This is a genomic window from Pseudomonas pudica (assembly GCF_015680405.1).
Taxonomy (GTDB): domain Bacteria; phylum Pseudomonadota; class Gammaproteobacteria; order Pseudomonadales; family Pseudomonadaceae; genus Aquipseudomonas; species Aquipseudomonas pudica.
Window position 1 is genome coordinate 1 of the sequence record NZ_JADLJS010000012.1, and the last position, 57,671, is coordinate 57,671.

General features: G+C 62.8%; 50 protein-coding genes (1 of these 50 running past the window's edge). 27 read left to right on the plus strand and 23 right to left on the minus strand.

Annotated features, from left to right (window positions below):
- Positions 1–483: 483 nt before the first annotated feature.
- A complete protein-coding gene (gene tyrS / locus IRZ77_RS11220; RefSeq protein ID WP_025337483.1) occupies positions 484–1,683 on the minus strand; it encodes a tyrosine--tRNA ligase in 1,200 nt (399 codons plus the stop codon).
- Between the two features lie 213 nt (positions 1,684–1,896).
- Here tyrS and IRZ77_RS11225 point away from each other — a divergent pair, with 213 nt between their 5' ends.
- Together IRZ77_RS11225 and IRZ77_RS11230 are read left to right on the plus strand one after the other, a co-directional pair.
- Positions 1,897–3,318 carry a peptidoglycan DD-metalloendopeptidase family protein gene (locus IRZ77_RS11225; RefSeq protein WP_135001526.1) on the plus strand — a complete coding sequence of 474 codons (1,422 nt, stop codon included), beginning with the start codon at positions 1,897–1,899 and terminating at the stop codon, positions 3,316–3,318.
- Between the two features lie 4 nt (positions 3,319–3,322).
- On the plus strand, positions 3,323–4,414 hold the full coding sequence (locus IRZ77_RS11230; RefSeq protein ID WP_135001525.1) for an anhydro-N-acetylmuramic acid kinase: 1,092 nt from the start codon (positions 3,323–3,325) through the stop codon (positions 4,412–4,414).
- A gap of 59 nt (positions 4,415–4,473) precedes the next feature.
- Here the strand turns inward: IRZ77_RS11230 and erpA are convergent, their stop codons facing one another.
- Both erpA and argC read right to left on the minus strand, forming a co-directional pair.
- On the minus strand, positions 4,474–4,824 hold the full coding sequence (gene erpA, locus IRZ77_RS11235) for an iron-sulfur cluster insertion protein ErpA (protein WP_015268740.1): 351 nt from the start codon (positions 4,822–4,824) through the stop codon (positions 4,474–4,476).
- A gap of 146 nt (positions 4,825–4,970) precedes the next feature.
- The gene (gene argC / locus IRZ77_RS11240; RefSeq protein WP_046614397.1) at positions 4,971–6,005 is read right to left on the minus strand and encodes an N-acetyl-gamma-glutamyl-phosphate reductase; all 1,035 of its coding nucleotides are present in this window, start codon (positions 6,003–6,005) and stop codon (positions 4,971–4,973) included.
- 141 nt (positions 6,006–6,146) lie between these two features.
- Between argC and hemJ the strand changes: the two genes are divergently transcribed.
- From hemJ to IRZ77_RS11270, 6 genes are all read left to right on the plus strand, one after another.
- On the plus strand, positions 6,147–6,572 hold the full coding sequence (gene hemJ, locus IRZ77_RS11245; protein WP_046614398.1) for a protoporphyrinogen oxidase HemJ: 426 nt from the start codon (positions 6,147–6,149) through the stop codon (positions 6,570–6,572).
- A gap of 28 nt (positions 6,573–6,600) precedes the next feature.
- The gene (locus IRZ77_RS11250) at positions 6,601–7,557 is read left to right on the plus strand and encodes an NAD(P)H-dependent flavin oxidoreductase (RefSeq protein ID WP_046614399.1); all 957 of its coding nucleotides are present in this window, start codon (positions 6,601–6,603) and stop codon (positions 7,555–7,557) included.
- 67 nt (positions 7,558–7,624) lie between these two features.
- On the plus strand, positions 7,625–8,407 hold the full coding sequence (locus IRZ77_RS11255) for an SDR family NAD(P)-dependent oxidoreductase (RefSeq protein ID WP_046614400.1): 783 nt from the start codon (positions 7,625–7,627) through the stop codon (positions 8,405–8,407).
- A 63-nt stretch (positions 8,408–8,470) separates the two neighbouring features.
- A complete protein-coding gene (locus IRZ77_RS11260; protein ID WP_013970615.1) occupies positions 8,471–8,809 on the plus strand; it encodes a histidine triad nucleotide-binding protein in 339 nt (112 codons plus the stop codon).
- 65 nt (positions 8,810–8,874) lie between these two features.
- Positions 8,875–9,522 (plus strand): 2-polyprenyl-3-methyl-6-methoxy-1,4-benzoquinone monooxygenase, encoded by a 648-nt coding sequence (gene coq7, locus IRZ77_RS11265; RefSeq protein ID WP_025337477.1) that lies wholly within the window; start codon positions 8,875–8,877, stop codon positions 9,520–9,522.
- A 10-nt stretch (positions 9,523–9,532) separates the two neighbouring features.
- Positions 9,533–10,573, plus strand: coding sequence for a DUF2157 domain-containing protein (locus IRZ77_RS11270; RefSeq protein WP_085600132.1), 1,041 nt, complete (start codon positions 9,533–9,535; stop codon positions 10,571–10,573).
- A gap of 138 nt (positions 10,574–10,711) precedes the next feature.
- Here the strand turns inward: IRZ77_RS11270 and IRZ77_RS11275 are convergent, their stop codons facing one another.
- Positions 10,712–11,134, minus strand: coding sequence for an OsmC family protein (locus tag IRZ77_RS11275; RefSeq protein ID WP_004376171.1), 423 nt, complete (start codon positions 11,132–11,134; stop codon positions 10,712–10,714).
- A gap of 191 nt (positions 11,135–11,325) precedes the next feature.
- On the opposite strand from IRZ77_RS11275, the gene crp reads away from it, so the two are divergent.
- Positions 11,326–11,970: a cAMP-activated global transcriptional regulator CRP gene (crp, locus tag IRZ77_RS11280; protein ID WP_012270218.1), complete on the plus strand. Its 645-nt coding sequence runs from the start codon at positions 11,326–11,328 to the stop codon at positions 11,968–11,970.
- Here the strand turns inward: crp and IRZ77_RS11285 are convergent.
- From IRZ77_RS11285 to IRZ77_RS11300, 4 genes are all read right to left on the minus strand, one after another.
- Positions 11,967–12,671 carry a lipoate--protein ligase family protein gene (locus IRZ77_RS11285; protein WP_196173508.1) on the minus strand — a complete coding sequence of 235 codons (705 nt, stop codon included), beginning with the start codon at positions 12,669–12,671 and terminating at the stop codon, positions 11,967–11,969. The two genes, crp and IRZ77_RS11285, sit on opposite strands and share 4 nt — an antisense overlap.
- A 183-nt stretch (positions 12,672–12,854) precedes the next feature.
- Positions 12,855–13,688, minus strand: a complete 834-nt coding sequence (trpC, locus tag IRZ77_RS11290; protein WP_046614403.1) for an indole-3-glycerol phosphate synthase TrpC — start codon at positions 13,686–13,688, stop codon at positions 12,855–12,857.
- A complete protein-coding gene (gene trpD, locus IRZ77_RS11295; RefSeq protein WP_046614404.1) occupies positions 13,685–14,734 on the minus strand; it encodes an anthranilate phosphoribosyltransferase in 1,050 nt (349 codons plus the stop codon). The genes trpC and trpD overlap by 4 nt, the downstream gene beginning before the upstream one ends.
- Before the next feature lie 9 nt (positions 14,735–14,743).
- Positions 14,744–15,337, minus strand: coding sequence for an aminodeoxychorismate/anthranilate synthase component II (locus IRZ77_RS11300; protein ID WP_003259809.1), 594 nt, complete (start codon positions 15,335–15,337; stop codon positions 14,744–14,746).
- A 368-nt stretch (positions 15,338–15,705) separates the two neighbouring features.
- Here IRZ77_RS11300 and estP point away from each other — a divergent pair, with 368 nt between their 5' ends.
- Positions 15,706–17,586 (plus strand): esterase EstP, encoded by a 1,881-nt coding sequence (gene estP, locus IRZ77_RS11305; RefSeq protein WP_196173510.1) that lies wholly within the window; start codon positions 15,706–15,708, stop codon positions 17,584–17,586.
- Positions 17,587–17,717: 131 nt separating this feature from the next.
- Here estP and trpE read toward each other — a convergent pair whose 3' ends face one another.
- From trpE to IRZ77_RS11350, 9 genes are all read right to left on the minus strand, one after another.
- Positions 17,718–19,199, minus strand: a complete 1,482-nt coding sequence (gene trpE, locus IRZ77_RS11310; RefSeq protein ID WP_061550910.1) for an anthranilate synthase component I — start codon at positions 19,197–19,199, stop codon at positions 17,718–17,720.
- Between the two features lie 69 nt (positions 19,200–19,268).
- Complete coding sequence (locus IRZ77_RS11315) at positions 19,269–20,087, minus strand: phosphoglycolate phosphatase (RefSeq protein ID WP_046614407.1); 819 nt, start codon at positions 20,085–20,087, stop codon at positions 19,269–19,271.
- Positions 20,084–20,758, minus strand: a complete 675-nt coding sequence (gene rpe / locus IRZ77_RS11320) for a ribulose-phosphate 3-epimerase (RefSeq protein WP_046614408.1) — start codon at positions 20,756–20,758, stop codon at positions 20,084–20,086. The genes IRZ77_RS11315 and rpe overlap by 4 nt, the downstream gene beginning before the upstream one ends.
- A gap of 194 nt (positions 20,759–20,952) precedes the next feature.
- A complete protein-coding gene (locus tag IRZ77_RS11325; protein ID WP_013970603.1) occupies positions 20,953–21,780 on the minus strand; it encodes an ABC transporter permease in 828 nt (275 codons plus the stop codon).
- 11 nt (positions 21,781–21,791) lie between these two features.
- Positions 21,792–23,039, minus strand: a complete 1,248-nt coding sequence (locus IRZ77_RS11330) for an ABC transporter permease (protein WP_196173512.1) — start codon at positions 23,037–23,039, stop codon at positions 21,792–21,794.
- Positions 23,040–23,352: 313 nt separating this feature from the next.
- Positions 23,353–24,387, minus strand: a complete 1,035-nt coding sequence (locus IRZ77_RS11335; RefSeq protein WP_046614409.1) for an ABC transporter substrate-binding protein — start codon at positions 24,385–24,387, stop codon at positions 23,353–23,355.
- Positions 24,388–24,427: 40 nt separating this feature from the next.
- The gene (locus tag IRZ77_RS11340; RefSeq protein WP_196173514.1) at positions 24,428–25,552 is read right to left on the minus strand and encodes an ABC transporter ATP-binding protein; all 1,125 of its coding nucleotides are present in this window, start codon (positions 25,550–25,552) and stop codon (positions 24,428–24,430) included.
- 294 nt (positions 25,553–25,846) lie between these two features.
- A complete protein-coding gene (locus tag IRZ77_RS11345) occupies positions 25,847–26,479 on the minus strand; it encodes a response regulator (RefSeq protein ID WP_170929296.1) in 633 nt (210 codons plus the stop codon).
- Positions 26,480–26,486: 7 nt separating this feature from the next.
- Positions 26,487–28,874, minus strand: coding sequence for a PAS domain-containing sensor histidine kinase (locus tag IRZ77_RS11350; RefSeq protein ID WP_108481026.1), 2,388 nt, complete (start codon positions 28,872–28,874; stop codon positions 26,487–26,489).
- A gap of 94 nt (positions 28,875–28,968) precedes the next feature.
- Between IRZ77_RS11350 and IRZ77_RS11355 the strand changes: the two genes are divergently transcribed.
- On the plus strand, positions 28,969–29,964 hold the full coding sequence (locus IRZ77_RS11355) for an alpha/beta hydrolase family protein (protein ID WP_153671263.1): 996 nt from the start codon (positions 28,969–28,971) through the stop codon (positions 29,962–29,964).
- Positions 29,965–30,071: 107 nt separating this feature from the next.
- Here IRZ77_RS11355 and IRZ77_RS11360 read toward each other — a convergent pair whose 3' ends face one another.
- The 3 genes from IRZ77_RS11360 to IRZ77_RS11370 are packed head-to-tail and all read right to left on the minus strand — an operon-like array spanning position 30,072 to position 32,528.
- On the minus strand, positions 30,072–30,839 hold the full coding sequence (locus IRZ77_RS11360) for a TerB family tellurite resistance protein (RefSeq protein WP_153671264.1): 768 nt from the start codon (positions 30,837–30,839) through the stop codon (positions 30,072–30,074).
- A gap of 1 nt (position 30,840) precedes the next feature.
- A complete protein-coding gene (murU, locus tag IRZ77_RS11365; RefSeq protein ID WP_046614414.1) occupies positions 30,841–31,512 on the minus strand; it encodes an N-acetylmuramate alpha-1-phosphate uridylyltransferase MurU in 672 nt (223 codons plus the stop codon).
- The gene (locus tag IRZ77_RS11370) at positions 31,509–32,528 is read right to left on the minus strand and encodes an aminoglycoside phosphotransferase family protein (protein WP_085600118.1); all 1,020 of its coding nucleotides are present in this window, start codon (positions 32,526–32,528) and stop codon (positions 31,509–31,511) included. The genes murU and IRZ77_RS11370 overlap by 4 nt, the downstream gene beginning before the upstream one ends.
- 130 nt (positions 32,529–32,658) lie before the next feature.
- On the opposite strand from IRZ77_RS11370, the gene IRZ77_RS11375 reads away from it, so the two are divergent.
- The 11 genes from IRZ77_RS11375 (at position 32,659) to IRZ77_RS11425 (ending at position 46,681) form a co-directional block, all read left to right on the plus strand.
- Positions 32,659–35,460, plus strand: coding sequence for an LPS-assembly protein LptD (locus IRZ77_RS11375; RefSeq protein ID WP_108481025.1), 2,802 nt, complete (start codon positions 32,659–32,661; stop codon positions 35,458–35,460).
- A complete protein-coding gene (locus IRZ77_RS11380) occupies positions 35,441–36,760 on the plus strand; it encodes a peptidylprolyl isomerase (protein WP_015268722.1) in 1,320 nt (439 codons plus the stop codon). Before IRZ77_RS11375 ends, IRZ77_RS11380 begins: the two co-directional genes overlap by 20 nt.
- Positions 36,757–37,746: a 4-hydroxythreonine-4-phosphate dehydrogenase PdxA gene (gene pdxA / locus IRZ77_RS11385; protein ID WP_196173516.1), complete on the plus strand. Its 990-nt coding sequence runs from the start codon at positions 36,757–36,759 to the stop codon at positions 37,744–37,746. The genes IRZ77_RS11380 and pdxA overlap by 4 nt, the downstream gene beginning before the upstream one ends.
- Positions 37,743–38,546 (plus strand): 16S rRNA (adenine(1518)-N(6)/adenine(1519)-N(6))-dimethyltransferase RsmA, encoded by an 804-nt coding sequence (gene rsmA, locus IRZ77_RS11390; RefSeq protein WP_108481023.1) that lies wholly within the window; start codon positions 37,743–37,745, stop codon positions 38,544–38,546. The genes pdxA and rsmA overlap by 4 nt, the downstream gene beginning before the upstream one ends.
- 205 nt (positions 38,547–38,751) lie before the next feature.
- Entirely contained in the window at positions 38,752–39,132 is a 381-nt protein-coding gene (apaG, locus tag IRZ77_RS11395) for a Co2+/Mg2+ efflux protein ApaG (protein WP_012270198.1), read from the plus strand.
- The gene (locus IRZ77_RS11400) at positions 39,132–40,007 is read left to right on the plus strand and encodes a symmetrical bis(5'-nucleosyl)-tetraphosphatase (protein WP_153671265.1); all 876 of its coding nucleotides are present in this window, start codon (positions 39,132–39,134) and stop codon (positions 40,005–40,007) included. Before apaG ends, IRZ77_RS11400 begins: the two co-directional genes overlap by 1 nt.
- Positions 40,008–40,012: 5 nt before the next feature.
- Positions 40,013–40,345 carry a thiosulfate sulfurtransferase GlpE gene (glpE, locus tag IRZ77_RS11405; protein ID WP_046614420.1) on the plus strand — a complete coding sequence of 111 codons (333 nt, stop codon included), beginning with the start codon at positions 40,013–40,015 and terminating at the stop codon, positions 40,343–40,345.
- Positions 40,346–40,628: 283 nt separating this feature from the next.
- Positions 40,629–42,551 carry a PrkA family serine protein kinase gene (locus IRZ77_RS11410; protein WP_046614421.1) on the plus strand — a complete coding sequence of 641 codons (1,923 nt, stop codon included), beginning with the start codon at positions 40,629–40,631 and terminating at the stop codon, positions 42,549–42,551.
- 128 nt (positions 42,552–42,679) lie between these two features.
- Entirely contained in the window at positions 42,680–43,954 is a 1,275-nt protein-coding gene (locus IRZ77_RS11415) for a YeaH/YhbH family protein (RefSeq protein ID WP_046614422.1), read from the plus strand.
- Complete coding sequence (locus IRZ77_RS11420) at positions 43,951–45,519, plus strand: SpoVR family protein (protein ID WP_025337455.1); 1,569 nt, start codon at positions 43,951–43,953, stop codon at positions 45,517–45,519. The genes IRZ77_RS11415 and IRZ77_RS11420 overlap by 4 nt, the downstream gene beginning before the upstream one ends.
- 55 nt (positions 45,520–45,574) lie before the next feature.
- Positions 45,575–46,681, plus strand: coding sequence for a multifunctional CCA addition/repair protein (locus tag IRZ77_RS11425; RefSeq protein ID WP_108480292.1), 1,107 nt, complete (start codon positions 45,575–45,577; stop codon positions 46,679–46,681).
- 163 nt (positions 46,682–46,844) lie between these two features.
- Here IRZ77_RS11425 and folK read toward each other — a convergent pair whose 3' ends face one another.
- Together folK and folB are read right to left on the minus strand one after the other, a co-directional pair.
- Entirely contained in the window at positions 46,845–47,354 is a 510-nt protein-coding gene (gene folK, locus IRZ77_RS11430; protein ID WP_108480293.1) for a 2-amino-4-hydroxy-6-hydroxymethyldihydropteridine diphosphokinase, read from the minus strand.
- Complete coding sequence (gene folB, locus IRZ77_RS11435; protein ID WP_004375185.1) at positions 47,345–47,701, minus strand: dihydroneopterin aldolase; 357 nt, start codon at positions 47,699–47,701, stop codon at positions 47,345–47,347. Before folB ends, folK begins: the two co-directional genes overlap by 10 nt.
- A gap of 74 nt (positions 47,702–47,775) precedes the next feature.
- Between folB and plsY the strand changes: the two genes are divergently transcribed.
- Positions 47,776–48,345 (plus strand): glycerol-3-phosphate 1-O-acyltransferase PlsY, encoded by a 570-nt coding sequence (gene plsY, locus IRZ77_RS11440; protein WP_013970581.1) that lies wholly within the window; start codon positions 47,776–47,778, stop codon positions 48,343–48,345.
- A 3-nt stretch (positions 48,346–48,348) separates the two neighbouring features.
- Here the strand turns inward: plsY and tsaD are convergent, their stop codons facing one another.
- Entirely contained in the window at positions 48,349–49,374 is a 1,026-nt protein-coding gene (gene tsaD / locus IRZ77_RS11445; protein WP_025337452.1) for a tRNA (adenosine(37)-N6)-threonylcarbamoyltransferase complex transferase subunit TsaD, read from the minus strand.
- A gap of 204 nt (positions 49,375–49,578) precedes the next feature.
- Between tsaD and rpsU the strand changes: the two genes are divergently transcribed.
- The 4 genes from rpsU to IRZ77_RS11465 all read left to right on the plus strand — a co-directional run.
- A complete protein-coding gene (gene rpsU / locus IRZ77_RS11450) occupies positions 49,579–49,794 on the plus strand; it encodes a 30S ribosomal protein S21 (protein WP_003255575.1) in 216 nt (71 codons plus the stop codon).
- 302 nt (positions 49,795–50,096) lie between these two features.
- Entirely contained in the window at positions 50,097–52,079 is a 1,983-nt protein-coding gene (dnaG, locus tag IRZ77_RS11455; protein ID WP_046614425.1) for a DNA primase, read from the plus strand.
- A 67-nt stretch (positions 52,080–52,146) separates the two neighbouring features.
- Positions 52,147–53,997 (plus strand): RNA polymerase sigma factor RpoD, encoded by a 1,851-nt coding sequence (rpoD, locus tag IRZ77_RS11460; protein ID WP_046614426.1) that lies wholly within the window; start codon positions 52,147–52,149, stop codon positions 53,995–53,997.
- A 313-nt stretch (positions 53,998–54,310) separates the two neighbouring features.
- On the plus strand, positions 54,311–57,671 hold the 5' portion of the coding sequence (locus IRZ77_RS11465) for a bifunctional diguanylate cyclase/phosphodiesterase (RefSeq protein WP_196173518.1). The gene runs 383 nt beyond the window's last position; the window shows 3,361 of its 3,744 coding nt (coding positions 1–3,361); the start codon lies at positions 54,311–54,313; its stop codon lies beyond the right edge, outside the window.

The following is a 57,671-nucleotide window of genomic DNA, read 5'->3' on the forward strand; positions in this document are numbered from 1 at the left end:
CACTTGACTCGCTGCGATCTCTCGTAGCGGGAGGCGAATCATACAGCGTTTAGAAGCGCTGTCAACCATCATCTCAACCGCTGGCGATCATGCGATCGTAGCCCTTTCAGCTTTTCCGAACAACCTAACTTATTGAATTCCAAGAAGTTTGTCGTTCCGATGTCGCTGGAAGTGGGGCGCATTATAAGGGGATTCGAGAGGGCGTCAACCTTTAATTTCAAGAAATTGAAATGCAGGGAAAAGACCACATCAAGGCCACCAGATGTTCGCCATAACACCTTCTGTGACTATGAGATCGAGCGCCGCACGGGCGGCGCTCGATCGTGTAGGCGCCAGAAAACACAAGGCAGGCCCTCTCAAAGCCAATACCATCTCATAACAGGCCCATAGCAGCCCCCACAAAAAAAAAAACCCCACCCCAAAAAACCCGGGCGCGCCCCCCCCCCCCCCCCCCCGCTTCTATATAGCTACACCTACCGACTATCACTCAGCCTTGAGGGTAACCCGGGCAAACGACTTCTTGCCCGCCTGGCACACATGGGTAGCACCCAGCGCAAACATGAAGTCACGATCAACCACCGCACCATCAACCTTGACCGCACCACCACTCAACAAGTCCCGCGCCTGCGCCGAGTTCTTCACCAGGCCAGCCCGGTTCAGTACGGCAGCAATCGGCAGGCTTTCGCCCGCAGCCACTTCGATTTCCGGCAGATCTTCCGGCAGCTCGCCTTCCTTCATACGGTTACCCGCGGCACGGTGAGCATTGGCCGCAGCCTCCTCGCCATGGAAGCGCGCAACGATCTCTTCCGCCAGCTTGATCTTGATGTCGCGTGGGTTGGCACCATTGGCGACGTCGGCACGGAACTGCTCGATCTCTTCCATCGAACGGAAGCTCAGCAGTTCGAAGTAGCGCCACATCAGGGTATCCGGGATCGACACCAGCTTGCTGTACATCACCCCCGGCGCTTCCTGGATACCTACATAGTTACCCAGCGACTTGGACATCTTCTTCACGCCGTCGAGCCCTTCGAGCAGCGGCATGGTCACGATGTTCTGCGCTTCCTGGCCATAGGCGCGCTGCAGCTCACGCCCCATCAGCAGGTTGAACTTCTGGTCAGTACCACCCAGCTCGACATCCGCCTTCAGCGCCACCGAGTCATAACCCTGCACCAGCGGGTACAGGAACTCGTGGATGGCAATAGGCTGGTTGGTGGTGTAGCGCTTGTCGAAGTCATCACGCTCGAGCATGCGCGCCACGGTGTACTGCGACGCCAGACGAATGAAGTCGGCCGGGGTCAGCTTGTCCATCCAGGTGGAGTTGAACGCGACCTCGGTCTTGGCCGGGTCGAGGATCTTGAACACCTGCTGCTTGTAGGTCTCGGCGTTTTCCAGCACCTGCTCGCGGGTCAGTGGTGGGCGAGTGGCGCTCTTGCCGCTCGGATCGCCAATCATGCCGGTGAAATCACCGATCAGGAAGATGACCTGGTGCCCCAGGTCCTGGAACTGGCGCAGCTTGTTGATCAGCACCGTATGCCCAAGGTGCAGGTCAGGCGCGGTCGGGTCGAAGCCGGCCTTGATGCGCAGAGGCTGGCCGCGCTTGAGCTTCTCCACCAGTTCCGACTCGACCAGTACTTCTTCCGCACCGCGCTTGATAAGCGCCAGCTGCTCTTCAACCGACTTCATAGACAAACCCGCAAGGCTCAGATTCAGGGGGAGCCAACCATACAAGATCGGCCGTCAATTACAAGTTTCGCAAAGGAATGTGACCCGAGCACAGGCTTGCGGCGTCTACGCGCCCTTGCGTGAAAATGGATTTGGTTATATTTTATACAGTTATTTCATCTTCATCATGTCATTCATCTTTTCCATTTCACCTTATTCAAAGTCACCTTGCCCATGACCAACGAACCGCCTAAAGCGCCCCCGCTTTATCCGAAAAGCCATCTGTTGGCCGCCAGCGGCATCGCCGCCCTGCTCAGCCTGGCCCTGCTGGTGTTTCCTTCCAGCGAAGTGGAAGCCAAGAAAACCACCCTCAATCTCGAGCTGGAGAGCCCTGCCGAGCAGTTGAAGGACGAATCCCGCGCTGCGCCTCTGGTGCAGGCAGACGGTGAGCAAGGCTCGCCATTCGCCCAAATCGAAGAGGCCACCCCCGAGACCCAGAAGGCCGAGCAGGAAGCCCCTGCCGCCGAACCGGTCGTCGAAACCGCCAAGCAACCCAGCCACCGCGAAGTCACCGTGGCTCGGGGCGATACCCTGTCCACCCTGTTCGCCAAGGTCGGCCTGCCGAGCAACGCAGTGCACGACCTGCTGGCCAGCAACAAGCAGGCCAAGCAGTTCAGCCAGCTCAAGCACGGCCAGGTCCTGCAGTTCGAGCTCGACAAGGACGGCCAGCTGGCCAGCCTGCACAGCAAGGTCAGCAACCTCGAAACCATTCGCCTGACCAAGACCGACAAGGGCTATACCTTCAACCGCGAAATCAGCAAACCGGTTGTACGTACCGCCTATGCCCACGGCGTTATCAAAAGCTCGCTTTCGGCCTCGGCCCAGCGCGCCGGCCTGTCCCACAGCATGACCATGGACATGGCGCGCGTGCTGGGATACGACATCGACTTTGCCCAGGACATTCGCCCAGGCGATGAATTCGACGTGGTCTACGAGCAGAAGGTAATGGACGGCAAGGTCGTCGGCACCGGCAACATCCTGTCTGCACGCTTCACCAACCGCGGCAAGACCTACACCGCCGTGCGCTATACCAACAAGCAGGGCAACACCAGCTACTACACCGCCGATGGCAACAGCCTGCGCAAGGCCTTCATCCGCACCCCGGTCGACTTCGCCCGCATCAGCTCGCGCTTCTCCGCCGGCCGCAAGCACCCGATCCTGAACAAGATCCGTGCTCACAAAGGCGTCGACTACGCCGCCCCACGTGGCACTCCGATCAAGGCAGCCGGTGATGGCCGCATCGAGCTGGCCGGGCGCCGCGGTGGTTACGGCAATACCGTGATCATCCAGCACGGCAACCGCTACAAGACGCTGTACGGCCACATGCAGGGCTTTGCCAAGGGCATCAAGACCGGCGGCTCGGTCAAGCAGGGCCAGATCATCGGCTATATCGGCACCACCGGCCTGTCCACCGGCCCGCACCTGCACTACGAGTTCCAGGTCAACGGTGTGCACGTCGACCCGCTGAGCCAGAAAGTGCCGATGGCCGACCCGATCGCCAGAAACGAGCGCCAGCGCTTCCTGCAGCAGAGCCAACCCCTGATCGCCCGCATGGATCAGGAAAAGGCCACCCTGCTCGCAGCGAACAAGCGCTAAGCCCATGGCGCTCTACCTGGGGGTAATGTCCGGCACCAGCCTCGATGGCCTGGACATTGCCTTGATCGAACAAGGCGAGCAGCTCGAACTGCTCGCCACCCACTACCTCCCCATGCCCGGCGACCTACGCCAGGAGTTGCTGAGCCTTTGCAGCAGCGGCCCTGACGAAATCGCCCGCGCTGCGCTGGCAGAAAACCGCTGGGCCAACCTGGCAGGTGAAGGCATCCGCCAACTGCTGGCCAGGCAGGGGCTGCAGGCCGGAGCCATCCGCGCCATCGGTAGCCACGGCCAGACCATCCGCCACGAACCTGCACGCGGCTTTACCGTGCAGATCGGCAACCCGGCGCTGCTGGCCGAGCTTACCGGTATCAGCGTGGTCGCCGACTTCCGCCGTCGCGATGTGGCGGCCGGTGGACAAGGAGCGCCACTGGTGCCTGCCTTCCATGAAACCCTGTTCAGCCACCTGGGCCAGCGCCTGGCCATTCTCAACGTGGGCGGTTTCAGCAACCTCAGCCTGATCGAATACGACAAGCCAGTCCACGGCTTCGACTGCGGCCCGGGCAACGTGCTGCTGGATGCCTGGATCGAGCGCAAGCGCGGCCAGGCCTACGATGCGGATGGGGCCTGGGCTGCCTCGGGCGTGGTGCAGGCCGACTTGCTCAGCGCACTGCTGGCCGACCCGTTCTTCGCGGGCAGCGGCCCGAAGAGCACCGGCCGCGAAGTATTCAACCTACCCTGGCTGGATGGTCACCTGGCCCGCCTACCCGCTTACCGCGACGAGGACGTACAGGCAACATTGCTGGAACTGACCGCACGCAGCATCATCGACTCGTTGCGCAACGCCCAGCAAGGCACCGAAACGCTGCTGGTCTGCGGTGGCGGTGCGCGCAACGGCGCCCTTATGACACGCCTCGGCCAGTTGCTCCCCGGCGCCCGTGTCGCCAGCACCGGCGCCCATGGCGTGGACCCGGACTGGGTCGAAGCCATGGCCTTCGCCTGGCTGGCCCACTGTTGCCTGGAAGGCATCGCTGCCAATCGTCCTAGCGTGACAGCAGCCAAAGGCCTGCGCGTACTCGGCGCAATATACCCGGCCTGAACGTTACGCCAGAAAGCAAAACGCCGCGCAATTGCGCGGCGTTTTCGTATGGCCAGGCCTCAGATCGAGAACGAGGAGCCGCAGCCACAGGTGGTAGCAGCGTTCGGGTTCTTGATCACGAAGCGCGAGCCTTCCAAGCCTTCCTGGTAATCCACTTCGGCGCCGGCCAAGTACTGGAAGCTCATCGGGTCGACCACAAGGGAAACACCTTCGCGCTCGACGATGGTGTCGTCTTCGGCCACGTCCTCATCGAAGGTGAAGCCATACTGGAAGCCCGAGCAGCCGCCACCGGTGACGAACACGCGCAGCTTCAGACGATCGTTGCCTTCCTCGGAAACCAGGTTCTTCACCTTTTGCGCAGCGCCGTGGGTGAATTCCAAAGCGGTGGGGGTGAAGGTTTCGACGCTCATGTTGATTCTCCCGGCGTGGTAGCCGCCATAAAACTCGATGACGCGCATTATCCGCTTTCCCGAGAAAATCGGTCAAGAATTGTGCGGCTTTAGTAGCGACCTACAAAAAGGCCCGCATGACGCGGGCCTTTTCGAACGCTGGCGGCTTACGGCAGCAGGCCCGCGTGGGACAAGCCCATGCGCTCGTCCAGGCCGAACAGGATGTTGAGGTTCTGCACCGCCTGACCGGACGCACCCTTGACCAGGTTGTCGATCACCGACAGCACCACCACCAGGTCACCACCTTGCGGGCGATGAACGGCGATGCGGCAGACGTTGGCGCCGCGCACACTGCGGGTTTCCGGGTGGCTGCCAGCCGGCATCACGTCGACGAACGGTTCATTGGCGTAACGCTTCTCGAACAGCGCCTGCAGGTCGACCGAGGTGTCGGCGACAGTAGCGTACAGGGTGGCGTGGATTCCACGGATCATTGGCGTCAGGTGCGGCACGAAAGTCAGGCCGATATCCTTGCCAGCGGCCTGGCGCAGGCCCTGGCTGATTTCTGGCAGGTGGCGATGCCCCTTCACTGCGTAGGCTTTCATGCTTTCACCGGCTTCGCAGAACAGCGAGCCCACCGCCGCACCACGGCCAGCGCCGCTGACACCCGACTTGCAGTCGGCGATCAGGCGAGACGGGTCGGCCAGGCCAGCTTCCAGCAGCGGCAGGAAGCCCAGCTGGGTGGCGGTCGGGTAGCAACCCGGCACAGCGATCAGGCGTGCCTGGCGAATCTTCTCGCGGTTGACTTCAGGCAGGCCGTATACCGCGTCCTTGAGCAGCTCTGGCGCACCGTGCGGCTGGCCGTACCACTTGCCCCACTCGGCGGCGTCCTGCAGGCGGAAGTCGGCGGACAGGTCGATCACCTTGGTACCTGCCGCCAGCAGTTCGCCAGCCAGGGCGTGGGCAACACCGTGCGGGGTGGCGAAGAACACCACATCGCAGGCGGCCAAGGTCTTGCTGTCCGGCACGCTGAATGCCAGTCCGTCATAGTGGCCGCGCAGGTTCGGGTACATGTCCGCCACTGCAACGCCCGCCTCGGAGCGCGAAGTGATGACCGCCACTTCGGCCTGTGGATGCTGTGCCAGCAGACGCAACAGTTCGACGCCGGTGTAACCCGTGCCGCCGACGATACCGACCTTGATCATAACGCTTGCCCCTTATCAACGAGCCGTCTGGAAAGCGCACGATAATAGGGGCGCAAGGCGCCTGTAACAACTCTTCGGGTGACCCTTCGGGCGCTTGACCACTACTATCTGACGACCGTGAATACCTGAAGGAACTCCCCCATGCTTTATCTATGGATCAAAGCGCTGCATATCGTCAGCGTAGTCTGCTGGTTCGCCGGCCTGTTCTACCTGCCGCGGCTGTTCGTCTACCACACCCAAAGCCAGGACAGCATCAGCCAGGAACGCTTCGTGACCATGGAGCGCAAGCTGTATCGCGGCATCATGAACCCGGCGATGATCGCAACCTACGTGTTCGGCGCATGGATGCTCTACCTCACCCCCGGCTGGCTCAGCCAGGGCTGGCTGCATGCCAAGCTGACCCTGGTCATCCTGCTGACCATCTACCATCACATGTGCGGCGCCCAGCGCAAGCGCTTCGCCAGCGGTAGCAACACCCGCAGCCACGTCTACTATCGCTGGTTCAACGAAGTACCCGTGCTGTTCCTGCTGGGTATCGTAATTCTGGTGGTGGTCAAACCGTTCTGACATAGCCACCCGCTCAAGGAGCCTTGCCATGTCGTTACCTGCCTCCCTCGAACAAAGCCTGCGCCTGCCCGTGGTTGCTGCACCGATGTTCCTGATCTCCAACCCCAGGCTGGTACTGGCCTGCTGCTCCAGCGGTGTGGTCGGTAGCTTCCCGGCCCTGAACCAGCGCGACAGCGCCGGCTTCAAGGCCTGGCTGGAGGAAATAGAGGCAGGCCTGGCACAGCTGCAGGCGCCAGCACCCTATGCCGTCAACCTGATCGTCCACCCGACCAACCCGCGCCTGCAGGCCGACCTGGCGTTGTGCGTGGAACACCGCGTACCGATCGTCATCACCAGCCTCGGCGCGGTGAAGGAAGTGGTCGATGCCGTGCATGGCTACGGCGGCCTGGTGTTCCACGACGTCACCACCCGCCGCCATGCCGAGAAAGCCGCCGAAGCCGGTGTCGATGGCCTGATCGCCGTTGCTGCTGGCGCAGGCGGCCATGCGGGCACCTGGAGCCCGTTCGCCCTGGCCGCGGAGATCCGCCAGTTCTTCGACAAGACCCTGCTGCTGGCAGGCTGCCTCAACCACGGCCACGAGATCCTCGCCGCGCAAATGCTGGGTGCGGACCTTGCGTACATGGGCACCCGCTTCATCGCCACCGCAGAAAGCCAGGCCCCGGGCGCCTACAAGCAGATGCTGCTCGATTCCCATGCCGCCGACATCATCCATACCCCGGCGGTGTCCGGCGTCCCTGCCAGCTTCCTGCGCCCAAGCCTGGAGCAGGCTGGCTATGACATGGAAGCCCTCAAGGGTGGCCACGAGCAAGGCAAGCTCAAGCCGATCGACGACGAGGCCAAGGCCTGGAAAAACGTGTGGTCGGCGGGCCAGGGGGTCGGCAGTATCGACGACCTGCCCAGCGCCAGCGCGCTGATCGAACGGCTGCATGACGAGTACCGGGACGCCCTGGAGCGCTGCCAGGCCCTGCGCGCCGGTAGCCACTAGCAAAAGGCAACACCTTGCCCGACCACGCTGTACACTAGGCGCCCTCTTCAGCCCCCAGGAGCCTAGCATGACCCGTTACGCCATGATCACTGGTGCTTCCAGCGGCTTGGGCCTGGCCCTGGCGGAAGCCCTGGCGCGGCGCGGGCGCAACCTGATCCTGGTGGCACGCCAGCGTGAAACGCTGGAGCCGGTGGCCATAGAACTGACCCAACGCTTCGGTGTCGAGGTGCTGTTCCGTGCCTGCGACCTCAGCCAGCCGTTACGCCTGTCGGGCTTCGTGCTGGAACTGGAGGAGGGCGAGCGACGCATCGACCTGTTGGTCAATTGTGCCGGCCTGCGCACCTACGGGCCATTCCTGGCCCATGAGTGGGCCGACGAGCAGGACCTTCTGGAAGTCAACGTGCTGGCCCTGAGCCGCCTGTGCCACGCCATCGGCAACTTGATGGCCGTACAGGGCGGCGGGCAAATCCTCAATGTCGCCGGCCTGGCCGGGGTGGCGCCAGGCCCGTGGATGGCCGCCTATGCCGCCAGCAAGGCCTATGTGCTGAGCTTCTCCCAAGCCTTGCGTGAAGAACTCAAGCGCACCGGCATCAAGGTTTCGGTACTGTGCCCCGGCCCGGTGCGCTCCTCGCGCCGGCGCATTCCGCGGCTGGATGGCAAGCCACGCTGCCTCAGCCCTGAGGAAGTGGCGCTGTACACCGTGCGCGCGCTGGACAAGAACCGCGCTCTGATCCTGCCCGGCCGGCGCAACCGCTGGCTGGCGTTCGCTCCGCGCCTGCTGCCGCGCTGGCTGGCGCGCAAGCTGGCCGGGGCCATCCACCGCCGTTATTGCCCGCTCGGCATGGAATAGCTACTGGGCGAGCGGCGCCTGGCTGAGTACACTCGGCCCGACCCTCACCATGGAGCAAGTGCTGTGGACGATTTATTCATCAAGATCATCAACCGGGAAATCCCGGCGAAGATCATCTACGAGGACGACCAGGTTCTGGCGTTCCACGATATAGCCCCCCAGGCGCCCGTGCATTTTCTGGTCATCCCGAAAAAGCACATCCGTACCCTCAATGACTTGACCGAAGAAGACAAAGGCCTGGCCGGTCACATCTTGTTCACCGCCCAGCGCCTGGCCAAGGAACTTGGCTGCGAGGAGGGTTTCCGCGTAGTGATGAACTGCAACGAGCAAGGCGGCCAGACCGTCTACCACATCCACATGCACGTGCTTGGCCAGCGCCAGATGCACTGGCCACCGGGCTGATCCACGGCAAGCGACCCTGCCACTATTGCGGTAAACTGTCGGGCACATTCTTGCGGAGGTGCCCGATGGCTACCGAACGTCACTACTCGCCGCTCGACCGCTTGTTGCTGCAGGCCGATACCGCCATGCGCACCTTGCTGCCCTTCAGCGGCCAACCCGCCCGTCCATCGCCGGCCATCGTCCAGCCGGACGTCGACCTGGACGAACAGCAGGCCCGCCATGTTGCCGGGCTGATGCGTATCAACCACACCGGCGAAGTCTGCGCCCAGGCGCTGTACCAGGGCCAGGCCCTGACCGCCAAGCTGCCCGAAGTGCGCAAGGCCATGGAACACGCCGCGGAGGAAGAAGTGGACCACCTGGCCTGGTGCGAACAGCGCATTCGCCAGCTGAACAGCCACCCCAGCGTGCTCAACCCGTTGTTCTACGGCATGTCGTTCGGTATCGGTGCACTTGCCGGGCTGGTAAGCGACAAGGTCAGCCTGGGCTTCGTCGCCGCCACCGAGCATCAGGTGTGCAAGCACCTCGACGAGCACCTGGAGCAGATCCCGCAGGAAGACGAAAAGTCCCGGGCCATCCTCGAACAGATGCGTATCGATGAGGAACAGCACGCCGAGTCTGCACTGGAAGCCGGCGGTTATCGCTTCCCCGCCCCTGTTCGCTTTGGCATGAGCCTGTTGGCCAAGGTCATGACCAAGAGCACCTACCGTATCTGAAGGCATCACCATGACGGACCGTTTCGACGCCAAGGACCTGGCGCGCGCCGTGCAAGCCGGCATTCTCCAGCAGGGACAGGACCAGGCCCTGCTGGCCTTCCTGCGCCAGCAGCCGGCACAGCGCGGCAGCTTCCAGCTGGCCCATGTCGCTTTCTACTTCGGCGCGATGCTGATCATGGCAGCAATGGGCTGGTTGCTCACCGAAGCCTGGATGCGCATCGGCGATTGGGCGCTGCTGGTCATCGCCAGCCTCTATATCCTGCTGCTCACGCTGTTCGCCATTAACCTGCAACGGCGCGTCCAGCCGGTCGCGGCTGGGGTGCTGGCGGCAGTCGCGGTCAGCATAGTGCCATTGGCGGTGTTCGCCATCGAACGGCTGGCCGGCTGGTGGCCAATGGATGATGCGCAGGCTAACTATCACCAGTACTACACCTACGTGCAGGGCGGCTGGCTGGCAATGGAAGCAGCCACGGTACTAGCCGGGCTGTTGATGCTGAGGCTGATCCCCTACCCATTCATCGTCATGCCGATTGCCGTGGCCTTGTGGTTCATGTCGATGGACCTGAGCGAATGGTTTTTCGGCTCGCCATTCAGCTGGGACCAGCGCCGCGAGGTTTCGCTGTGGTTCGGGCTCGGGTTACTGGTGGTGTTCGTCGGGATGGACGGCCGCACCCGCGAAGACTATGCCCACTGGGGCTACCTGGCCGGACTGGCGGCATTCTGGGGCGGACTTACGCTGGTGGACAGCGGCAGCGAGCTGGGCAAGGCCCTGTACTGCCTGATCAATATTGCCCTGATGGCTATGGCGGTGCTGTTGCGTCGGCCGGTGTTCATGGTATTCGGGGCGTTGGGCGTGGCGGCTTACCTGGGGTACCTGTCGTACGAGGTGTTTGCCGACTCGCTGCTGTTCCCGGTGGTGGTGACCCTGATCGGGCTGGGGGTTATCGGGCTGGGGCTGGTTTACCAGAAGCGGCGGGAGCGATTGAGCCAGGTAATGCGCGGCTGTTTGCCGGGATGGGTGCGTGCTGCGCTGCCGGCGCTTCGCAGCTGAAATTGTCGGGGCCGCTCTGCGCCCCATCGCCGGCAAGCCAGCTCCCTCCTCGACCGCATTGACCTCAAGCCATGTGCTATCCCTGTGGGAGCTGGCTTGCCGGCGATGGGCTGCAACGCAGCCCCCAAAATTTGCTGTTCAACCCAGCTCTACAATCTCGTACCCGTGGGTAATCTCAACCCCGGCACGCTCGAGCATGATCGAAGCCGAGCAATACTTCTCCGCCGACAGCTCTACCGCACGCTTGACCTGGGCCTCCTTCAGCCCACGCCCCTTCACCACGAAGTTCATGTGGATCTTGGTGAACACCTTCGGGTCTTCGCTGGCACGCTCGGCCTCCAGGAACGCCTCGCAGCTTTCCACCGCCTGGCGCGACTTCTTCAGAATGCTGACCACGTCAAAGCTGCTGCAACCACCCAGGCCCAGCAACAGCATTTCCATCGGGCGCACGCCCAGATTACGGCCACCGGCCTCGGGCGGGCCGTCCATCACGACGACATGGCCGCTCCCCGATTCGCCGAGGAACATAGCCTCACCGGCCCACTGGATACGTGCCTTCATCTACCCGGACTCCTGATTTTCGGAAAAGGGTGTCAGCTTAGACCTTGTGCGGCCGTGGGAAAAGCACGAGTCGTGTCGGTTTAGTACCGAAACATCCTGTAGTGTCTGATAAGCTGGCGCCAAATGACTGGCGCGCCCCGCCAGCCAACCTTTATAAAAAGCCTCTGCGTCATATCGAACAGGATTTCGTGATGGTTGCTTCCGCCCTACCCGCCAAGATCAAGAACATCGACAAACTGCTGGTGCACTGCCAGCGCCGTCGCTATACCGCCAAAAGCAACATCATCTGCGCCGGCGACCGGGCCGAGACACTGTCGTTCATCATCAAGGGTTCGGTCACCATCCTCATCGAGGACGATGACGGCCATGAAATGATCATCGCCTATCTCAACAATGGCGACTTCTTCGGCGAGCTGGGCCTGTTCGAACCGGTCGAGGGTGAACAGCAGCGCAGTGCCTGGGTACGCGCCAAGACCGAATGCGAAGTGGCCGAAATCAGTTATGAGAAGTTTCGCGAACTGGCGCGCCAGGACCCGGAAATCCTCTATGCCCTGGGCAGCCAGATGGCACAGCGCCTGCGCAACACCACGCGCAAGGTCGGCGACTTGGCGTTCTTCGACGTTACCGGGCGTGTCGCCCGTTGCCTGCTGGAGCTGTGCAAACAACCCGACGCCATGACCCACCCCGATGGCATGCAGATCAAGATCACTCGCCAGGAAATCGGCCGCATCGTCGGTTGCTCGCGGGAAATGGTCGGCCGCGTCCTCAAGGATCTTGAAGAACGCAGCCTGGTGCAGGTCAAAGGCAAGACCATGGTGGTCTACGGAACCCGCTAGTCCTTGGGCAGGTCGGCCAGCACCTTGGCATAGGCCTGCGACAGCCGCTCGAACCATGGGGCTGCAGGCGCCACTTCGTGCAGGGCGATGTGCGAGTCGGCGCGGCAGCGCTGCTCCAACTCACAGCACTCGTTGAAGCGGTTGACCGCCGCCACCATCGATTCACGCTCGTTGTCCAGCAGCAGCGCACCGTGCACCAGCACCACCGGGCGCTTGCCGCCCAGCCCCTGGCGCCAACGCTGGGCGGTGCCTACCAGCTTGCGGCCATTGAGGTTGACGTTGTAGCGGCCATCGCAGAAAGCGCCGTCGATTTCGCCCACCGACGCCACTCCGCCCCATTCGCGCAACACCTCGCACAGCGGCAGGCACAGGCGCTCGTAGGCATTTTCGATACGGCCATGGTCGCCTTCGCTGCGGGGGGCGACATAGACCAGGGCAACGTTCACCGTCGAATGAGACTGCGGCACCGGCTCACCACCGGTTTCGCGCAGCAGTACCGGCCAGCCGGCGATTGCCAGCTCCGAGCAGGCGGCTTCGAAGTTTTCCAGACGGCTCATCCGCCGAGGCATGACCAGGGCATGGTCGGTCGGGCGCCAGAACAGCACGCCACTGTCGCGTTCGCCGCGGCAGACGGCGGCCAGCAGTTCCTGTTCGGCGTGCAGGCCTTGTTCGACAGTCAGGGCCAGGGGTTGATCGGTCATTGATCCACCTATGTTGTTGTTTTCGATGGCCTCTTCGCGGGTTAACCCGCTCCCACAGGGGTATCGCAGATCCCAAAGGCAGTGATCATCCTGTGGGAGCGGGCTTACCGAAGCGTCGGACAGCCGCGAAATGGCCATTACAGGCATACAAAAAAGCCGGCAATAGCGCCGGCTTCGTTTCGATCAGTCCAGTTGCTGAACAGTCTTCTTCACCTGATCCGGGAAGAACAACCGCTGCAGTTCCAGCCCTGGCTGCTCGGCGCGCATGAATGCCTCACCTACCAGGAACGAGTAGACTTCGTTGATCGCCATCAGCTCCACATCAGCCCGGTTCAAGATGCCGCTCTCGGTAATCGCCAGGCGATCACGCGGAATACGCGGCAGCAGGTCGAGGGTGGTTTCCAGGCTGACCTCGAAGGTGTGCAGGTTACGGTTGTTCACCCCCACCAGCGGAGTATCCAGGGTTTTCAACGCGCGCTCCAGCTCATCGCCGTCGTGCACTTCCACCAGCACGTCTAGGCCGACACCCTTGGCCGTGGCCGCCAGCTCTGCCATCTTCACGTCATCCAGTGCCGACACGATCAGCAACACACAGTCCGCGCCCAAGGCCCGGGCCTCGACGATCTGGTACGGGTCAACCATGAAGTCCTTGCGAATCACCGGCAGCGACACTGCCGCGCGGGCCTGCTGCAGGTACTCGTCGGCCCCCTGGAAGTAATCCACATCGGTCAGCACCGACAGGCAGGTCGCCCCGCCCTTCTCGTAGCTGACGGCGATTTCCGCCGGCACGAAATGCTCGCGAATCACGCCTTTGCTCGGCGAGGCCTTCTTGATTTCGGCAATCACCGCTGGCTGCTTGCGCGCGGCTTGCTCAATGAGGGCCTTGGCAAAGCCACGCGGGGCGTCGGCAGCCTTGGCCAGGCCCTCCAGTTCGGCGAGGCTGACGCGCGCGCTGCGCTCGGCCACTTCCTGAAACTTGCGGGCAATGATCCTTTCCAGCACCGTCGGCACACTCATGCTTCGTTCTCCACCTTGAATACTGCAGTAAAAGCACCCAGCTCCTGCAGCTTCTCCCAGGCCAGCCCGGTGTGCAGTACGTCGTGGGCCAGTTCCACACCGGCTTTCAGGCTCATGGCATGGTCAGCGGCATACAGCGCCGCGCCCGCATTGAGCACGATCATCTCGGCGGCCTTCTGGCCGTTTTCGGTCTTGCGCCGGCCCAACGCATCGCGGATCAGCTCCAGCGAAGCCTGCGGGTTCTCGACGGCCAGGCCGTGCAGGCTCTGGCTCTTCATGCCGAGGTCTTCCGGCTCCACCCAGTATTCTGTGATTTCGCCATTCTTCAGTTCGGCGACGAAGGTCGGGGCAGCCAGGCTGAACTCGTCCAGGCCGTCCTTGGAGTGCACCACCAGCACGTGCTTGCTGCCCAGGCGCTGCAGTACTTCAGCCAAGGGGCGGCACAGGGTCTGGGCGAATACACCGACCACCTGGTGCTTCACCCCGGCCGGATTCGTAAGCGGGCCGAGCATATTGAACAGGGTACGCAGCCCCAGGTCGCGACGCGGGCCGGCAGCATGCTTCATGGCCGAGTGATGGCTTTGCGCGAACATGAAGCCGATGCCCAGGCTGTCGATGCAACGGGCCACTTGGGTGGGCGTCAGGTTCAGGTAGATGCCGGCGGCCTCCAGCAGGTCGGCACTGCCGCTCTTGCCCGATACCGCGCGGTTGCCATGCTTGGCCACGGTGCAACCCGCCGCCGCCAGGACGAACGACGAGGCGGTGGATACGTTGAAAATATTGGCGCCATCGCCGCCGGTACCGACGATATCGACCACGCCATCGAGGCTCTGCAGTTCGACCTTTTCGGCCAGTTCGCGCATCACCGACACCGCACCGACGATCTCGTCGATACTTTCGCTCTTCATGCGCATGCCCATCAGGAAGGCGCCGATCTGCGCTTCGCTGCACTGGCCGGTCATGATCTGGCGCATGACGTCGCGCATTTCTTCAGTAGAAAGGTCCAACTGGCCGACGATACGGCTCAACGCACTCTTGATATCCATGTTCGATCCTTAGCGGCGGCCGCCGGTCTGCTTGAGGAAGTTGGCGAACAGTTCGTGGCCCTGTTCGGTCAGGATCGACTCGGGGTGAAACTGCACCCCTTCGATATTCAGCGTCTTGTGGCGCAGACCCATGATCTCGTCGACCGAACCGTCAGCATGGGCGGTCCAGGCAGTCACTTCCAGGCACTCGGGCAAGGTTTCGCGCTTTACCACCAGCGAGTGGTAACGGGTCACGGTCAATGGGTTGTTAAGGCCGGCGAACACGCCCAGGTCACGGTGATGTACGGGGCTGGTCTTGCCGTGCATCACCTGGCGGGCACGTACCACATCGCCGCCAAAGGCCTGGCCGATGGACTGGTGGCCCAGGCATACGCCAAGGATCGGCAGCTTGCCGGCAAAGTGCAGGATGGCTTCGATGGACACGCCCGCCTCGCTCGGCGTGCACGGCCCTGGAGATACGACGATGCGCTCGGGGTTGAGGGCTTCGATCTGGGCGATGGTCATTTCGTCATTGCGAATGACCTTTACCTCGGCACCCAGCTCGCCAAGGTACTGAACGACGTTGTAAGTGAATGAGTCGTAATTGTCGATCATCAGTAACATCGGGTTAAACCTCTTGAATCTACTGACTTCAGAATTCGAACCTTTCTGCACCAGCCAACAGGCGCGGCTTTGCCACAAAGGGCGGTAGACAGGAAGGCAAACGGGGGCGGGCCGGACGGGCCGGCAGGGGATAAAGTCAGGCGCGCCAACGCCAACGGGCGTGGGCCTTGATTACGCGCATCAAGAGTTTGCTGACGATCAACACAGGATAGGTCTCGCTCATACGTCCCGGCACAGTAGCCTACCGGGGCGGCGGGCGCAATATGCCTGTAAACACGGGGAAACGAATGGACTTGGGAGGGATGCACGGCGATTTGCTAAGGTCGATGGGGTTGTCCTGATAAAAACAAAGAAAAGGATGTTCCCTGATGCGAAAAGCACCGTTATTGCGCTTTACCCTCGCCTCATTGGCGTTAGCCTGCAGCCAGGCCTTCGCGACACCCTCGCCCTACTCGAACATGATCGTTTTTGGTGACAGCCTCAGCGACGCCGGGCAGTTTGGCGGGGTACGCTTCACCAACCGCGATGCCAATGGCAATTATGCGCCAGTGTCACCGATGATCCTGGGCGGGCGGCTCGGTGTGAACCCGACCGAGCTAGGCCCTTCCACCTCTCCGGTCAATCCGGTGCTGGGCCTTCCCGACGGCAACAACTGGGCAGTCGGTGGCTACACCACCCAGCAGATCCTGGACTCGATCACCACTACCTCGGAGACCGTCATCCCACCAGGGCGCCCCGGCGCCGGGCTGGTATTGCGTGATAAACCGGGCTACCTGGCCAACGGCCTGCGCGCCGACCCCAACGCGTTGTATTACCTGACTGGCGGCGGCAATGACTTCCTGCAAGGCCTGGTCAACAGCCCGGCCGATGCCGTGGCCGCTGGCGCCCGCCTGGCCGCCAGCGCCCAGGCCCTGCAGCAAGGCGGCGCCCGCTACATCATGGTCTGGTTGCTGCCTGACCTCGGGCAGACACCGAACTTCAGCGGTACGCCGCAACAAAACCCACTGTCGCTGCTATCCGGCGCGTTCAACCAGTCGTTGCTCAGCCAACTGGGGCAGATCGATGCCGAGATCATTCCACTGAACATCCCTGTGCTGCTGAGCGAAGCGCTGGCCAGCCCCGATCAGTTCGGCCTTGCCAGCGGCCAGAATCTGGTCGGCACCTGCTACAGCGGCGAAGGCTGCGTGGAAAACCCGGTGTACGGCATCAACGGCGCCACGCCAGACCCGACCAAGCTGCTGTTCAACGACTCGGTGCACCCGACCATCGCCGGCCAACAACTGATTGCCGACTACGCCTATTCGATCATTGCCGCCCCCTGGGAACTGACCTTGCTCCCGGAAATGGCCCACGCCAGCCTGCGCGCTCACCAGGACGAATTGCGCAACCAGTGGCAGACACCCTGGCAGGCAGTTGGCCAGTGGCAGGCCTTCGTTGCCACCGGCGCCCAGGACCTGGACTTCGACGGCCAGCGCAGCGCGGCCAGCGGCGACGGCCGCGGCTACAACCTGACCCTGGGCGGCAGCTATCGTCTGAACGATGCATGGCGCCTGGGCCTGGCCGGAGGCGTGTACCGGCAGAAGCTGGAAGCCGGCGCACAGGACTCGGACTACAAGCTGGACAGCTACCTTGCCAGCGCCTTCGCCCAATACCGCCAGGACCGCTGGTGGGCCGACGCGGCGCTGACCGCCGGGCACCTGGACTACAGCGACCTCAAGCGCACCTTCGCCCTTGGCGTGAACGACCGCAGCGAAAAGGGCGACACCGATGGCGAGGCCTGGGCGATGTCGGGGCGGCTGGGCTACAACCTGGCAGCCGAGAGCAGCAGCTGGCAGCTGGCGCCGTTCATCAGCGCCGACTATGCGCGGGTGAAAGTGGATGGCTATGACGAGAAGAGCGGGCGTTCGACGGCGCTGGGCTTCGATGATCAGGAACGTACATCACGCCGTTTGGGCGTAGGGTTGCTGGGCAGTTTGCAGGTGCTGCCGAGTACCCGGCTGTTCGCCGAGGTGGCGCAGGAGCACGAGTTCGAGGATGACCAGCAGGATGTGACGATGCACCTGACCAGCCTGCCAGCGAATGACTTCACCCTGGCCGGGTATACGCCGCACAGCGACCTGACCCGGGCGAGCCTGGGGGTGAGCCATGAAGTGGTGGCGGGGGTGCATTTGCGCGGCAACTATAACTGGCGCAAGAGCGATGAGTTGACGCAGCAGGGAGTGAGTTTGGGCGTCAGCGTCGACTTTTGAATTGATGGGGCCGCTTTGCGGCCCTTCGCGGGCTCGCCCGCTCCCACGGGTATTGCACAGGCCTTGCAGCATGTGATTTCCCTGTGGGAGCGGGCATGCCCGCGAAGGGCTGCAACGCAGCCCCGATCAACTTACTTGGCCGAAGTCTGCTCAGCCAACGCCACCGCGCGGAACATCGCCCGGCGCTTGTTGATGGTTTCTTCCCACTCCAGCGCCGGCACCGAGTCGGCAACGATGCCGCCCCCGGCCTGCACATGCAGCTCACCGTCCTTGATTACCGCGGTACGGATGGCAATGGCGGTATCCATGTTGCCGTTCCACGCGAAGTAACCGACAGCACCACCGTAAACACCACGCTTGACCGGCTCCAGTTCGTCGATGATCTCCATCGCACGAATTTTCGGCGCCCCCGAAAGCGTCCCGGCCGGCAGGATCGCCCGCAGCGCGTCCATCGCAGTCAGCCCTTCGCGCAGCTGGCCAGTGACATTGGACACAATGTGCATCACGTTGGAGTAACGCTCGATCACCATCTTTTCGGTCAGGCGCACGCTGCCAGTCGAGGACACGCGACCGACGTCGTTACGGCCCAGGTCGATCAGCATCAGGTGCTCGGCAATTTCCTTGTCGTCCGACAGCAGGTCGTCTTCCAGCGCGCGGTCGGCCTCTTCGGTAGCACCACGCGGGCGGGTGCCTGCAATCGGGCGCACGGTGACCAGGTTGTCCTCGACGCGCACCAGCACCTCGGGCGAGCTGCCGACAACATGGAAGTCGCCAAAGTTGAAGAAGTACATGTACGGCGTCGGGTTGAAGCAGCGCAGCGCGCGGTAAAGGTCGATAGGCGCAGCCTTGAAGTCGATCGACATGCGCTGCGACGGCACCACCTGCATGCAGTCACCGGCCAGGATGTATTCCTTGATGCGGCCGACGGCGTTCTCGTAATCCTCGCGGGTATAGCTGGAGCGGAACTCCGGCTCGGCAGCCTGTGGGCCACTCAGGTCCAGGCCACGGCGTGGGGTGATCGGCTGACGCAGGGTTTCCAGCAGGCCTTGCAGACGCGCCTGGCCCTGTTCGAAAGCCTGCTCTTGAGCCGGGTCGACCAGCACGATCGCGTGCATCTTGCCCGCCAGGTTGTCGAACACCACCACCGCGTCGGACACCATCAGCAGGATATCCGGTACGCCCAGCGGGTCCGGGTTGGGGCTGGCCCCCAGGCGCTTTTCCACATAGCGCACGCAGTCGTAGCCGAAGTAGCCGACCAGGCCGCCGTTGAAGCGCGGCAGGCCAGGGATATCGGCGACCTTGTAACGGTCTTTGAAGGTTTCGACGAAGGCCAGCGGGTCTTCGACATCGTGGCTTTCCACCTCCACGCCATCCTGCAGGATGCTGACGTGGTAACCGTGCACACGCATCACGGTGCGCGACGGCAGGCCGATCATCGAGTAACGGCCCCATTTCTCGCCGCCTTGCACCGATTCGAGCAGGTACGAGTTGGGCTGGTCGGCCAGTTTCAGGTAGATCGACAGCGGCGTGTCGAAGTCGGCCAGGGTTTCGCAGGCCAGGGGAATGCGGTTGTAGCCGGCAGCGGCCAGGCGCAGGAATTCTTCGCGGGTCATGAGTAGCCTCGTGGCAAGCAGCAATAGGTCAGGCAAACGGACGGGCCGGCACGCGCCGGCAGGCTCAAGTCAGGCGCGCCAACGCCAACGGGCCAGGGCCTTGATGACTTTCATCCAGAATTTGCCGGTAACCGCCACGGTGGACTCTCTGTCTTGTGAGGCTTGAAGGTCCGCCAACGTTATCCCAGTGGCCGGGTCTGCGCAACCGGGCAGCAATGCGCGCAGGTCGTCGATCACCAGACTGGGGGACTCGTCGTGGATCGGCCGGCCGTGGTTGTAGCCGTAGGTCAGGCCCACGCACTTTACGCCAGCCGCCTTGGCTGCCAGCACGTCACTGCGTGAATCGCCGACGAACAGCGACTGCTGAGGGGTGACACCGGCCATTTGCATGACGAACAGCAGCGCCGCAGGGTCGGGCTTTTTCTGCGGCAGGGTGTCGCCGCCGATGATCCAGCGGAAGTAGTTGCCAATCTTCATCTGGTCCAGCAGCGGGCCAACGAAGCGCTCGGGCTTGTTGGTGATCAGCGCCATTTCCACGCCCTGCTTGCGCAGCCAGCGCAGGGTGTCCTGCACACCGGGGTAGACCACGGTCAGTTCGTGGCTTTCGGCATAGGCGTCCATGAACAGCGCCAGCGCCTGGTCGGCCAGCGCATCGTCCACGGTGGCGTGGTCGATGCCACCGGCCAGCGCCCGGCGCACCAGCACCTGGGCGCCGTTGCCCACCCAGTGGCGCACCGCGTCCAGACCGGCAGGCGAGCGCCCCAGTTCGAGCAGCATGCGGTCCACGGCGGCGGCCAGGTCTGGCACGGAATCGATCAGGGTACCGTCCAGATCGAACATCACCAGCCTGGGCAGCGTCCCCGGGAACAGCTGCTCGAAGCCGCTCATGCGCGGGCCTGAGCCAGTTCGGCACGCATCCTGGCGATGACTTCCTGGTAGTCCGGGGCGTTGAAGATCGCCGAGCCGGCCACGAAGGTGTCGGCGCCAGCGGCAGCGATCTCGCGAATGTTGTTGACGTTGACGCCACCGTCGATTTCCAGGCGGATATCACGGCCACTGGCGTCGATCAGCGCACGCGCCTCGCGCAGCTTGTCGAGGGTACCAGGGATGAACTTCTGCCCGCCGAAACCTGGGTTGACGCTCATCAGCAGCACCATGTCGACCTTGTCCATCACGTACTTCAGCGCGTCCAGGCTGGTGGCCGGGTTGAACACCAGGCCGGCCTTGCAGCCACCGTCCTTGATCAGCTGCAGCGAACGGTCGATGTGCTGCGAGGCTTCCGGGTGGAAGGTGATGTAGGTGGCACCAGCTTCGATGAAGTCGCCGATGATGCGGTCGACCGGGCTGACCATCAGGTGCACGTCTATCGGGGCGGTGACGCCGTACTTGCGCAGGGCGGTGCAGACCATCGGGCCGATGGTCAGGTTGGGGACGTAGTGGTTGTCCATGACATCGAAGTGGACGATGTCGGCACCCGCGGCCAATACCTTGTCGACATCCTCGCCCAGACGGGCGAAATCGGCGGAGAGAATGGAGGGGGCAATAGCGTAGGGCTGCATGGCGCACCTGTTGGCAGAATCACGGTGGCGCGCATTGTAACCCAGGGAAGCGGATGAAGGCTGATTAGCATCAACCTAGACCGGCCTCTTCGCGGCTAAAGCCGCTCCCACAGGGACCGCGCAGACATCAAAACCTGCACAAATCCTGTGGGAGCGGCTTTAGCCGCGAAGAGGCCAGCACAGGCAACACACCTTCAACCAGGCTGCTGGGTCCTCAGCTTCTCGCTACGCCCACGCAACCACTCCAGGGTAAGCAGCAACACCACCGAGAAAGCAATCAGCAAGGTCGCCGCCGCGGCAATGGTCGGGCTCAGGTTCTCGCGAATACCACTGAACATCTGTCGCGGCAGGGTCGCCTGCTCCGGGCCGGCCAGGAACAGAGTCACCACTACTTCGTCAAACGACGTCGCAAAGGCGAACAACGCCCCCGAAATCACCCCGGGCGCGATCAGCGGCAGGGTCACCCGGCGGAAAGTCAGCAGCGGCGAGGCGCCCAGGCTGGCTGCCGCGCGCACCAGGTTGTAGTTGAAGCCCTGCAAGGTCGCCGACACGGTAATGATGACGAACGGAACGCCCAGTACCGCATGCACCAGAATCAGCGAGGTGAAGCTGTTGCCCATGCCCAGCGGGGCGAAGAACAGGTAGCTGGCAACACCGATGATCACCACCGGCACCACCATCGGCGAAATCACCAGCGCCATCACCAGCGACTTGCCCGGAAAGTCGCCACGGGTCAGGCCGATGGCCGCCAGGGTGCCGAACACCATGGCCAGCACTGTGGCCGCCGGCGCGACGATGATGCTGTTCTTCAAGGCCCGCATCCACTCGGCCGAGCCGAAGAAGTCCTGGTACCACTGCAGCGAGAAGCCCTGCAGCGGGTACACCAGAAAACTGCCACTGTTGAACGACAGCGGCACGATCACCAGTACCGGCAGTATCAGGAACAGCAGGATCAAGCCGCATAGAATGCGCAGGCTGTAGAACCACACCCGCTCCACGGGCGACATGTAAGGGCTCAGCATGACAAGGCTCCTCAGCTCAGGCGCAGGCGGCTGGCGCCGACCAGCCAGCTATAGATCAGGTACAACAGCACGGTCGCCAGCAGCAACAGCCCGCCCAGCGCGGTGGCCATGCCCCAGTTGATGCTGGTGTTGGTGTAGAAGGCCACGAAGTAGCTGACCATCTGGTCATTCGGGCTGCCCAGCAGTGCCGGGGTGATGTAGTAGCCGATGGCCAGGATGAACACCAGCAGGCAACCAGCGCCAACTCCGGCGTACGTCTGCGGGAAGTAGACCCGCCAGAAACTGGCGAACGGGTGGCAGCCCAGCGAGATCGCCGCACGCATGTAGCTTGGCGAAATGCCCTTCATCACGCTGTACAGCGGCAGGATCATGAACGGCAGCAGGATGTGCACCATCGAGATGTACACGCCGGTGCGGTTGAACACCAGTTCCAGCGGCTGGTCGATGATGCCCATGGCCATCAGCGCGCTGTTGATCAGGCCACCCGACTGCAGCAGCACGATCCACGCCGCCACCCGCACCAGGATCGAGGTCCAGAACGGCAGCAGCACCAGGATCATCAGCAGGTTGCTCTGCCGGGTCGGCAGGTTGGCCAGCAGGTAGGCCAGCGGGTAGGCCAGCACCAGGCAGATGGCGGTAATCACCACACCCATCCACAGGGTACGGGCAAAGATATCCAGGTAGATGGCCTGGTCCGGGGTGGCCTTGGCCAGTTCGCCAAGGTCATCGATACGATGGTCGAGCGAAGCCAGCAGGTAGAACGAGGTGACCGTACTGGTGTTGCGGCGGATCGCCTGCCAGTAGGCCGGGTCGCCCCAACGCTCGTCGAGGGCCTGCAAGGCTTCTTTATAGGAAACGGGTTCGCTCTTGAACGGCAGCGCTCGCGCGGTCTTGGCCAACAGGCTGCGGTAACCGGCAAGCTCCATGTTCAGGCGCTTGGACAGATCGCCCAGGGTCTGGTTCTTGCGCGACTCGGCCAGGTCCTGGCTCAACGCCTTGTACACGTCCTCGCCCGGCAGGCTCTTGCCATCCCACTGGGTGATGACGCCCACGGTGCGTGGCAGGCCGCCTACCACTTCCGGGTTGCCGACGCTCTTGTACAGCAGCGCCGCGATCGGCACCAGGAACACCAGCAGGAGAAACAGCGCCAGCGGCGCGATCAACGCCTGCGCCTTCCAGCGGTTTACCCGCTCGGCGTGCTTGAGGCGCTGCTTGAGACTTGGACCTGCGCCTTCTTTGAGGGGCACTGCAATGGCCATGGCGAACTCCGCGATACGAACTGAAAATGGGGCTGCTGCGCAGCCCATCGCCGGCAAGCCAGCTCCCACAGGTACTGCACTGGCTTCGAGGCTTCTGATCCCTGTGGGAGCTACCTCCTACAGGTACTGCACTGGCTTCGGGGCTTGTGATCCCTGTGAGAGCTTTCCCCACAGGTACTGCACTGGCCTCGGGGCTTCTGATCCCTGTGGGAGCTGCCCCTACAGGTACTGCGCTGATCTCGGGGATAGCGCGGCCCCTGTGGGAGCTGGCTTGCCGGCGATGGGCCGCAAAGCGGCCCCCTACGCTGGTCGTTTACTTCTTCGCCGCCCAGGCGTTGAAGCGTTGCTCCAGCTGCTCGCTGTTGTCAGCCCAGAAGGCCACGTCGATCTGCACCTGGTTGGCGATGTTTTCAGGCGTGGTCGGCATGTCCTTCTTCACCGCGTCCGACAGCAGGCTCACGGCCTTGGAATTGGCCGGGCCGTAGGCGATGTTCTCGGAGTAGGTCTTCTGCTGCTCGGGCTGCACGCTGAAGGCGATGAATTTCTTCGCTTCGTCGGCATCCTTGGCACCTTTCGGGATGGCCCAGGCGTCGAAGTCGTAGATGCCGCCGTTCCACACCACTTTCAGGTTGCTCTCTTTCTGCACGGCAGCGATGCGGCCGTTGTAGGCCGAGCTCATGACCACGTCACCCGAGGCCAGGTACTGCGGCGGCTGGGCGCCGGCTTCCCACCACTGGATGCTGGGCTTGAGTTCGTCGAGTTTCTTGAAGGCGCGGTCCACGCCCTCTTTGGTGCCCAGCACCTGGTACACGTCCTTCGGCGCCACACCGTCGGCCATCAGGGCGAATTCCAGGGTGTACTTGGCGCCTTTGCGCAGGCCGCGCTTGCCCGGGAATTTCTTGGTATCCCAGAAATCGGCCCAACTGGTCGGTGCGGTCTTCAGCTTGTCGGCGTTGTAGGCCAGCACCGTGGACCATACGAAGAAGCCAACGCCGCATGGCTGGATGGCACCCGGCACGTAGTCGGCCTCATTACCGAACAGCGCCGGGTCGAGCTCCTCGAACATGCCCTCGTCACAACCGCGGGCCAGTTCCGGCGACTCAACTTCCACCAGGTTCCATGACACGCTCTTGGTGTCGACCATGGCTTTGACCTTGGCCATCTCGCCGTTGTACTCGCCTGCGACGATCTTGCCATTGCCGGCCTTCTGCCAAGGTTCGTAGAACGCCTTGACCTGGGCCGCCTTGTTGGCACCGCCGAACGAAACCACGGTGAGGTCTGCGGCCATGGCCTGGCCAGCGGCGAACAGCCCCAGGGCCAGGGCGGTCAGTTTCAACTGCTTACGCATTATTATTCTCTCCACAGTACAGGGTTGGTGAAGCTATCCATCAATGGGCTTCGGCAATCGGATCGAGCGCGCGGGCGTGCTCCACCTCCCAGCCCAGCGGTACCACATCGCCCACGGCCAGCGCCGGGTCGAGCTCGGCAATCGGCTGTTTCACGAAGAAGTCGCCCTTGCCGCAAACTTCCAGGCGCACCCGCACGTGGTCGCCCAGGTAAATGAATTCGGCCACCCGGCCCGAGAAGCGGTTCACGCAGCTTTCGCTGTGGCCGTTCAGGCGCACGCGCTCCGGGCGGATGGACAGGGTCACCGGCTCGCCGGCCTGGCCGACATTTACCGCCAGCGCCTCGACCCGCTCGCCACGCGGCAACTGCACTTGGCAGCGTTTGCCATCGCTGGCGAGCAAGGTGCCGTTGATGCGGTTGTTCTCGCCGATGAAGTTGGCGACGAAGGTGTTGCAGGGTTCTTCGTACAGCGTGCGCGGGTCGGCGATCTGCTGGATTTCGCCCTGGTGGAACACGGCCACCCGGTCTGACATGGTCAGCGCTTCGCCCTGGTCGTGGGTCACGTACACCACGGTCACGCCCAGGCGCTGGTGGATGTGCTTGATCTCCATCTGCATGTGCTCGCGCAGCTGCTTGTCCAGCGCGCCCAGCGGTTCGTCCATCAGCACCAGCTGCGGCTCGAACACCAGCGCGCGGGCCAGGGCCACACGCTGCTGCTGGCCTCCGGACAGCTGGCCGGGGTAACGCTTGGCGAAGGCATCGAGCTGGACCATGTTCAGCACCCGCTTGACCCGCTCGCTGATGTCGGTCTTGCTCAGGTTGCGCACGGTCAGCGGGAAGGCCAGATTCTCGGCCACGGTCATGTGAGGGAACAGCGCGTAGTTCTGGAACACCATGCCGATGTCGCGCTTGTGCGGCGGCACGTTGTTGATCGAGCGCCCGACCAGCTGGATTTCACCGGCGGTGGGGGTTTCGAAGCCGGCCAGCATCATCAGGCTGGTGGTCTTGCCCGAGCCGGATGGGCCAAGCAGAGTGAGGAACTCGCCCTTGCGAATATCCAGGTTGAGGCCTTTGACGATCAGCGACTCGCCGTCGTAGCTCTTCTGCACACCACGGAAGCTGACCAGCGTTTCGCTGGTTGCAGCGTTCGACTTCGCCTCGCTCATGCCTGCACCTTCTTGTTGGATGACTGCGTAGGCAAAGACTAGACAAGCGGCAAGCGCCGGAAAATCGGGGGTGGTGAGAGAATGCCATCATCCGGATGGAAGATTTGCTGTAGGGATTCCCCTACAAAGATGGCGGGTTTGGAATGCTCATCCGAGCCACCCGCCAAACCTGTGGGAGCGGGCATGCCCGCGAAGGAGCCGGTTCAGCCATAGAGATCGGCAGGTCAGGCCCTTTCGCGGGCACGCCCGCTCCCACAGGGATCTCGGCAAGTTCCGAGAACAGGCATGTCGCATTCAGACCAACTTGTGCTCCATTGCGTACTTCACCAGCTCAGCCAGCGAGTTCACTTTCAGCTTCTGCATCAGGCGTGCCTTGTGCGTGCTGATGGTCTTGCTCGACAGCGCCAGTTGCTGGGCGATGTCGTTGACGTTGGCGCCCTGTGCCAGCCGTTCGAATACCGAAAACTCCCGCTCCGACAGCAGCGTGTGCAACGGCCGCGACTCGGTCAGGCCCACTTCGAAGACCATGCGGTCGGCCAGCGCCGGGTCGATATAGCGCCCGCCAGCGGCAACCCGGCGAATCGCGGTCAGCAACAGCGCCGGGTCGCTGTCCTTGGTGGCATAGCCCGCCGCCCCGGCCTTCAGCGCCCGCGCCGCCATCTGCGCTTCATCGTGCATCGACAGCATCAGGATCGCCGGGGCGTCGTGCAACGCTCGGATCCGCGGGATCGCCTCCAGGCCATTCACGCCCGGCATCGAGATATCCAGCAGTACCACCTCGCACGGCGTGTGGCGCAGGGTTTCCAGCAACTGCTCACCGTTACCGGCCTCCCCCGCCACCTGCATGTCCTTGGCCAGGCCGATCAACTGTTTGATGCCTTCACGGACAATGGTGTGGTCTTCGGCCACCAGCACTCGAATCACGATCGCTCTCCTACTCCAACGGTATGGCCACGCTCAGGCTGGTGCCTTCGCCCGGTTCACTGTCCAGCGCCATGCTGCCGCCCAGCATCAGCACCCGCTCACGCACCCCTACCAGGCCGAACGAGGTGGGCCGTGGCTGGTCGCGGCAAAAGCCCTGGCCGTCATCGCTGACAGTCATGCGCAATTGCCCGTGCTCACGCACCAGTTCGATCTCCACGCTGTGCGCCTGGGCATGGCGCATCACGTTGGTCAGCGCCTCCTGGAGGATACGGAACAGCCCGATGGCCTTGGCATCGCTCAATGCTGGCAGATTATCCGGTACTTGCACCAGGCAGGGGATTTGCGTGCGTGCTTCAAAGCGCCGCGCCTGCCATTCGATGGCCGAGGCGATGCCGGCATCGAGAATCGGCGGGCGCAAGGCGGTGGCCACGTCACGCACCAGCTGGAACAGTTGGGCGATCAGGCGCTTCATGGTGGTCAGGCGCTCGTTAAGGCCCGGGTCCAGCTCGGCGAAGGCCAGCTCGCACATCGACACCTCCAGCTTGAGCACGGTCAGCATCTGCCCCAGTTCATCGTGCACTTCCCGGGCAATGCGGGCCTTTTCTTCCTCACGCACGCTTTCCAGATGGGCCGACAGTTCGCGCAGCTGCTCCTGGGACCTGGCCAGCGCCAACTCTGCCCGCTTGCCCTGGGTGATGTCCCACACCACGCCGTCCCACACCACCTGGCCGTTGCCAAGGCGTCGGGTGCTGGCCTTGATGTCGGCCCAGCGCTGCTCACCCTGCCGGGTGAGGATGCGCCCCTGCCAGGACCAATCCTGGTCGCTGGCCAGGGCCAGGTCCTGCACTCGGTGGTAGTCGGCGCGGTCCTCGGGATGTACCAGGTTGCGCAGGCCCATCTGCGGGTGCTGGATCTCGCTGGGCGAATAGCCCACCAAGGCCTCACTGCCCTCGCTGATGTAGGGGAATTCCAAGTCACCCTCGGCCGGGTCTCGCTCCAGGCGGAACACCAACCCCGGCACGTTGCCGGCGATGCCCTTGAGGCGCGCCTCGCTTTCGCGCAGAGCCGCCAGGGCGCGGTGGCGCTCGGTGACATCGGCGAGGTACACCACCAGGTACTCGGAGTCACGAAAACGCAGAAAACTCAGCGACAGCTCGACCGGCAGCAGGCTGTGGTCTGCCCGCCGGCACTGCGTCTCGAACTGGCCGACACCGCCCGCACCGGTGCGCGCGCCCTTCCAAAGCTCCAGCCAGCGGTCCATGGTCAGGCTGGGTTCAAAGTCGCTCAGCGGCCGCTCCAGCAGCGCGCCTTCGCCATAGCCCAGCATGCGCTCGGCGGCATGGTTGGCGTAGCGTACGTGGCTGTCCCAGTTGACCCAGAGGATGCCCACTGTGCTCTGGTCGATGGCGAACTGACTCAGGCGCAATGCTTCTTCACGCACTTGCCGCTCCACCAGGCTTTCTCGGGTGGCCAGCAGGCTACGCTCCAGCTGACGCTGCTGCCGACGCTGCCACACCAGAGTAGCCAGCGCGCACAACAGCAGCATGCCGGACAACAAGGCCAGGTTCTGCCAGAAACCCGTCGATTCACTCAGACGAGGGTACTTTGGCTGCAGCCAACGCTGGTGCAGTTGCTCCAGTTCCTTGGCCGGCAACGCCTGCAGGCCACGCTCGAGCACATCGGCCAGCAGCGGCCAGTCGCGCCGCGAACCGATGCGCAACAGTTGCGGCAGGCCGATATCGCCGACCACGGCCAACTCACCGAACTCGCTTTCGCGCGACAGGCGGCTGAGCTGGGCTTCGTCCAGCACTGCGAAACTGGCCTGGCCACCCACCACCAGTTGCAGGGCCTCGCGCTCGTTGGGCACCCCTTGCAGGTTGAGGTTGCTGTAATTGCCACGCAGGTAGTCCGCCAGCTGGCTGGGCATGCGCACCGCCACCCGCTGCTCGGCCTCGAGCGTTTCCAGTTCCACGGCCATGGTCCCGGTACGCGGCCCCACCACCAGTTGCGGCACGCGCATGTAAGGGTCGCTGAACAGCCACAGACGCAGGCTGGCGGGGGTCTGGGTAAGCCCCGGGGCAAAGTCGATTTCGCCGGCCTGAAGGGCATGCTCGAGGCTGGCCTGGTCGGCGAAGTTGCGCCAGGTAAGGTCCAGCCGCAGCGCCTGTGCCAGGCTGCTCACCAGTTCCACGTTGGCTCCGTACAGTTGCTGCAGGCGCCGGTCGAACTGAGCGTAGGGCGCCTGCAACACCAGGCCGACACGCAGGCTGCGGTGTGTATCCAGCCATTGCTGCTGGGCCGGTTCCAAGGCAACCGTGGGCACCGTCTCGGGCCTGGCCAATGCAATCAAGGGCAGCCACAAGCAGCCGATAACAAACAGGCGACGCACTCGCTTCATCTACACGCTCGTCTTGGCAAGGCGGCCATGCAGCATGGCCGTCACGGGCAAATACTATTAGGCTGCCGGTATCATTCTGGCCCTGGGTTGACTCATGTCCACACTTTATCGCACGACGCTGGCAATGTGCTGCCTAGCCTCGCTCCTTCCACTCGGCGCCCTGGCCGCCGATGCCGAAAAACCATCCACTACCGAAGCACCCGCTGCCCAAGCCCCTCGCCCGCCGCTGCTGGAACGCAGCCAGGAGGACGCCCAGGCGCTCGAGCGGCTGGTACCCAAGGCCGAACAGCAGACCCTGCAGGCTGGTGCCGACAGCTTCCTGGCCCTGTGGAAACCAGCCAACGACAGCGACCCGGAGGGAGCGGTCATCATCGTCCCGGGGGCTGGCGAAACGGCTGACTGGCCGAATGCGGTCGGCCCGCTGCGGCAGAAGTTCCCCGATATCGGCTGGCACAGCCTTAGCATCAGCCTGCCCGATCTGCTCGCCGACAGCCCACAGGCGCGGGTCGAGGCCAAGCCGGCTGCCGAGCCGCAGCCAGACAAGGGCGAAAGCGCCCCGGCCAAGGACGTGCCGGACGATGCCAATGCCAACGTCGCCCAGGCGACCGCAGCCGATGCCGACACCGCGGAAAGCACCGACGCCAAACAGGCCAGCGAGCAAACAGACCCGGCCGATGCCGAGCGCATTTTCGCCCGCCTGGATGCTGCGGTGGCCTTTGCCCAGCAGCACAACGCCCGCAGCATCGTGCTGATCGGCCATGGCAGCGGTGCGTATTGGGCGGCCCGCTACCTGAGCGAGAAACAGCCACCGCAGGTGCAGAAACTGGTGATGGTTGCCGCTCAGACACCGGCGCGGGTAGAGCATGACCTGGAAAGCCTGGCGCCAACCTTGAAAGTGCCGACTGCCGACATCTACTACGTCACCCGCAGCGGTGACCGCAATGCAGCCGCGCAGCGCCTGCAGGCCAGCAAGCGGCAGAAGGACAGCCAGTATCGGCAGTTGTCGCTGATTGCCATGCCGGGGAACAAGGTGGCCGAGCAGGAGCAACTGTTCCGCCGGGTGCGGGGGTGGATGAACCCGCAGGGGTAAGGTTCGCCATAATGGCCCATCGCCGGCAAGCCGGCTCCCACAGGTACCCCACAGAGTTAAGGGTCAGTGCAATACCTGTGGGAGCTGGCTTGCCGACGATAGGGCCATCAAAGGCCCCGCCGCTTACGGATCATTGCATAGGCCTGATGCAACTCCCGGGTACGCTCGGTCGCTTCACGCACCTGCGCCTCACTGGCACCAGTGCCCGCCAGCTTGTCCGGGTGGTGCCGACTGACCAGCCGACGATACGCCTGCTTGATCTTGTCGCCATCGGTATCCGCCTCGACCGCCAGCAAGCGCAATGCCGCCGCGTAGGTCATGGCGATCCCTTCCGGCCCCGCCGCCTTGCGTGGTTCGTACTCCAGCGACATGGCCTGCACCTGCCGCCGGCTCAGGCCCAGTTTCTGCCCCCAGTCCAGCAGCAGCTCACGCTCCTTGTTGCCCATCTTGCCGTCGGCCCAGACCATGCGCCAACAGGCACGCAGGGTGCCTTCGGCCGCATGCGGCTGCTGGCGAATGCGGCGCAGGTGCCCACCCAGCCGGTCCTTGCCCGCCTTGCCACGGTTGAACGCGGCAATCGCGCGCAGTCGGGCAGCTTCGGCCAGGTCCAGACGCACCATCTCCTGGCGCGCCTGCTGGATATGCTGTTCGACCACCCGGCCATCGCACTTGGCCAGGCGCCCGAGCATCACGAACAGCAACTCGTCGTCCTGCAAGGCTGGGCGCCCCCCCAGGCGTTCGCGCATGTCCTCCCAACCTTGCAAACGCAGGCGGCGGTCCATGGCCTGGCCGAGCAACGCGCCGAGCAAGGCCCCGGGGATGCTGGCAACGGCAAAGCCGGCACCGGCACCAATCACCGTGCTTGGCCACCACATGTCAGGCGCGCTCGCCAATCAGGCGCTCGGCCTCGGCCAAGCGTTCGAGCGTGCCGACATCCACCCAGTGCCCACGGTAGTGCTCGCCACTGACCTGGCCGGCAGCCATGGCCTGGCGAAGCAACGGCGCCAGCTTGAAGGCGCCAGGCTGGCAGCCTTCGAACAGCGCCGGGTGCAGCACCGAAAGGCCGCTGAAAGTCAGCGTGCCAGGCGCATCGTCACCATCGACCACCCGCTCGCCCACCAGGCGGAAGTCGCCGCGGCCGTGATGGCCAGGGTTATCGACCAGCACCAGGTGGGCCAGGCCTTGCAGGGGAGCCTGCAGGCGCGCGAAGTCGTAGTCGGTCCAGACATCGCCGTTTACCAGCAAGAACGGCGCGTCACCCAGCAATGGCAGGGCTTTGTAGATACCACCGCCGGTTTCCAGCGGCTCGCCTTCGGGCGAATAGCGGATGCTCAGGCCGAAACGGCTGCCGTCACCCAGGTGGTCCTCGATCTGCTGGCCGAGCCAGGCATGGTTGATCACCACCTCGGTGACGCCCGCCGCAGCCAGGGCCCGCAGGTGGTATTCGATCAGTGGCTGGCCGGCGACCGGGACCAGCGGTTTGGGGGTGTGCAGGGTCAGCGGGCGCATGCGCTCGCCTTTGCCCGCTGCCAGGATCATTGCCTTCATGCACGCGCTCCGGCCTGCAACTCGGCAATCAGCTCGCCCAACTCCGCCAATTCGGGTCGGCGGCTGATCACTTCTTCTATATAGGCGAAGAAGCGCGGCACGTCGCCCAGGTAACGAGGCTTGCCGTCGCGGTGGCAGATTCGGGCGAAGATGCCGATTACCTTCAGGTGGCGCTGCACACCCATAAGGTCGCTGGCACGCTGGAATGCCTCGAACTCGGCCTGCACCGGGATGCCGGCAGCCTGCGCCTTCTGCCAGTAGTCGCGCAGCCACCCTTCGACCCGCGCCTGCGGCCAGCTGAGGAAGGCGTCCTTGAACAGACAGGTGATGTCGTAGGTGACCGGACCGTATACGGCATCCTGGAAGTCCAGCACGCCGGGGTTGGGCGTGCTCTGCATCAGGTTGCGCGGCATGTAGTCGCGGTGCACCAGCACCTTGGGCTGGGCCAGCGCGCTGTCGATCAGCAGTTGGCTGATACGCTGCCAGATGGTTTTCTGGGCATCGCTGAAGGCCAGGCCAAGCTCACGGCCCACGTACCACTCCGGGAACAGTTCGACTTCACGGCGCAGCAGTGCGTCGTCGTAGCTGGGCAACGGCGCATCCATCGGCAGGCGCTGGAACGCCAGCAGCGCGTCGATGGCATCGGCGAACAGGCCGTCGGCGTTGTCCGCATCAATGATATCAAGGTATGTCTGGTGGCCCAGGTCACCCAGCAGCAGGAAGCCACGCTCCAGGTCCTGGGCATGGATCAGCGGCACGTGTACGCCGGCGCTGGCAAGCAGGTGGTCGATGGCGACGAACGGTCGGCAGTTCTCCTGGGGCGGTGGTGCATCCATGATCACGAAGCTGTGACCAGCGCCCTGCCAGCGGAAGTAACGACGGAAGCTGGCGTCGCTGCTGGCCGCGGTCAGGCTGCCTGCGGGCACATCGCCCCAGGCGTTTTTCCGGAAAAGATCATTGAGCTGCTCATCGAGCCAGACCGTCAGTTGTTGCAGGCGTACATCGTGTTCAGGCATTACAAGGGTCTCCGACGGCCCTAGCCGTCAAGCGGGTCATGCTTTATTATCCAGCATCTTTTTCAGACCATCGAGAGGCGTGCGGCCCCACACGCGGGCAGATGGCACGCAGGAAGCCCGGACTAATAAGATGGCATTGAAATCCCCCGCGTTTCGTAGAAAGTTTCCGTTGCTGGTAACCGGCGGTCTGCTGGCCCTGCAACCTCTGGCCACGTCTTACGTGGTGGCAGCCGAACAATTCGACTGCCAAGTGTCCGCCTCCGGTGGTTGGGACTGCAAGCCCAAGACCCCAGCCAACAACCTGCCACCGCGCCCGGTGCACGAGGGTGCTGCCGTCAGCACCGGCACCGAAGCCGCGAGCGAAGGCGAAACCGCGGACCGGCCGATGCTGGTCACCGAGGCCAAGGGCCGTGGCCTGAAGTCGCGTAGCGAAGACTACAGCCACCTGGACTGGGTTCCGCGTGAAAAGCTCACTGCCGCACAGCTGGCCGAAACCGGCCCGTACTGCGGTGGCGCCTACATCGAGCCAACCCGCCCGGGCATGGCCGACACCACGCCGAAGGACGAGTCGCCGACCTACATCAACGCCAAGGTATCCAAGTACCAGCAGGAGCAGCAGATCGCTACCCTCGCCGGTGACGTGGTGATGCGCCAGGGCAGCATGCAGGCCGAGGCCGACGAGGCCAACCTCTACCAGACCGAAAACCGTGGCGAGCTCAAGGGCAACGTCAAGATCCGTGACAACGGTTCGCTGGTGGTCGGTGACGAGGCACAGATCCAGCTCGACACGGGCGAAGCCCAGGTCGACAACGCCGAATACGTGATGCACAAGTCGCACATTCGCGGCAGTGCCCTGTACGCCAAGCGTGGCGAGAACGCCATCATCCGCCTCAAGGACGGTACGTACACCACCTGCGAACCGGGCAGCAACGCCTGGCAGCTGAAGGGCAACAACATCACCCTGAACCCGGCCACCGGTTTCGGTACCGCGACCAACGTTACGCTGCGGGTCAAGGATTTCCCGGTGTTCTACACACCGTACATCTACTTCCCGATCGACGACCGTCGCCAGTCCGGCTTCCTGCCGCCATCGTTCAGCAGCACCAGCGACACCGGCTTCATGCTGGTCACGCCGTACTACTTCAACCTGGCGCCGAACTACGACGCCACGTTGTACCCGCGCTACATGACCAAGCGCGGCCTGCTGATGGAAGGCGAGTTCCGCTACCTGACGCCTTCCAGCGAAGGCCAGTTCGGTGGCGCGTACCTCAACGACAAGAACGACGACCGCAAAGACCAGACTGACTACAAAGAGCAGCGCTGGATGGTCAACTGGCAGCACAAGGGCGGGCTGGACGAGCGCCTGATGACCGAGGTGGACTACACCGACATCAGCGACCCGTTCTACTTCCAGGACCTGGAATCCGACCAGATCGGTATTGAAACCCAGGACCTGCTGAACCAGCAGGGGGCACTGACCTACCGTGGCGACAGCTACACCGCGCGGTTGAATGTGCATGCCTACGAGATGGCGACCATCTCGAAGATCACTCCGTACGATCGTCTGCCGCAGATTACCTTCAATGGCAAGCTGCCATACGAGCCGGGCGGGTTCAACATTGCCTACGAAACCGAGGCAGTCCGTTTCGATCGTGACCTGAAAGACGACTTCGTATTGAACGAAGATGGCCTTCCCGACACTTCGGCGGGTGCGCCTGGTCGCCGCCTGGACCAGAACGTCAGCGGCATCGCTCGTGCCAACGGCAACCGTTTCAACGTTGCACCATCGATCAGCCTGCCGATGGAAGCCAGTTACGGCTTCCTGACCCCCAAGCTGAAGTACGCATACACCCACTACGATCTGGACTTGGACAGCCAGGGTAAAACCCAGGCTATCGCGCAATCGGCCAACCCGGCCTACGGCAGCTACAACAGCTCGCTGAACCGCGACGTACCGATCTTCAGCGTGGACAGCGGCCTGTACTTCGACCGCAAAACATCGCTGTTCGGCACCAACTACAAACAAACCCTCGAACCGCGTATGTACTACCTCTACGTCCCATACAAGGACCAGAAGGACATCCCGCTGTTCGACTCCGGTGAAACCCTGTTCAGCTACGATTCGCTATTCCGCGACAATCGCTTCAGCGGCACCGACCGTATAGGTGACGAGAACAAGCTGTCGCTGGGCGTGACCACCCGCTGGATCGAAGAAAACGGCTTCGAACGCCAGAACTTCAGCATCGGTCAGGCCTTCTACTTCAAGGACCGCAAAGTTCAGCTCCCTGGTATCGATTACCGTACCCGCAGCGACTCGCAGTCCGATGTGTCGCCATACGCATTGGTGTACAACTACTACTTCAACCGCGACTGGCGCTTCAATTCGGACTTCAACTGGGACCCGGACAGCCGCAGCACCCGCTCGGGCAGCGCGATGTTCCACTACCAGCCTGAAGACAACCCGAACAAAGTGGTCAACCTCGGTTATCGCTACCGTAACGACACCATCTCCTACGACTCCACGACCGGTACCTGGAAAGTGGGCGGTGGCGACTACGGCGTCCCAGGCAGCGAGAACTACATCAAGGACTACTACAAGATCCAGCAGCATGACTTCTCGGTCATCTGGCCGATCGTTCCGCAGTGGAGCGTCATCGCTCGCTGGCAGCATGACTACAACCGCAACCGCACCCTGGAAGCCATGGGCGGTTTCGAGTACGACAACTGCTGCTGGAAGCTGCGCCTGATCAACCGTTACTGGATCGATTACGACGACTTCAGCCAAGCCCTCCCGGCGAACGAAAAAGGCGACCACGGCATCTTCCTTCAGATCGTCCTGAAAGGCCTCGGTGGTGTAGTCGGCAACAAGGTCGAGTCTTTCCTCGACGAAGGCATTCAAGGTTATCGTGAACGTGAAGACCAAGCTTATTGATCGACTGCGCCCGGCGTTGCTGGGCGTTGCATTGCTGAGTGGCGCGGTGCATGCCGCGGTGCAACCTCTTGATCGCGTGGTGGCCATCGTCGACAACGACGTGGTCATGCAAAGCCAGCTGGACCAACGTGTCCGCGAGGTACAGCAAACCATCGCCAAGCGCGGCGGCGGCATGCCGCCTGCCGGTGCGCTGGACCAGCAGGTACTGGAGCGCCTGATCGTCGAAAATCTGCAGTTGCAGATCGGCGAACGCTCCGGCATCCGCATCACCGACGAAGAGCTGAACCAGGCCATGGGCACCATTGCCCAGCGCAACGGCATGTCGCTTGACCAGTTCCGCGCCGCTCTGGCCCGTGACGGCATGTCGTTCGACGACGCCCGCGAGCAGGTCAAGCGCGAGATGATCATCAGCCGCGTGCGCCAGCGCCGCGTGGCCGAGCGCATCCAGGTGTCCGAGCAGGAGGTGAAGAACTTCCTCAACTCCGACCTTGGCAAGATGCAGATGTCGGAAGAGTACCGCCTGGCCAACATCCTGATCCCGACCCCGGAAGCGGCCAACTCTGAAGCCATCCAGGCCGCCGCGCGCCAGGTTGGCGATGTGTACCAGCAGCTCAAGCAGGGTGCGGACTTCGGCCAGATGGCCATTGCCCGCTCCGCCAGCGAAAACGCCCTGGAAGGCGGCGAAATGGGCTGGCGTAAAGCCGGCCAGCTGCCACCGGACTTCGCCAAGATGCTCAGCAGCATGCCGGTTGGTGAAATTACCCAGCCTATCCGCATCCCCAACGGTTTCATCATCCTCAAACTCGAGGAGAAGCGTGGCGGCAGCGAGAACGTGCTGCGTGACGAAGTGCACGTTCGCCACATCCTGATCAAGCCTAGCGAGATCCGCAGCGAGGCTGCCACCGAGCAACTGGCCGAGCGCCTGTACGAGCGCATCAAGAACGGCGAAGACTTCGGCGAACTGGCCAAGAGCTTCTCGGAAGACCCGGGTTCGGCGCTCAACGGCGGCGACCTCAACTGGGTTGACCCGAACAGCCTGGTACCGGAGTTCCGCGAGCAGATGGCCAACGCCGCCCAAGGCGAAGTCACCCGTCCGTTCAAGACCCAGTACGGCTGGCATGTCCTGGAAGTGCTGGGTCGTCGCGCCACCGACAGCACCGAGCAGGCTCGTGAGCAACAGGCCATGAACGTACTGCGCAACCGCAAGTACGACGAAGAGCTGCAGACCTGGCTGCGCCAGATCCGCGACGAGGCCTACGTTGAAATCAAGCTGCCTGGCGCTGACCAGGCCGCCCAGTGAAGCCCCTGCGCTTCGCCGTCACCCCCGGCGAGCCGGCCGGCATAGGCCCCGACCTGTGCCTGCTGCTCGCCGCAGACGCCCAGCCCCACCCCCTGATCGCCATCACCAGCCGTGACCTGCTCGCCGAGCGGGCCACGCAGCTGGGGCTGGCCGTCAACCTGCTGCCGGTAGCGCCGGGCCTATGGCCCGAGCAGCCGGCGCCAGCGGGTAGCCTGTACGTCTGGGACACCCCCCTCCCAGCCCCGGTAGTACCGGGCCAGCTCGACAAGGCGAATGCCGCGTTCGTGCTGGAAACCCTGACCCGTGCCGGGCAAGGCTGCCTGGACGGGCACTTCGCCGGGATGATCACCGCCCCTGTACACAAAGGCGTGATCAACGAAAGCGGTATCGCCTTCTTCGGGCATACCGAATTCCTTGCCGAGCTGACCCACACCGCGCAAGTGGTGATGATGCTGGCCACCCATGGCCTGCGCGTGGCCCTGGTGACCACGCACCTGCCGCTGCGCGACATTGCCGACGCCATCACTGCCGAGCGCGTCGAGCGTGTAACCCGTATCCTGCATGCCGACATGCGCGACAAGTTCGGCATTGCCAACCCGCGCATCCTGGTGTGCGGCCTCAACCCGCACGCGGGCGAGGGCGGCCACCTTGGCCGCGAGGAAATCGACATCATCGAGCCGACCCTGGCCCGCCTGCGCACCGAAGGCATGGACCTGCGCGGACCGCTGCCGGCCGATACCCTGTTTACCCCCAAATATCTGGAGCACTGCGATGCGGTGCTGGCGATGTACCACGACCAGGGCCTGCCCGTACTCAAGTACAAAGGCTTCGGCGCTGCAGTCAACGTGACCCTGGGCCTGCCGATCATCCGCACGTCGGTCGACCACGGCACCGCCCTGGACCTGGCCGGCACCGGCAAGGTCGACACCGGCAGCCTGCGCGTCGCGCTGGAAACCGCCTACCAGATGGCCGAGAACCGACCATGAACGAGCAATACCAACACCGGGCGCGCAAGCGCTTCGGCCAGAACTTCCTGCACGACGCCGGCATCATCGACCGCATCCTGCGTGCCATCAACGCCAAGGCCGGCGAACATCTGCTGGAAATCGGCCCCGGCCAGGGCGCCCTGACCGAAGGCCTGCTGGGCAGCGGAGCACAGCTGGACGTGGTGGAACTGGACAAGGACCTGGTGCCGATCCTGCAGCACAAGTTCGCCGGCCGCAGCAATTTCCGCCTGCACCAGGGCGACGCCCTGAAGTTCGACTTCAACCAGCTGGGCGTGCCACCGCGCAGCCTCAAGGTGGTGGGCAACCTGCCCTACAACATCTCCACCCCACTGATCTTCCACCTGCTCAGCCATGCCGGGCTGATCCGCGACATGCATTTCATGTTGCAGAAGGAAGTGGTCGAGCGCATGGCCGCCGGCCCTGGCGGTGGTGACTGGGGGCGTCTGTCGATCATGGTGCAGTACCACTGCCGGGTCGAGCACCTGTTCAACGTTGGCCCTGGCGCCTTCAACCCGCCGCCGAAAGTGGACTCGGCCATCGTTCGCCTGGTGCCGCACGAAGTGCTGCCGTACCCAGCCAAGGACGCAAAGCTGCTGGAGCAGGTGGTACGCGAAGCGTTCAACCAGCGCCGCAAGACCCTGCGCAACACCATGAAAGGCCTGCTCGACAGCGCCGCCATCGAAGCTGCCGGCGTGGACGGCAGCCTGCGCCCTGAACAGCTGGACCTGGCCGCCTTCGTGCGCCTGGCTGACCAGTTGGCCGATCAGCCCAAAGCCTGACTCAACCTGATCCGGCCTCTTCGCGGGCACGCCCGCTCCCACAGGTAAATCACCTCCTTCAAATAGGGTGAGATCCTGTGGGAGCGGGTTTACCCGCGAAAGGGCCGGGACAGGCAACACAAATCCCCAAGCCCCTCACCGCTGGCCCTCCCCCCTCCCAATGGCCTAGACTGCATTATTGCGTCAGTTCGCCCAAGGCCCTTGCATGTCCGACCCCCGCTATCAGATCGACGTCAGCGTCGTGACCCGCTACCTGAAAGAACAATCCGACCCCGAAAACAGTCGTTTCGCTTTCGCCTACACCATCACCGTGCAGAACAACGGCTCGCTCAAAGCCAAGCTGCTGTCGCGCCACTGGCTGATCACCAATGGTGACGGCGAGGTCGAGGAGGTGCGTGGTGCCGGCGTGGTAGGCCAGCAGCCCAATATCGACCCGGGCCAGAGCCATACCTACAGCAGCGGCGCGGTCATCAGCACCCGCGTGGGCACCATGCAAGGCAGTTACCAGATGTTCGCCGAAGACGGCAAACGCTTCGATGCCGAGATCGCTCCCTTCCGCCTGGCGGTGCCAGGGGCGCTGCACTGATGGCTACCTACGCCGTCGGTGACCTGCAGGGCTGCCTGCAGCCACTCAAGTGCCTGCTCGAACGGGTCAACTTCAACCCCGCCGTCGACCGCCTGTGGCTGGTCGGCGACCTGGTCAACCGCGGCCCCGAGTCACTGGAAACCCTGCGCTTCCTTTATTCGATCCGTCAGTCGCTGGTGTGCGTGCTGGGTAACCATGACCTGCACCTGCTGGCCGCCTGGCACAACGTCGAACGCCTGAAGAAAAGCGACACCCTGCGCGAGATCATCGAAGCGCCGGACGCCGACCAGCTGTTCGACTGGCTGCGCCAGCAAAAGCTGCTGCATTACGACGAACCCCGTGGCATTGCCCTGGTTCACGCCGGCATTCCACCGCAATGGACCTTGGGCAAAGCCCTGGAGCTGGCCGCCGAGGTCGAGGAAGTGCTGCGCGACGACGAGCGCCTGAAACTGTACCTGGACGGCATGTACGGCAACGAGCCGAACAAGTGGAGCAAGAACCTCAGCGGCATCGAACGCCTGCGGGTCATCACCAACTGCCTCACGCGCATGCGCTTCTGCACCGCCGAGGGCAAGCTCGACCTCAAGAGCAAGGAAGGCCTGGATGCCGCCCCCAAAGGCTACAAGCCCTGGTACGCACACAAAGGCCGGCGCTCACGCCACGTGAAGATCATCTTCGGCCACTGGGCCGCCCTGCAGGGGCAGGTCGACGAGCCCGGCATCATCGCCCTGGACACCGGTTGCGTGTGGGGCGGCGCCATGACTCTGTACAACGTCGACAGCGGCGAATACCACCGCTGTGACTGCGCCGACGACGGCACCCTGCGCCAATCGGCACAACCCACTACACTCAACGACCACACCCGAAGGAAGTAGTACCCATGAGCGAATTCAAGCGCATCCCTCCCGAGCAGGCCTTGGAGCTTCGCAAGAAAGAAGGTGCGGTCGTCGTCGATATTCGCGACCCACAAGCTTTCGCTGCCGGCCACATCACCGGCGCCAAGCATCTGGATAACCATTCTGTCGCCGAGTTCATCCGCAATGCCGACCTCGACGCTCCAACCCTGGTGGTGTGCTACCACGGCAATTCCAGCCAGAGCGCTGCGGCCTATCTGGTGAACCAAGGCTTCTCGGACGTATACAGCGTCGACGGCGGCTTTGAGCTGTGGCGCGCCACCTACCCGGCCGAGACCGCCCAGGGCGCTGCCGAATAATTTTTTCATTTTTACTGCAGCCCGCGCCCCATGCGGGCTTGCGGCTTATCTGACGAACGGTCGTTCGCAACTTCTCCGCCCCTCACCCTTGACCTTGCGGATAACCAACTATTCTTAAGCGCAGGCCATCCAGAAAAAGGGGAGAGCCGGTACACCGGCGTGCGGGTCATCGGTAGCGTTACAAGGTGTTCTGGGGGGTATACAGCAATCGGCAACCCCGGTTGCATGCCAGCATCAGCTGACTGATCCGGCGTCGTCTCCACGTATCGAGCGAGGTGACGTCATGAGTATTTTTAGCCACTTCCAACAACGTTTCGAGTCTACGCGCCAGGAAGAACTCTCGCTGCAGGAGTACCTCGAGCTGTGCAAAGAGGATCGCAGTGCCTACGCATCGGCGGCCGAACGGCTGTTGCTGGCCATCGGTGAGCCGGAGCTGATCGACACCTCAACCAATTCCAGACTGTCGCGAATCTTTTCCAACAAGGTTATCCGCCGCTATCCGGCCTTTGCCGACTTCCATGGCATGGAAGAGTGCATCGACCAGATCGTGTCCTACTTCCGCCACGCCGCCCAAGGCCTGGAGGAAAAGAAACAGATCCTCTATCTGCTGGGCCCGGTGGGCGGCGGTAAATCGTCGCTGGCCGAAAAACTCAAGCAGCTGATGGAAAAGGTACCGTTCTACGCCATCAAGGGCTCGCCGGTATTCGAGTCGCCCCTGGGGCTGTTCAACGCCACCGAAGACGGGGCCATTCTCGAGGAAGAGTACGGCATCCCGCGGCGCTACCTGAACACCATCATGTCGCCCTGGGCTACCAAGCGCCTGCAGGAATTCGGCGGCGACATCAGCAAGTTCAAGGTGGTGAAGCTGTACCCGTCGATCCTCAACCAGGTCGCCATCGCCAAGACCGAACCCGGCGACGAGAACAACCAGGACATTTCGGCCCTGGTCGGCAAGGTGGATATCCGCAAACTCGAGGAATTCCCGCAGAACGACGCCGATGCCTATGCCTATTCGGGCGCGCTGTGCCGGGCCAACCAGGGCCTGATGGAATTCGTCGAGATGTTCAAGGCACCGATCAAGGTTCTGCACCCGCTGCTCACCGCCACCCAGGAGGGCAACTACAACAGTACCGAAGGCCTCGGCGCCATCCCCTACTCCGGGATTCTGCTGGCCCACTCCAACGAGTCGGAGTGGCACACCTTCCGCAACAACAAGAACAACGAGGCGTTCATCGACCGGATCTACATCGTCAAGGTGCCGTACTGCCTGCGTGTCAGCGACGAAATCAAGATCTACGACAAGCTGCTGATCAACAGCTCGCTGGCCAAGGCCCACTGTGCGCCAGACACGCTGAAGATGCTCGCCCAGTTCACCGTACTGTCGCGCCTGAAAGAGCCGGAAAACTCCAACATCTATTCGAAGATGCGGGTGTACGATGGGGAAAACCTCAAGGACACCGATCCGAAGGCCAAGTCGATCCAGGAATACCGAGATGCCGCCGGCGTCGATGAGGGCATGAACGGCCTGTCGACCCGCTTCGCGTTCAAGATCCTGTCCAAGGTGTTCAACTTCGACCCACATGAAGTGGCAGCCAACCCGGTTCACCTGCTGTATGTGCTGGAGCAGCAGATCGAGCAGGAACAGTTCCCGGCCGAAGTGCGGGAACGCTACCTGCGCTACCTGAAGGAGTACCTGGCCCCACGCTACATCGAGTTCATCGGCAAGGAAATCCAGACTGCCTACCTCGAGTCCTACAGCGAATACGGCCAGAACATCTTCGACCGCTACGTGCTGTACGCAGACTTCTGGATCCAGGACCAGGAATACCGCGATCCGGAAACCGGCGAAATCCTCAACCGTATCGCCCTCAATGAAGAACTGGAGAAGATCGAGAAGCCGGCCGGCATCAGCAACCCGAAAGATTTCCGCAACGAAATCGTCAACTTCGTATTGCGCGCCCGTGCCAACAACAACGGCAAGAATCCGAGCTGGCTGAGCTACGAAAAGCTGCGGGTGGTGATCGAGAAGAAAATGTTCTCCAACACCGAAGACCTGCTACCGGTCATCAGCTTCAACGCCAAGGCAAGCAAGGAGGACCAACAGAAACACAACGACTTCGTCACGCGTATGGTGGAGCGTGGTTACACCGACAAACAGGTTCGTCTGCTGTCGGAATGGTACCTGCGGGTCAGGAAATCGCAATAAAGCGACAAGCTACCCACCGCACGCCCAAGGCTGCTGCCAGCCTTGGGCGGCGGAAGCTGCTTTGCTGCCATTACGTGCAGCAGCTCGTAGCTTGAAGCGTGCAGCTGTTCCCAGCTACCGGAGGGGCCATGAGCTACGTTATAGATCGACGCCTGAACGGCAAGAACAAGAGCACGGTCAACCGCCAGCGCTTCCTGCGGCGGTACCGCGAACATATCAAGAAGGCCGTCGAAGAGGCGGTAAGCCGCCGTTCCATCATGGACATGGAACATGGCGAGCAGATCAGCATTCCGGGGCGCGATATCGACGAACCGGTGCTGCACCATGGTCGCGGGGGCAAACAGACCATCGTGCACCCAGGCAACAAGGAGTTCACCGCCGGTGAACACATCCCCAGGCCGCAAGGCGGCGGAGGCGGTGGCAGCGGCCGCGGCAAGGCCGGCAACTCCGGCGAGGGCATGGACGACTTCGTCTTCCAGATTACCCAGGAAGAATTCCTGGAGTTCATGTTCGAGGACCTCGAACTGCCCAACCTGGTCAAACGTCACCTGACCGGGGCCGATACCTTCAAGACCGTGCGCGCCGGTATCGCCAACGAAGGCAACCCGTCACGCATCAACATCGTGCGCACCCTGCGTTCAGCCCATGCCAGGCGCATCGCCCTGACCGGCAGCAGCCGCGCACTGCTGCGCGAGGCGCAGAAGGAACTCGCCCGCCTGAAGGTCGAGGAACCAGACAACTTCACCGATATCCAGGAAGTCGAACACGAGATCGAACGCCTGAAGGCACGCATCAACCGCCTGCCCTTCCTCGACACCTTCGACCTCAAGTACAACCTGCTGGTCAAGCAGCCCAACCCCAGCTCCAAGGCGGTGATGTTCTGCCTGATGGACGTATCTGGCTCGATGACCCAGGCCACCAAGGATATCGCCAAGCGTTTTTTCATCCTGCTGTACCTCTTCCTCAAGCGTAACTACGAGCGCATCGAAGTGGTGTTCATCCGCCACCACACCAGCGCCCGTGAAGTCGATGAGGAAGAATTCTTCTATTCGCGGGAGACCGGCGGCACCATCGTTTCCAGCGCGCTCAAGCTGATGCAGGAGGTCATGGCCGAACGCTACCCGGCCAGCGACTGGAACATCTACGCCGCCCAAGCCTCCGACGGCGACAACTGGAACGACGACTCGCCGATCTGCCGCGACATCCTGGCCAAGCAGATCATGCCGCATGTGCAGTACTACACTTACGTTGAAATCACCCCTCGTGAACACCAGGCGCTGTGGTACGAATACGAGCGCATCGGCGAAGCCTTTCCCGACACGTTCGCCCAGCAGCAGTTGGTATCGGCCGGCGATATCTACCCGGTCTTCCGTGAACTCTTCCAGCGCAGGTTAGCCACATGACCGCCAGAGCACAGAGACGCCAACCAATTTCCACCGGGTCCGAGTGGACGTTCGAACTGATCCAGACCTACGACCGGGAAATCAGCCGCCTGGCCGAGCGTTACGCCCTGGACACCTACCCCAACCAGATCGAGGTGATCACCGCCGAGCAGATGATGGACGCCTACGCCTCGGTCGGCATGCCGCTGGGTTACCACCACTGGTCCTACGGCAAGCAGTTCCTCAGCACGGAGAAATCCTACAGCCGTGGCCAGATGGGCCTGGCCTACGAGATCGTGATCAACTCGGACCCGTGCATCGCCTACCTGATGGAAGAAAACACCATGTGCATGCAGGCACTGGTGATTGCCCATGCCTGCTACGGCCATAACAGTTTCTTCAAGGGCAACTATCTGTTCCGCACCTGGACCGACGCCAGCTCGATCATCGACTACCTTGTCTTCGCCAAGCAGTACATCGCCCAATGTGAAGAGCGCCATGGCATCGATGCAGTGGAAGACCTGATCGACTCCTGCCATGCCCTGATGAATTACGGCGTCGACCGTTACAAGCGGCCTTATCCGATTTCCGCCGAAGAGGAGCGGCGGCGGCAGAAGGAGCGCGAGGAGCACTTGCAGCGGCAAATCAATGACCTGTGGCGCACCATTCCGAAAAGCGCTGACAAGGGTAACGAGCGCGATGATGCGCGCTTCCCTGCCGAACCGCAGGAAAACATCCTGTATTTCATCGAAAAGAACGCCCCACTGCTGGAACCTTGGCAGCGTGAAGTGGTGCGCATCGTGCGCAAGATCGCACAGTATTTCTACCCACAGCGCCAAACCCAAGTGATGAACGAAGGCTGGGCGACGTTCTGGCACTACACACTGATGAACGACCTGTATGACGAGGGGCTGATCACCGAAGGCTTCATGATGGAGTTCCTGCAGTCACACACCAGCGTGGTGTTCCAGCCCGGCTTCGACAGCCCCTATTACAACGGCATCAACCCCTACGCACTGGGCTTTGCGATGTACACCGACATCCGCCGCATGTGCGAGAACCCGACCGAAGAAGATCGCCGCTGGTTCCCCGACATTGCTGGCAGTGACTGGCTTTCTACCATCAAGTTCGCCATGAGCAGCTTCAAGGACGAGAGCTTCATCCTGCAGTACCTGTCGCCGAAGGTCATGCGCGATCTGAAGCTGTTCAGCATCCTCGATGACGACCAGCGCGACGACCTGTATGTACCTGCCATCCACGACGAGGCCGGCTACAGGACGATTCGCGAACTGCTGGCGGCGCAGTACAACCTGGGCAACCGTGAACCGAACGTGCAGATCTGGAGCGTCGACCGCCGCGGCGACCGCTCGCTGACCTTGCGTCACCAGCAACACAACCGCAAACCGCTGGGCGATTCTACCGATGAAGTGCTCAAGCACCTGCACCGCCTGTGGGGCTTCGACATCCATCTGGAAACCGTTCAGGGCGAGCAGGTGATGAAGACCCATCACATGCCACCACGCGGCGAGCACGGTGAAAGCGCCGACTACGGCCGCATGGATCTGGCTGTCATCCACCACCTCTAGTGCCACGCCATGAGTGCCGACAGGGTATCCTGTCGGCAGTTATGGAGAGCTGCACATGCACATCTACAAAGTTGGCGGCGCCGTGCGCGACCGCCTGCTCGGTCGCCCTGTCAGTGATATCGACTGGCTGGTGGTCGGCGCCACGGTCGAGGAAATGCACGCCAAGGGCTTTCGCCCGGTCGGCGCTGATTTCCCGGTGTTCCTGCACCCGAAAACCGGCGAGGAATATGCCCTTGCCCGCACCGAGCGAAAGAGCGGGCGCGGCTATGGCGGATTTACCTTCCACGCCAGCCCCGATGTGACCCTGGAGGAAGACCTGATCCGCCGTGACCTGACCATCAATGCGATGGCCGAGGACGAGATGGGTACGGTGTACGACCCCTATCATGGCCAGGACGATCTCGATCAGCGCCTTTTGCGCCATGTTTCGCCGGCATTCGCCGAAGATCCATTGCGCGTGCTGCGTGTTGCGCGCTTTGCTGCACGTTACGCGCCGCTGGGTTTTCGGGTTGCCGATGAGACACTGGAACTGATGCGCCAGATCAGTGCTTCTGGCGAACTGCAGGCGCTGACCGCCGAGCGCAGTTGGAAGGAAATCGAGCGGGCGCTGATGGAGGCGCAGCCGCAGGTGTTCTTCCAGGTGCTGCATGCTTGTGGGGCACTGCGGGAGCTGCTGCCAGAGTTTGATGACACCCCCAAGGCCCTGGCGGCGCTGGAACAGGCGGCCATGCACGAACAGACCCTGCAGGTACGCTGGGCCTGCCTGCTGCAGTCGCTGACACCGGCCGCTATCAAAGCCGTCAACCAGCGCCTGAAGGCGCCACGGGAATGCCAGGAGCTGGCGTTGTTGACGGGTGAATGCCTGAAGCTGGGCAACCAGGCGCAGGAGCTGCCTGCCACGGCACTGCTGGAGCTGTTGCAGAAGTTCGATGTGTACCGACGGCCACAACGGTTCGAAGACTTCCTGATCGCTTGCGAGATGACAGCGCTAGGCGAGGGCAAAGCGGGTTATCCACAGGCCGACTACCTGCGAGGGGCTGCGGCGGCGGCGCGGGCGGTGGATGTGAAACCGTTGGTGCTGACAGGGCTGACCGGCCAGGCCCTGGGAGAGGCGCTCAAAGGTGAGCGGCTGAAAGCGCTCGAGGCTTACAAGCTCGGTTGAAGATACCCGCCCCTTCGCGGCTGAAACCACTCCCACAGGGACTGCGTGAGCCTGAGCGGACATGCCCGCGAAGAATTCAACTTTTCCTGCATGGATCGCATGATGCCCAATGTTGTGCGCCCCCTGTGGGAGCGGCTTTAGCCGCGAAAGGGCCGGTGCAGGCTTACGCGGGAGTCAGCTGCAACCCACGCCACTCAAAGGCAACCGGAGCCAACACCTGCTCGATCCGCGCCTCCTGCCACAACTGCGCCATTGTCTTGCCTACCCCCGGATGCACCAGCTCCGGCGCCAGCAGCGACAGCGGCCAAAGCACAAAGGCGTTCTTCAGGATCTCGGCCCGAGGCAACACCAACCCATCGAACGTGCCGTGCAGGCCGTCATACATCAGCACGTCGATATCCAGCGGTAGGCCCTTGCGGTCCGGGGCATAGCGGCCATTATCGGCCTCGATGAACTTCAGCCGGCGGTCCAGTTCGATCAATGGCAACTCAGTCTGCCCGGTCACCACGAAGTTGATGAACGGCCCACTCTTGATTCCCACCGCCTGGCTTTCGAACGCCGGCGAACAGCGCATGTCGGTCAGGATGCCTGCCAACGCATCGAGCCCGGCGCACAAATGCACCTCGCGGTCGATATTGCTGCCAAGGCCCAGGTAAACCGTGCTCAGAGACATCCGCGCTCGATCTCCACGCCAACACCACCACGGGCCGCCGGCACCGCACCCGGCTTGGTCAGTTTCAACCGCACCCATGGAATGTGGAACTCTTCCATCAACGTCGCCACCAGGCGCTCGGCGAAGGTTTCCACCAACTCGAAACGGGCCTGTTCGGCAAACGCCTGGATGCGCGCCGACACACTGGCATAGTCCAGCGCCAGGTTCAGGTCGTCACCGGCCGCAGCCGGGCGGTTGTCCCAGGCGAAGCTCAGGTCCAGGCGCAAGCACTGGCGAATATCCCGCTCCCAGTCATAGGCACCGATGACGGTATCGACTTCCAGGCCTTCGATGAACACTCTGTCCAAGCACTTCTCTCCACAGCACGACAAGGGCGACTGGCGCCGTTAGAATCAGGGCGTCCTCGCCCGGAATAGTTAGCATGTTTTGGTTACTGGCGTTGCTCGCCTACCTGCTCGGCTCGCTGTCCTTCGCCATCGTCCTAAGCCGCCTCACGGGCAGCCCGGACCCGCGTTCCAGCGGTTCAGGCAATGCCGGCGCCACCAACATGCTACGCCTGGCAGGCCGCAAGCTGGCGATCCTGACCCTGCTTGGCGACCTGTGCAAGGGCCTGTTGCCGGTATTGCTTGCCCGCGGTGCCGGGCTGGACCTGCACGCACAGGCCTGGGTAGGCGTGTGCGCAGTGCTGGGCCACCTGTTCCCGCTGTACTTCCGCTTCCAGGGCGGCAAGGGCGTGGCAACCGCCGCGGGCATGCTCATGGCCTTGTACTTCCCGGCCGCGCTACTGGCCATCGGCGCCTGGCTGCTGACCTTCTACCTCACCCGCACCAGCTCGCTGGCGGCGCTGATCGCCACACCGCTGACCTTGCCATTGCTGGCCTGGCGCGAGCCAGAGGCCCTGCTGCCGATCACCGTGCTGACGGCGATGATCGTATGGCGTCACCGCAGCAACCTGCGCGACCTGTTCGCCGGCCGCGAACGGCACTTCTAACGCTTAAACCGGCGGCAACTGCTCCATCGGCCAACGTGCCTGCACGCTGATCGCCAGGTCCTGCTTTTGCCCGGCCAACAACCGCTGGCAGCCGGCATAGGCGATCATCGCGCCGTTGTCGGTACAGAACTGCGGGCGCGCGTAGTACACGTTGCCCTTGATGCTGCCGAGCATGTCTTCGAGGGACGCACGCAGGGCCTTGTTGGCGCTGACGCCACCGGCAATGACCAGGCGCTTGAGGCCAGTCTGCTTCAACGCCCGCTTGCACTTGATGGTCAGAGTCTCCACCACCGCCTGCTGGAATGCCAGGGACAGGTCGCAACGGGTTTGCTCACTGTCGTCGCCGGCATCGCGGCACTGCTGCCAGGTGTTCAGGGCAAAGGTTTTCAGGCCGCTGAAGCTGAACTCCAGCCCCGGGCGATCGGTCATCGGCCTCGGGAACACGAAGCGGCCAGGCACGCCGCGCTCGGCCAGGCGGGCGATTTCCGGGCCACCGGGGTAGTTCAGGCCGATCAGCTTGGCGGTCTTGTCGAACGCTTCGCCGGCGGCGTCGTCCAGGCTCTCGCCCAGCAGTTCGTACTGGCCGATGCCATCAACCCGCACCAGCTGGGTGTGACCGCCGGAAACCAACAAAGCGACGAACGGAAACTCCGGTGGGTTTTCTTCCAGCATGGGGGCCAGCAGGTGGCCTTCCATGTGGTGTACGCCAATTGCCGGGATGTCCCAGGCAAAGGCCAGCGCCTGGGCGCAGGAGGCCCCCACCAGCAGGGCCCCTACCAGGCCTGGGCCCGCGGTATAGGCGATGGCATCGATCTCGGTAGCCACGCAACCGGCCTCGTCAAGCACCTGGCGGATGAGTGGCAGCATGCGCTTGACGTGGTCACGCGAGGCAAGCTCTGGCACCACGCCGCCGAACACGCGGTGCAGGTCGATCTGGCTGAACAGCGCGTCGGCCAACAAACCGCGTTCGCTGTCGTATAATGCGACGCCAGTTTCGTCGCAGGATGTTTCCAATCCCAGTACTAGCATGGGTTCGTCCCTTGTGGGGGCTGAATTCGAAGCCGCGCATGATAGTCCCCGTGTCGGATGCCGACCAGCGGTTTTCGATCAGAGGCTTTGCATTCCGGCTTGCTAAGGGTTAACATCCGCAACCCTTGAAAACCGACGTTCTCCAGCACACCTTTGTTTTGCCAGGAGCACGTCTACCCCGGTAATGAATTAAGGTAGCCCTGGATGCCAGCCGTCAAAGTTAAAGAGAACGAACCCTTCGACGTAGCTCTGCGTCGTTTCAAGCGCTCCTGCGAAAAAGCCGGTGTACTGGCTGAAGTTCGTAGCCGCGAGTTTTACGAGAAGCCGACCGCCGAGCGTAAGCGCAAAGCAGCTGCTGCTGTTAAGCGTCACGCCAAGAAAGTTCAGCGCGAACAGCGCCGCGCCGTTCGTCTGTACTAATACAGACGTTCTACGCAAAGCTTCTGCCTGCCCGGCTAACCGCCGGGCGATGGCAGTGGTCGATTCAAACTTGAGCAGCTAGCTCAAGGCCCTGCACAAGCTTCATGCGAACTGCACATGGGCAACCTGCCTGAAACGTCAGAGCTGGTCCCCCTTGCTGTATGACCAGACGTGCACGTCCGACTGACGGGCCCTCAGGGGCTGGCGACGAGCACACATTCCCTCGCACTTTCCCAAGCGGCACTCGCCCCATTCGGCGCGTGAGCGATTAGACTTGCCAGCTGCCAGATGACGAGACTGCCATGGCCGGGCTGATTCCCCAGAGTTTCATTGACGACCTTATCAACCGCCTCGACATTGTCGACGTGGTGAGTTCGCGCGTCCAGCTGAAAAAAACCGGCAAGAACTATTCCGCCTGCTGCCCGTTCCACAAGGAGAAGACCCCTTCCTTCACGGTCAGCCCCGACAAGCAGTTCTACTACTGCTTCGGCTGCGGTGCCGGCGGCAACGCCCTGGGCTTCGTCATGGACCACGACAACCTGGACTTCCCCCAGGCCGTCGAGGAGCTGGCCCGCGCCGCCGGCATGGAAGTGCCCCGCGAGCAAGGCCGCCGCGACCACAAGCCACGCCAGCCAACCGACTCGCCGCTGTACCCGCTGCTGGAAGCGGCCTCCGAGTTCTATCGTCAAGCCCTGCGCAGCCACCCGACCCGCAAGGCGGCGGTGGACTACCTCAAGGGCCGTGGCCTGTCCGGGGAAATCGCCCGTGACTTTGGCCTGGGCTTCGCCCCGCCAGGCTGGGACAACCTGCTCAAACACCTGGGTGCCGATACCCTGCAGCAGAAGGTGATGATCGATGCCGGCCTGCTGATCGAGAACGCCGAAAGCGGCAAGCGCTACGACCGCTTCCGCGACCGGGTGATGTTCCCGATCCGCGACAGCCGCGGGCGCATCATCGCCTTCGGTGGCCGGGTGCTCGGCGACGACAAGCCCAAGTACTTGAACTCCCCGGAAACGCCGGTGTTCCACAAGGGCCAGGAACTGTACGGTCTGTACGAGGCACGCAAGCACAACCGCAACCTTGACGAAATCATCGTCGTCGAGGGCTACATGGACGTCATTGCCCTGGCCCAGCAGGGCCTGCGCAACGCCGTGGCCACGCTCGGCACCGCCACCAGCGAAGAACACCTCAAGCGCCTGTTCCGCGTGGTACCCAGCGTGCTGTTCTGCTTCGATGGCGACCAGGCCGGGCGCAAGGCCGCCTGGCGCGCCCTGGAATCAACCCTGTCGAACCTGCAGGACGGCCGCCGCGCGCGCTTCCTGTTCCTGCCCGAAGGCGAAGACCCGGACAGCCTGGTACGCGCCGAAGGCACCGATGCATTCATGGCCCGCATCAACCAGCACGCCCAGCCGCTGGCCGATTACTTCTTCGAGCAACTAGGCGTCGAAGCCGACCCACGCTCGCTGGAAGGCAAGGCGCACATGGCGACCCTGGCCGCACCACTGATCGAAAAGATTCCCGGCGCCAACCTGCGCCAACTGATGCGCAACCGCCTGAAGGAAATCACCGGCCTCGACCCGCAGCAGGTCGAGCAACTGGCGCAACACGCCCCGGCCGCCAGCAGCGTGCCGGGCTACGACCCTGGCTACGATTACGACGCCATGGCCAGCTACACCCCCGACTACGGCGACATGCCGCAGCACGACTTCGCCCCCGTTCATCAGGAACAGGAGTGGAAGCCGAACAAGGCCACTGGCAAGAAGCAGTGGAGCGACAAACCCTGGGACAAGAACCGCAAGGGTGGCAAGCCATGGCAGCAACGTGACGAAGCGCCACCACGGGTACCGGCCCCGGTCGAGCCACCCACCCTGGCCGCCCTGCGCACGCTGCTGCACCACCCGCTGCTGGCCGGCAAGGTGGAAGATGCCAGCCACTTCGCCGACGAAGAACACCTGTACAGCCAGCTGCTGGTGGCACTGATCGAAGCCGCGCAGAAAAATCCTGGGCTAAGCTCAATGCAGTTGATCGCACGTTGGCACGGCACCGAACAAGGGCGCCTGCTGCGGGCCTTGGCGGAAAAGGAATGGCTGATCGTGGCCGACAACCTTGAACAACAGTTTTTCGACACTATAACTAGCTTGTCCGCCCGCCAACGCGAGCGCAGCCTGGAACAACTGCTCAGGAAATCACGTCAAAGCGAATTGACCAGCGAGGAAAAAACCCAGCTCCTCGCCCTGCTGAGCCGGAATGTTCCCGCACAAACGCCGACCTCATCTGGCGCGTGAGGCCCATGCTCGGGTATAATCCTCGGCTTGTTTTTTGCCCGCCAAGACCTTCAGTGGATAGGGTGTTATGTCCGGAAAAGCGCAACAGCAGTCTCGTATCAAAGAGTTGATCACCCGCGGTCGTGAGCAGGGCTACCTGACTTACGCGGAGGTCAACGACCACCTGCCTGAGGATATTTCAGATCCGGAACAGGTGGAAGACATCATCCGCATGATCAACGACATGGGGATCAACGTATTCGAGAGTGCTCCGGATGCGGATGCCCTTCTGTTGGCGGAAGCCGACACCGACGAAGCCGCGGCCGAAGAAGCCGCTGCTGCGTTGGCGGCAGTTGAAACCGATATCGGCCGCACGACCGACCCGGTGCGCATGTACATGCGCGAAATGGGTACCGTCGAGCTGCTGACCCGCGAAGGCGAGATCGAAATCGCCAAGCGTATCGAGGAAGGCATCCGTGAAGTCATGGGCGCCATCGCTCACTTCCCGGGCACTGTCGACTACATTCTCGGCGAATATGACCGCGTCACCAGCGAAGGTGGCCGTCTGTCGGACGTTCTCAGCGGTTACATCGACCCTGACGACAATATCGCCGCGCCGACCGAAGAAGTGCCGATCCCGGGCACCAAGGCCGCCGCCGCGAAGGAAGAATCCGACGACGACGAGGAAGAATCCGAAAGTGGTGACGACGAGGAAGAGGCCGAGAGCGGCCCGGACCCGGAAGTCGCTCGCCAGCGTTTCGGTGCGGTCAACGACCAGCTCCAGGCCACCAACAAGGTCCTGAAGAAGAACGGTCGCGCCCACAAGGAAAGCATCGAAGCCCTGCAGGCTCTGGCCGACCTGTTCATGCCGATCAAGCTGGTACCGAAGCAGTTCGAGGTACTGGTAGAGCGTGTTCGTGACGCCTTGAACCGCCTGCGCCAGCAGGAACGCGCCATCATGCAGCTGTGCGTGCGTGACGCCCGCATGCCGCGTGCCGACTTCCTGCGCATGTTCCCGAGCAACGAAACCGACCAGACCTGGAGCGGTGACCTGGCCAAGCGCAACACCAAGTGGGCTGCCGCCCTGGGTGAAAAGGACGCTGCCATCGTCGCTTGCCAGCAGAAGCTGATCGACCTTGAGACCGAAACCGGCCTGACCGTTGCCGAGATCAAGGAAATCAACCGTCGCATGTCGATCGGTGAAGCCAAGGCCCGCCGCGCCAAGAAAGAAATGGTCGAGGCGAACCTGCGTCTGGTTATCTCCATCGCCAAGAAGTACACCAACCGTGGCCTGCAGTTCCTCGACCTGATCCAGGAAGGCAACATCGGCTTGATGAAAGCGGTGGACAAGTTCGAATACCGTCGCGGTTACAAGTTCTCGACCTACGCCACGTGGTGGATCCGCCAGGCGATCACCCGTTCGATCGCCGACCAGGCGCGCACCATCCGTATTCCGGTGCACATGATCGAGACGATCAACAAGCTCAACCGTATTTCCCGCCAGATGCTGCAGGAAATGGGTCGCGAACCGACCCCGGAAGAGCTGGGCGAGCGCATGGAAATGCCTGAGGACAAGATCCGCAAGGTACTGAAGATCGCCAAAGAGCCGATCTCCATGGAAACCCCGATCGGTGACGACGAAGATTCGCACCTGGGCGACTTCATCGAGGACTCGACCATGCAGTCCCCGATCGACGTGGCCACGGTCGAAAGCCTCAAGGAAGCCACCCGTGATGTGCTATCGGGCCTGACCGCACGCGAAGCCAAGGTGCTGCGCATGCGATTCGGTATCGACATGAACACCGACCACACCCTCGAAGAGGTGGGCAAGCAGTTCGACGTGACCCGTGAGCGGATCCGTCAGATCGAAGCGAAGGCGTTGCGCAAACTGCGCCACCCGACTCGCAGCGAGCATCTGCGCTCCTTCCTCGACGAGTGATGACAAAACCCCGGCCCAGGCCGGGGTTTTTCTTTTCCGCCTGTTGCGCAAAATCTGAATTCTGGCGAGATCTCGGCAGGAGCAGCCTTGTGCTGCGAAGAGTCCATTGCAACAGAAGATGATTCTTTAGCCTAACTGGCGACTTCGCAGCACAAGGCTGCTCCTACAGGGGCCGCGCTTGCCATGAACGCGATGCAGGCCGCACCACACCCGCAAGGCCCTGTTGTCTCTGACAAAGACCCTGTCCTTCACCGCACACCGGCAGCAATGCCCGTCTACACTCGACTTCAGACCCCCTGAATGCGAGGCCGCTATGCACCCGATGCCGGCCATCCTGTTGCTGCTCCTGATTTTATGGAACACAACGGCCGGCGCCCTGACCCTGACAAACGAGGAGAAAGCCTGGTTGGCTGCCCACCCGCAGCTGAGCCTGGGTGTAGACGCCTCTTGGCCACCGTTCGAGTTTCGCGACCAGGAGGGCCGGTACCAGGGCTTGGCCGCCGATTACATCGCCACCATCCAGCAACGCCTGGGTGTGACGCTCAAACCGGTCGAACCCAGCAGCTGGACCGAGGTACTGACGCAGGCACGCGAAAGCCGCATCGACCTGCTGCCCGGCATCATGTCCACCCCCGAGCGCCAAGCCTACCTGGCCTTCACCCGGCCATACCTCGACTTCCCCATCGTCATCCTCGCCCACAAAGGCGGCGCACAACCGCGCAATCTGAACGACCTTTACGGCCTGAAGGTTGCCGTGGTCGAAAACTACGCCCCGCACGAACTGCTGCGCACCCACCATCCAGACCTCAACCTGGTGGCCCTGCCCAACGTCAGTTCCACTCTGCAGGCGCTGGCCACTGACGAAGTGGACGCCGTGGTCGGTGACCTCGCGTCAAGCATCTGGAGCCTGCGCCAGCTCAAGCTCGATGGCCTGTACGTCAGCGGCGAAACACCCTACCGCTACCAACTGGCCATGGCCGCCCCGCGCGACAAGAAGGAACTGGTCGGCATTCTCGACAAAGTGATGGCAGACATGAGCAGCGCCGAAGTCAGCCAGATCCAGCAACGCTGGGTGGGCAATGTGGTCGACCAACGGATGTTCTGGTCAGACCTGCTGGTGTATGGCCTGCCGGCAGTGCTGGTATTGATGGCCGTGCTGGCAGTGGTCATCCGCATCAACCGCCGGCTCAGTTCGGAAATTTCTCGGCGCATAGCCCTGGAACAGGAACTGCGCAGCAGCGAGTACCACTATCGCAGCCTGGTGGAGAGCCTGTCCGCCATCGCCTGGGAGGCCGACGCCAACGACTTCACCTACAGCTACGTCTCGCCCCACGCCGAAGGCCTGCTCGGCTACCCATTGGCCGACTGGCTCAAGCCCGGCTTCTGGCGCAGCATCCTGCACCCGGAGGATGCCCTCTGGGCCCAGGCCTACTGCGACAGCGAAACTGCCGCCGGCCGCGATCACAGCCTCGACTATCGGGTGATCAGGGCCGATGGCCAGCCACTGTGGGTACGCAACATCGTCAGCATGATCGAGCATGGCCATCTGCCTGTGATGCGCGGCCTGATGATCGACATCAGCGAAACCAAGCGCACCGAGGATGCCCTGCGCTTGTCCGAGCAGAAGTTCGCCTCGGTGTTCCAGCAGTGCCCCGACATCCTGCTGATCGCCCGCCACAGCGACGGCTGCCTGCTGGAGGTGAACGAAGCCTTCGAAGAACAGATAGGCCTCACCCCGGGCCAGGTAATTGGCCGCACCGCCACCGAACTGAACCTGTGGGGCGTCGAAGGCGCCGGCCCGCGACTGCTCGAACGCCTGCACCAAGGTGGTATACGCAACCTGGAAATGAGCTTCCGCCGCAGCAACGGCCAACTGTTCACCGGCCTGACCTCGGCCGAAACCTTCGAACTCGACGGCAACCTCGCGCTGGTGGTGGCGGTACGCGATATCAGCCAGCTCAAGGAAACCCAGGAACAGCTGCAAACCTCGGAAGAGAAATTCGCCAAGGCCTTCCATGCCTCGCCCGATGGCCTGCTGCTGTCGCGCCAGAGCGACGGCTTGCTGCTCGAAGTGAACGAAGGCTTCTGCCGCCTGACCGGCTATGACCTCAGCCCGAACATCGACCAGACCTCACTGGACCTGGGCATCTGGGTCGACCTCAACGAGCGCAAGCGCCTGGTCGAACAGCTCAACCGTGACAGCTTCGTACGCGACTTCACTTGCCACCTGCGTCGCAGCGATGGGCAGATTCGCCTCTGCGAGCTTTCTGCACGGCCGCTGCCGATTGCCGGCGACGACTGCATGCTGACCATCGCCCGCGACATCACCGAGCGCCACCTGATGCAGGAAAAACTGCAACTGGCCGCCACCGTGTTCGAGAACACCGCCGAAGGCGTGTTGATCACCGACATCGACCAGCGCATCAGTGCCGTCAACCGCGCCTTCAGCGAAATTACCGGCTACAGCGAGATCGAAGCCCTCGGCCAGACCCCGCGCCTGCTCGCCTCCGGCCAGCACGACAGCGCGTTCTATGCGGCCATGTGGCACCAGCTTACCGATGAAGGCCACTGGCAAGGCGAGATCTACAACAAGCGCAAGAACGGCGAGCTGTACCCCGGCTGGCTGACCATCAGCGCCGTGCGCAACAGAGAACGCGAGATTACCCACTTCGTCGCCGTGTTCGCCGACATCTCCAGCCTCAAGCACGCACAGGCCAAGCTCGACTACCAGGCCCACCACGACCCGCTGACCGGCCTACCCAATCGTGCCCTGTTCGAGAACCGCCTGCAGGCCGCGCTCACCTGCTCGCAGGTATCCAACCGCAAGGGCGCGGTACTGTTCCTCGACCTCGACCGTTTCAAGCATATCAACGACAGCCTCGGCCATCCGGTCGGCGACCTGCTGCTCAAGGGCATCGCCCAACGCCTGAAGGAGCAGGTGCGTGATGTCGACACCGTGGCCCGCCTGGGTGGCGATGAGTTCATCATCCTGCTGCCCGGCTTGCACAAACCCAGTGACGCCAGCGCCATCGCCAACAAGCTGCTGACCTGCTTCAACGCGCCGTTCCAGGCCGGCGAGCACGAGTTCTTCACCAGCGCCAGCATCGGCATCAGCCTTTATCCACAGGACGGCACCGACGTTGCCACACTGATTCGCAACGCCGACGCCGCCATGTACCGCTCCAAGGCCAAGGGCCGCAACCGCGTCGAAGCCTACACCCTCGACCTCACCGCCCAGGCCAGCGAACGCATCGCCCTGGAGCACGAATTGCGCCGCGCCATCGAACGCAACGAACTGAGCCTGTGCTTCCAGCCCAAGCTAAGCCTCAAGACCCAGAGCCTGGTTGGCGCCGAAGCGCTGATTCGCTGGAGCCACCCGACATTTGGTGAAGTGCCGCCAGAGCACTTCATCCACCTGGCGGAAGAGAACGGCACCATCCTCCAGATCGGCGACTGGGTATTGGAGCAGGCCTGCCGACAGATGCAGGCCTGGAAGCTGCACTACGAACCATTCGGCCCCTTGTCGATCAACCTCGCCGGCGCACAGCTGCGCCAACCTCACCTCGCCCGGCGCATCGAACAGTTGCTGAAGCACTACCAGCTCAAGGCCGGCGACCTGCAGCTGGAAATCACCGAAAACTTCATCATGAGCCAGGCAGAGGAAGCCCTGGCCG

Excerpts from the sequence above, each read along its gene's own strand:
- trpD (WP_046614404.1), bottom strand. The coding sequence starts at position 14,734 with ATGGATATCAAGAGTGCGTTGAGCCGTATCGTCGGCCAGTTGGACCTT.
- estP (WP_196173510.1), top strand. The coding sequence starts at position 15,706 with ATGCGAAAAGCACCGTTATTGCGCTTTACCCTCGCCTCATTGGCGTTA.
- IRZ77_RS11360 (WP_153671264.1), bottom strand. The coding sequence starts at position 30,839 with ATGTGGTGGCCAAGCACGGTGATTGGTGCCGGTGCCGGCTTTGCCGTT.
- dnaG (WP_046614425.1), top strand. The coding sequence starts at position 50,097 with ATGGCCGGGCTGATTCCCCAGAGTTTCATTGACGACCTTATCAACCGC.
- IRZ77_RS11230 (WP_135001525.1), top strand. The coding sequence starts at position 3,323 with ATGGCGCTCTACCTGGGGGTAATGTCCGGCACCAGCCTCGATGGCCTG.
- IRZ77_RS11350 (WP_108481026.1), bottom strand. The coding sequence starts at position 28,874 with ATGAAGCGAGTGCGTCGCCTGTTTGTTATCGGCTGCTTGTGGCTGCCC.
- IRZ77_RS11370 (WP_085600118.1), bottom strand. The coding sequence starts at position 32,528 with ATGCCTGAACACGATGTACGCCTGCAACAACTGACGGTCTGGCTCGAT.
- IRZ77_RS11325 (WP_013970603.1), bottom strand. The coding sequence starts at position 21,780 with ATGCTGAGCCCTTACATGTCGCCCGTGGAGCGGGTGTGGTTCTACAGC.
- plsY (WP_013970581.1), top strand. The coding sequence starts at position 47,776 with ATGTTTTGGTTACTGGCGTTGCTCGCCTACCTGCTCGGCTCGCTGTCC.
- IRZ77_RS11415 (WP_046614422.1), top strand. The coding sequence starts at position 42,680 with ATGAGCTACGTTATAGATCGACGCCTGAACGGCAAGAACAAGAGCACG.
- IRZ77_RS11270 (WP_085600132.1), top strand. The coding sequence starts at position 9,533 with ATGACGGACCGTTTCGACGCCAAGGACCTGGCGCGCGCCGTGCAAGCC.
- crp (WP_012270218.1), top strand. The coding sequence starts at position 11,326 with ATGGTTGCTTCCGCCCTACCCGCCAAGATCAAGAACATCGACAAACTG.
- apaG (WP_012270198.1), top strand. The coding sequence starts at position 38,752 with ATGTCCGACCCCCGCTATCAGATCGACGTCAGCGTCGTGACCCGCTAC.
- rpe (WP_046614408.1), bottom strand. The coding sequence starts at position 20,758 with ATGCAGCCCTACGCTATTGCCCCCTCCATTCTCTCCGCCGATTTCGCC.
- rsmA (WP_108481023.1), top strand. The coding sequence starts at position 37,743 with ATGAACGAGCAATACCAACACCGGGCGCGCAAGCGCTTCGGCCAGAAC.
- IRZ77_RS11285 (WP_196173508.1), bottom strand. The coding sequence starts at position 12,671 with ATGACCGATCAACCCCTGGCCCTGACTGTCGAACAAGGCCTGCACGCC.
- trpE (WP_061550910.1), bottom strand. The coding sequence starts at position 19,199 with ATGACCCGCGAAGAATTCCTGCGCCTGGCCGCTGCCGGCTACAACCGC.
- IRZ77_RS11375 (WP_108481025.1), top strand. The coding sequence starts at position 32,659 with ATGGCATTGAAATCCCCCGCGTTTCGTAGAAAGTTTCCGTTGCTGGTA.
- coq7 (WP_025337477.1), top strand. The coding sequence starts at position 8,875 with ATGGCTACCGAACGTCACTACTCGCCGCTCGACCGCTTGTTGCTGCAG.
- IRZ77_RS11400 (WP_153671265.1), top strand. The coding sequence starts at position 39,132 with ATGGCTACCTACGCCGTCGGTGACCTGCAGGGCTGCCTGCAGCCACTC.
- folK (WP_108480293.1), bottom strand. The coding sequence starts at position 47,354 with ATGTCTCTGAGCACGGTTTACCTGGGCCTTGGCAGCAATATCGACCGC.
- IRZ77_RS11255 (WP_046614400.1), top strand. The coding sequence starts at position 7,625 with ATGACCCGTTACGCCATGATCACTGGTGCTTCCAGCGGCTTGGGCCTG.
- IRZ77_RS11410 (WP_046614421.1), top strand. The coding sequence starts at position 40,629 with ATGAGTATTTTTAGCCACTTCCAACAACGTTTCGAGTCTACGCGCCAG.
- trpC (WP_046614403.1), bottom strand. The coding sequence starts at position 13,688 with ATGAGTGTGCCGACGGTGCTGGAAAGGATCATTGCCCGCAAGTTTCAG.
- IRZ77_RS11335 (WP_046614409.1), bottom strand. The coding sequence starts at position 24,387 with ATGCGTAAGCAGTTGAAACTGACCGCCCTGGCCCTGGGGCTGTTCGCC.
- IRZ77_RS11250 (WP_046614399.1), top strand. The coding sequence starts at position 6,601 with ATGTCGTTACCTGCCTCCCTCGAACAAAGCCTGCGCCTGCCCGTGGTT.
- IRZ77_RS11420 (WP_025337455.1), top strand. The coding sequence starts at position 43,951 with ATGACCGCCAGAGCACAGAGACGCCAACCAATTTCCACCGGGTCCGAG.
- rpsU (WP_003255575.1), top strand. The coding sequence starts at position 49,579 with ATGCCAGCCGTCAAAGTTAAAGAGAACGAACCCTTCGACGTAGCTCTG.
- tyrS (WP_025337483.1), bottom strand. The coding sequence starts at position 1,683 with ATGAAGTCGGTTGAAGAGCAGCTGGCGCTTATCAAGCGCGGTGCGGAA.
- IRZ77_RS11275 (WP_004376171.1), bottom strand. The coding sequence starts at position 11,134 with ATGAAGGCACGTATCCAGTGGGCCGGTGAGGCTATGTTCCTCGGCGAA.
- glpE (WP_046614420.1), top strand. The coding sequence starts at position 40,013 with ATGAGCGAATTCAAGCGCATCCCTCCCGAGCAGGCCTTGGAGCTTCGC.
- argC (WP_046614397.1), bottom strand. The coding sequence starts at position 6,005 with ATGATCAAGGTCGGTATCGTCGGCGGCACGGGTTACACCGGCGTCGAA.
- tsaD (WP_025337452.1), bottom strand. The coding sequence starts at position 49,374 with ATGCTAGTACTGGGATTGGAAACATCCTGCGACGAAACTGGCGTCGCA.
- IRZ77_RS11330 (WP_196173512.1), bottom strand. The coding sequence starts at position 23,039 with ATGGCCATTGCAGTGCCCCTCAAAGAAGGCGCAGGTCCAAGTCTCAAG.
- IRZ77_RS11225 (WP_135001526.1), top strand. The coding sequence starts at position 1,897 with ATGACCAACGAACCGCCTAAAGCGCCCCCGCTTTATCCGAAAAGCCAT.
- IRZ77_RS11355 (WP_153671263.1), top strand. The coding sequence starts at position 28,969 with ATGTCCACACTTTATCGCACGACGCTGGCAATGTGCTGCCTAGCCTCG.
- rpoD (WP_046614426.1), top strand. The coding sequence starts at position 52,147 with ATGTCCGGAAAAGCGCAACAGCAGTCTCGTATCAAAGAGTTGATCACC.
- erpA (WP_015268740.1), bottom strand. The coding sequence starts at position 4,824 with ATGAGCGTCGAAACCTTCACCCCCACCGCTTTGGAATTCACCCACGGC.
- IRZ77_RS11300 (WP_003259809.1), bottom strand. The coding sequence starts at position 15,337 with ATGTTACTGATGATCGACAATTACGACTCATTCACTTACAACGTCGTT.
- murU (WP_046614414.1), bottom strand. The coding sequence starts at position 31,512 with ATGAAGGCAATGATCCTGGCAGCGGGCAAAGGCGAGCGCATGCGCCCG.
- IRZ77_RS11425 (WP_108480292.1), top strand. The coding sequence starts at position 45,575 with ATGCACATCTACAAAGTTGGCGGCGCCGTGCGCGACCGCCTGCTCGGT.
- IRZ77_RS11340 (WP_196173514.1), bottom strand. The coding sequence starts at position 25,552 with ATGAGCGAGGCGAAGTCGAACGCTGCAACCAGCGAAACGCTGGTCAGC.
- IRZ77_RS11315 (WP_046614407.1), bottom strand. The coding sequence starts at position 20,087 with ATGAGCGGCTTCGAGCAGCTGTTCCCGGGGACGCTGCCCAGGCTGGTG.
- hemJ (WP_046614398.1), top strand. The coding sequence starts at position 6,147 with ATGCTTTATCTATGGATCAAAGCGCTGCATATCGTCAGCGTAGTCTGC.